The following is a 54628-nucleotide window of genomic DNA, read 5'->3' on the forward strand; positions in this document are numbered from 1 at the left end:
ACGCTTCCAGCCGTTCTCCACGGCGGAGACGAGCCCGCGGCCTTCCCGCAATTCATCACGGATTCGTTCGAAGTAGACGATGAACGAGTCTGCCGTCTGGCCGATGGCCACGATGAGGCCGGCCACGCCGGCGAGTGACAGGCGATAGTTTTCGGTCCAGCCCAGGATGGCAATCGCGAGGTACGTCAGCGCACCGGCCACTACGAGCGAGAAAATGGTGACAAGTCCCAGCGCCCGGTATTGGAAGAGGGAGTAGACCACCACCAGGAGCAGGCCGATGACGCCTGCGAGCAGACCCATCTTGAGCTGCTCGCCGCCCAGTGTTGCTGAAATCTGCTGTTCGCTCTGGATGTCGAAGCTGATGGGAAGGGCACCGAACCGCAGCTGGTCGGAGAGGGCCTTCGCGGACTCCTCGGTGAACCCGCCCGTGATCTGCGGACGGCCGTCCGTGATCACTGCGAGGGACCTCGGCGCTGAGATGACCTGGTCATCGAGGACAATGGCGAACTGGGCCTTCGGATCAGAGCCCGTCTCACCGCCGGCCGCAACGAAGAACTGGTACAGCCGTTCAGTGACTTCCTTGAACTTGGCGGTTCCCTGCTCGTCGAACTGGATGTTCACAGCCCACTCGTTGGTGACAGCACCCTGTGCACCCTGCTGCAGCTGGAAGGACGAGGACTTGATGTTGGAGCCCTTGACTTCCACCGGACCCAGAATGTACTTGATGGCCGGGGACGTTTCCGTTGCCGGCTCACACGTCACCAGCGGCTTGGCCGGGTCCGAGCGCTCCTGCTTGTCCTGCGAGGGGTTGTCGCAGTCCAGGGTCTCGAACTTCTTGTACACCTCCGGGGTGACCCAGTTGATGTCGCTGCTGTTGGTCGGTTCAGCTGTCGGCTTGGGCAGCTGGTCATCCGGCGTCAGGGATTCGGTGGGAACGGCCGCTCCGGCGCCGGCCTGGAGCACGGGCCGGAAGTTCATGTCGGCCGAGGCCTGGATGAGGGCGCGGGTCTCCTTGGAAGGTGTACCCGGCAGGCTCACAACGACGTTGCGGCCGGACTGCGTGCTGATCTCGGCTTCCGCGACGCCCGAGCCGTCCACGCGCTGGCGAATGATCGCAACGGCCTGGTTCAGCTGGTCCTCGTTGATGTCCGAACCGCCCTCGACCTTCGGCGCCAGGATCATCTGGGTTCCGCCTTCCAGGTCAAGCGCAAGCTTGGGTGCCCAGCTGGCCTGGCCGGCGACGGTGCCGCCCGCGAGGACGGCAGTCATGACGGCGAGGATTACGCCGAGCCAGACCAGCACCCTGAGTGCTGAGTTTTTGGGGCCAGTACGTGCCATTGTGATCTTTCTATTGATTACGGAGGAGCCGCCGGGGTGAGCTGGACTCACACACCGGCGGCAGCCCGCGGCCGTCTTTAAATTCTACTTAGCGGGACTCGGCGGGAACGCCAGACTAGCTGTCTTTCTTGCCTTCGTCGTTCAGACGCTTCAGCGATTCTTCCGGCGTCTCGTTGACGGTGTCGGTGCGGTTCACTGCGTCGGCCGGGGTCTCGTCCTGCCCGGTCAGGGAAGAGGCGTCGTCGGGAACGACGGTGGGCTCTTCGGGAGCAACGGCCGGCTCGACGATCTTGGTGACGGCCTGGCGGTGCACTGTGGCGAGGTTGCCGGGGGAAAGTTCGAGGAGAACCTTGTTCTCGTCCTCATCGATGGAGACGATGCGGCCGTAGAGTCCGAAGCTCGTCATGACCTCCACGCCCGGTGCGAACTGGGACTGCAGCGTGGCCTGCTGCTGCTGGGTCTTCTTGTTGCGGCGGAACATCATGAAGATGAAGAGTCCGAGCATCACGAAGAGCAGGATGGTCATGATGTCGATGCCGCCGCCGGCCTGCGGCTGGGCCTGGGCAGTAATGTGTCCGAACACAGGAAGTTTCCGTTCTGTACTTACATAGCTGATTTACAGCAACGTCGGCTTCGTTTCGGCCCATCTGGCAGAAAACCCCCAGCCGACGGCGGCCGGAGCCGCCCACAGAAACAAAGACCCGAACGTGCCGAGCGTTCATCCCAGTCTAAAGGGAAAGTCAGCCGGACGCTGCTATTGGCTGTTCGGAAGCCACTCCGCCACGGGCTCCCGGCCGAGGTCATCCGGTTCGAACAGCGCCAGCGTCTCCTGGCCGAACACCCCGTCCGGAACCGCGTAACCCAGGTGCGTCCAGGCCGGAGCCATGGCGATCCGGCCGCGCGGGGTCCGCCCCAGCAACCCCTCGCGGACCAGATAGGGCTCGGCGACGGTTTCCACGGTTTCGGGTTCCTCGCCCACGGCAATGGCCAGTGTGGAAAGCCCCACCGGGCCGCCGCCAAATTTGGTGATCAGCGCCTCGAGGACGGCGCGGTCCAGCCGGTCAAGGCCCCGCTTATCCACCTCATACATGTCCAGCGCGGCCGAGGCTGCGCGGGAATCGATCTGTTCGATGCCGTGGACCAGCGCCCAGTCGCGGACGCGGCGAAGCAGGCGGTTGGCAATTCGGGGCGTGCCCCTGGACCGGCCGGCGATTTCGCTGAACCCTGCCGAATTCACCTTGAGGTCAAGGAGGCCGGCAGAACGCCTCAGGACGAGTTCCAGTTCCTCGACGGAGTAGAACTCCAGATGGCCCGTAAAGCCGAACCTGTCCCGGAGCGGGCCGGGAAGGAGGCCGGCGCGGGTGGTTGCCCCCACGAGCGTGAACGGAGGCAGTTCCAGGGGAATCGCGGTGGCACCGGCGCCTTTACCCACCACGATGTCCACGCGGAAGTCCTCCATGGCCATGTACAGCATTTCCTCCGCGGGCCGGGACATGCGGTGGATCTCGTCCAGGAACAGGACCTCCCCTTCCGACAGCGAGGAAAGGATGGCGGCAAGGTCCCCGGCATGCTGGATGGCCGGGCCGCTGCTGATCCGCAGCGGGGCGTTCATCTCGGCAGCGATGATCATGGACAAGGTGGTCTTGCCAAGGCCCGGCGGGCCGGAGAGCAGCACGTGGTCAGCACTGCGCCCGCGCATCCGCGAGGCTTCGAGCACCAGCGACAGTTGCTTGCGGACGCGGTGCTGGCCCACGAAGTCGTGCAGGTTCTTGGGACGGAGGGCCGCCTCGATGACGCGTTCCTCCGGCTCCTCTCCCCCGCCGACAAGGGTGGGCTCAGCCACGGCTGCCTACCCTGTTGCCGGCGCGGGCGCCGTCCTGGCCGAGCCAGCGCAGGGTGGCCCGGAGAATTTCGGCCACCTGGCCGTCGGCTTCCAATTCGGGGGAATCCGAGAGGGCTTTGTCGATGCTGGACGCGGCGTCCTTTTCGGACCAGCCGAGGCTGGTCATGGCCGCCACCACCTGCGGCTTCCAAGGAGCCGGAGCGGATGCTGCAGGCGCCGCTGTTGGACCGGTCCCGTGCGGCACCAGTTTCCCGGCGAGCTCCAGGACAATCCTGCCGGCGACTTTGGGGCCGATGCCGGGGACCTTGGTGAAGGCCTTGCCATCCCCGGTATGCGCGGCAACGCGGATCGCCTCGGGATCATGGACGGCCAGCACCGCCAGCGCAAGGCGTGGGCCCACGCCGCTCACGCTGAGCAGGATGTCGAAGACCTCGCGCTCGTCATCGCTGGAGAATCCGAACAGCGTTAGGGAATCCTCACGCACTATCAGGGAAGTGAAGAGCTTGCCCTCTTCGCCGACGCGCAACCCGCTGAGGGTTTGGGGTGTAGCGTTCACGCTCATGCCGGCACCGTTGAGGTCGATCACGGCGGAGGACAACCCGACGTGCGCTACGGTTCCGCGGAGAAAACTGATCAAGGCCGGGCTCCTGGGTTACAGCGAAATTACAGCCGGAATGAAACCGGCTATCCGAACATATCTACGAATACCCTAGCAAGGAGCCCGGACATTCACCGTGCACGGCGCGCCTTGGCCTCCGCCTCGGCCCAAGCCCGCTGTGCAGGCGTCAGCGAGAGGCTGCCAGGGGCTGTGGTAGCGATGGCAGCTCCACTGCCCGCCCGCCACGCATGCGTGATGGCCAGCGCCAGGGCGTCGGCGGCGTCAGCCGGACGCGGCGGGGCGTCCAGGCGGAGGATCTTGGTGACGAGCTTCGTGACGGCTTCCTTATTGGACGTTCCGCTGCCCGTGACGGCGGCCTTGACTTCCGACGGCGTGTGCAAGGCCACCGGTATCCCGCGGCGGGCGGCGGCTGCGATCACCACGCCGGACGCCTGCGCGACGCCCATCACGGTGCTGACGTTCAGCTGGGAGAACACCCGCTCCACAGCGAGGACATGGGGTTCGTAACGGTCCAGCCAGTCATCGATGGACGTGGCGATGAGGAGCAGGCGCTGGTCCAGGCTCTCATCCGGCGACGTGCCCACCACTCCGACGGCCACCAAGGTGGCGCGCCGGTTCTTTTCGACGTCCACGACGCCGATGCCGCAACGGGTGAGGCCCGGGTCGACTCCCAATACTCTGAGGGTCAAGGCCGGGCCTCAATGTCACTGCAGGGTTGCCGGATCACTCGGCTTCCAGTGCGGCCTGCACTTCGTCGCTGAGGTCCGCGTTGCTGTAGACGTTCTGGACGTCATCAAGGTCTTCCAGGGCGTCCACCAGCTTCATGAACTTCTTGGCAGCGTCCAGGTCGAGCGGAACCTCCATGGAGGGGACGAACTCGGCTTCGTCGGTGTCGTATTCGATCCCGGCGTCCTTGAGCGCATCGCGGATGGCCTGGAGATCCTTCGGATCCGAGTGGATTTCGAACGTGTCGCCGTTGTCCTTGACTTCTTCGGCACCGGCTTCGAGCACCGCCATCAGGACGTCGTCCTCGCTCAGCCCGTTCTTGGGGAGGGTGACAACGCCCTTGCGGGAAAAGAGGTAGCTGACGGATCCGGGATCGGCGATGGTCCCGCCGTTGCGGGAAATGGCGAGGCGGACCTCGGAAGCGGCACGGTTCTTGTTGTCCGTAAGGCACTCGATCAGCAGCGCCGAGCCCTGCGGGCCACGGCATTCGTACATGATCTCCGTGTAGTCCACGACTTCGCCGGTAAGGCCTGCGCCGCGCTTGATGGCACGGTCAATGTTGTCGGCGGGGACCGAGGTCTTCTTCGCCTTGGTCACCGCGAGTTCCAGGCTCGGGTTGCCGGCCAGGTCCGGGCCGCCCATCCGGGCCGCGACTTCGATGTTCTTGATCAGTTTGGCGAACGACTTTGCCCGGCGGCTATCAAGGATGGCCTTCTTGTGCTTGGTCGTCGCCCATTTGGAGTGGCCTGACATGCTTTACGCTTCTCCTCTGATCATTCGAATAAACAGTTCGTGCACGCGCTTCTCCCCCGTCACTTCCGGGTGGAATGAGGTGGCCAGCAGGTGGCCTGAACGCACTGCAACAATTCTAGCCGTCCCCTGCAGCACGGCAGCATGCGAGGCATGCTCCGGGTCCGCGGGTTCCACCTGCGCCAGGACCTCCACGCCGGGCCCCACACGTTCCACCCAGGGGCCGCGGATGAAGACCGCGTGGACCGGGGCTACACCGGAGCCGGTATCGCTGAAGCCCAGTCCCTTGAATTCAAGGTCGGTCTCAAAGGATTCCCGCTGGCGGCCGAAGGCGTTGCGGCGGACGGTGATGTCCAGTCCGCCGAACGTCTGCTGGGGGTTGCCTGCCAGGTCCGTGGCCGGGTCCGCAATCTCATCGGCGAGCAGGATCATGCCTGCGCAGGAGCCGTACACGGGCAGCCCGTCGGCGATGAGCTTGCGCAGCGGATCCGCCACCTCGAAGGCCCGTGCAAGCTTGTCGATGGCGGTGGATTCGCCGCCGGGAATGATGAGGCCGTCGATGCCATCGAGTTCGGACGGGCGCCGGATGCCGATGCCCGTGGCGCCCATTGCTTCAGCGGCGCGCAGGTGCTCCCGGAAGTCACCCTGGAGCGCCAGGACACCGATTCGCAGGCCCGTACCCGCGCGGGAATAGTCCGTGGAAGGGGGGTTGGTCATCCAAACAGCATAGTGCTCCCCGCACGCGAAAGAGTGCCGGAACGGCCCCTCCGGCCCGGTTCCATGCCTCGGCTGGGATATATTCAGAGCATGCTTTACTTCAGCGTTCCGCTCGGCAAGCTCGTCCGCCGGGTCTCCCGGCTCAGAGGCGGAGGCTCTGCCTTCCCCGGTCTTGTGGTCGAGAAAATCGACCCCGAATTCATGCAGCGGACACTGTCCACGCTTCCGCTGGGGGTCGCCGTCGTCAGCGGGACCAACGGTAAGACCACCACCACCAAGATGGTTGTGGAACTGCTGGAAAGCCAGGGGCTGAAGGTGTTCACGAACCGCACCGGCAGCAACTTCACCCGCGGTGTCGCGGCAGCCCTGCTGGGCGACGTCGACTGGCGGGGCCGCCTGGACGCGGACATTGCCGTGTTGGAGCTTGATGAGGCGCACGCCGTGCACTTCGTCAACCGAGTTCCGCCGCGCTATAGCCTGCTGCTCAATGTCCTCCGCGACCAGCTGGACCGCTTCGGCGAAATCGACAAGACCGCCCAGCTTCTGCAGCACATCGCTTCCAAAACCACCGGCACTGTTGTCCTGAACCGGGAGGATCCGCGCGTCGCCCGGATTGCCGACACCCTGGACGGACCCCAGGTCCGATACTTCGGCCTGGACGACTCGCTGCTGAGCACCTTTCCGAACGACGACGACCTGCGGTCCGGTCCCGGCAGCCCGGTGCCGGCGTTGCCCGAAAAGCCGCACGCCGACGTCGTGCTTCGCCGGGTGGGGACGGCCGACGCCGACTTTGAGTACGACGGCGCCACGGTCACCACCGGGATGAAGCTCCGCGGCGTGTACAACATCTTCAACGCGGCCGCTGCCTTGGTCCTGGCGCGCAGCATCGCCGGTAACGGCACTACGCCCACCGACCACGACGGCCTGCTCAAAGCCCTGTCAGAGGTTGCGCCCGCTTTCGGCCGCGGTGAAAGCCTGGTGGTTGACGGGCTGCCGCTGGACCTCGTGCTGGTCAAGAACCCCAGCGGTTTCCGGCTGGGCCTGAAGTCATTTTCCGCCGGCGGCTACGCCACCATGGTCGCGATCAATGACAACTACGCCGACGGCCGGGACATGTCCTGGCTCTGGGACGTCGAATTCGATTCGCTGCGCGAAGGCGGCGTGGACCAGCTGACCGGCTCCCGGGCCTACGACATGGCGTTGCGGCTGCAATACGACGGCGTCGCCATTGGCGCCGTCGACCCGGACATCACGCCGGCGCTGGCTGCGTTCATCCAAGGCGCCAAGGACAAACCCAAACGCGTATTCTGCACGTACACGGCCATGCTCGCCATCCGCCGCGAACTGTCCAAAATCACCACTGTGGAGGTGGTCTCATGACCCCGGTATCCCAAGACGGCGAATCCGCCGCAGGCGGCCCGGAAACAGTCAGTCCGGACACAGCCAGCAAGGGCACCATCAGGGTCCTGCAGCTGTACCCCCGGGACATGAACATCTACGGTGACTGGGGCAACGCCCTGGTGCTCCAGCAGCGGCTCCGCTGGCACGGCTACACGCCCGAGCTCCTCGAGTACAACGTGGGCGATGCGTTCCCGGCCGACGTTGACCTCATCGTCGGCGGCGGCGGACAGGACAGCGGACAGCTGGTCATCCAGGACGATCTGCTTTCCCGGGAATCGACGTTGAAGGAGCTGGCAGAAGACGGAACCCCCATGCTCCTGATCTGCGGGATGTACCAGCTCTTCGGCCGGTTCTTCAAGACCCGGACCGGCTCGGTCATTCCGGGCATCGGTGTGCTGGATGTCGAAACGCACGGAACCGACGAACGCCTGATCGGCAATGTCACGGTGTCCTCGACCGAGTTCGGGGACGTCCTTGGCTACGAAAACCACAGCGGGCAGACAACCCTCGGCCCGGGCGTCAAGCCGCTCGGCACCACCCCCAAGGGCACGGGCAACAACAGCAGCGACGGCAAGGAAGGGGCCCGCTACCGGAACATCGTGGCGAGCTACCTCCACGGTTCCCTGCTGCCCAAGAATCCGGCCATTGCCGACTTCCTGATCCGCACCGCCGTCGAACGCAAGTACGGCAGCTTCAGCCCCGGGGCTCCGGACGACCGCTACTCGGTGCTGGCGCGCGAACACGCGGCGCGGCGGCCCCGCTAGGTCCTGTCCGATTCCGGGGGACACGCCGGACCCAGTCTCCCCTGTGACGGATTGCGACCGGCCAGCGAATAGGCCGTGGCAGACTATTTCCATGGACACTGCAGCCGCCGGCCTCCCGGAACACCTCCGCCGTCCGTCAGGGCCACGCAATCCCGGCGACGCCTGGGTGGAGGGCGAGCTGGGTAAATTCTGGGGCCGGTTCGGATCTGCGGGCCTCCTGGTACAAGACCCGACCAAAGGCATCCTGCTGCAGCACCGGGCCACATGGAGTCATCACGGCGGAACCTGGGGCCTTCCCGGCGGAGCCTTGCACGAAGGGGAAGACGCCATCACGGGCGCCCTGCGCGAAGCCCACGAGGAAGCCGCCGTCCCGCCGGAGAAGGTCCGTATCCTCTTCACGTCGGTATTCGACGTCGGGTATTGGTCATACACCACGGTGGCCGTGCGCGTGGTTGAATCCTTCGAACCCGTCATCAACGACCCCGAGAGCATCGACCTGAAGTGGATACCGGCCAACGCCGTGGAAGACAAGGACCTGCACCCGGCCTTCGCCACCTCGTGGCCCGGGCTTAGGCGCGAGCTCCTGCAGCACCACTGATTTCACTGACGGCGTAGCCCCGGCAGGACTAGGTCCGCCCGCGCAGTCGTTGACATTGGTAAGCACCACTCCAGGGAGGCTTACCATGGTCAAACTCAGTGACGGCGTCAGCGGCACCAATGCGGCCGAAGACCCGCTGGATTCCTATTCGGCAACGGTCATCCGCGTGGCGGAAACTGTCACCCCGCACGTGGCCGCCATCGAAATGACCGGCAACGGACGCAACGGCAGGTTCCGCGTGGGCGCCGGCTCAGCTGTCCTGTTCACGTCGGACGGGTACCTGGTAACCAATGCCCATGTGGTGGGCGCGGCAGGAAAGGGCCATGCGGTGTTCGCCGACGGTTCGCGGACCGCTGTGGAGGTGGTGGGCGCCGACCGCCTGTCGGACCTTGCCATTGTCCATGGCAAGGCACCCACGGCGCCGCCGGCCGAATTCGGCGATGCCGAACTCCTCAAGGTCGGGCAGCTGGTCATCGCCGTCGGAAATCCGCTGGGTCTCTCCGGCTCTGTGACGGCAGGTGTGGTCAGCGGCCTGGGCCGCTCAATCCCGGTATGGTCCGGACGCAACCGCCGTGTAATCGAGGACGTCATCCAGACCGACGCCGCGCTGAACGCCGGCAGCTCCGGAGGGGCCCTGGCGGACGCCCACGGCCGTATCGTGGGCATCAACACCGCGGTCGCCGGTGCGGGCTTGGGGCTGGCCGTTCCGATCAACGCCACCTCGCGGCGGATCATCGCATCCCTCCTCTCGGACGGGCGCGTCCGGCGTGCCTACCTGGGACTCGTCAACACTCCCGTTCAGCTTCCGGTCAGCTCGGTTGTCCGTACCGGCCACCGCGACGGACTGCTCGTCGTCGAGGTCCTTCCGCAATCGCCGGCCGAACGGGCGGGCCTCCGCGCCGGAGACGTCCTGCTGAGCGTGGGGCGCAAGTCCGTTTCGAACGCGGAGAGCCTCCAGAAGCTGCTTTTCTCGGAGGCAATCGGAGCGCCGCTGGAAATTTCCGCACTGCGTGACGGCACGGAGCTGCATGTGGTGGCCATCCCCCAGGAAATGACGGAAAACCAATAACTCTCCACCCCAAATCGGCAACAATGAATCTGTGGTCCGTGATCCCCGACGTGAGGTGCACGGCGGAAGGCATGTCCTTCCAGCCGTTATACCGGCGTGCACCGTGCTTCTCCTTGCCGGGCTCCCCGCATGTTCGCGGCCGGGACCCTTCGACGCGCCCCCGTGTTTCCCGCCCGCTTACACGGTGACACCCGAGCGCGCACAGTTGGGCCAGAACGTGAATGTCACGGCGCCGGACGCCGACTGCGATCCACGCTACGGCGAGCATGCCCGCATTCATGTGACAGTGACGGACGCGGCGGGCGCAAAGGTATTGGACGCAACGTCCCCGATGAACGACGCCGGCGGGTTTACATATACGTTCATCGTTCCAGTGAACTCGGCGGCCGGACCGGCAACGGTGACCGCCATGCCCTACAACATTGACTGGTGCGACGATACCGGCCGGAACAACAGGGCGGGCGGGTCCGGTCAGGCCGGTGAATTGACCCGGGCATCCTGCGCCCAGCCGGTCCGGATCCTCACCGTCACGCCGTAACATAACCGCATGATCCCGGGCCCGTTCAGCCCGGAACACGCCCTCCCAGGCGAAATGCACACAAACCCCCGAAAGGCATGCCGGCGACACGTCCCGGCAGGAGGATACCGCATTTTCCGGTGTAATAAACCCCTAGTCCTATCCTGATTGCAGCCGCCCAGCTATCGTTATTGGTGAACACACCTCCGGACACATTGAAGTGCCGGACGGGTGCTGTTCCAGCGCTACAGTCCGGTTCCGGGATCACCGTCCTGAACCGAAACTGTGGGTATTGGGGTAGGCACGGGGGTGCCCAGATATCTAAACACCGTTCCCTGAACGCAGGATTCGCGTTGCTTCACTCGCACAGGGGACGGCGGTTTTCCAATCACGGCCGGGCTCTGCGGATTTCGCAGGGTTCTGCGCCTTCAGCCCGGGATCGGGACTGCTCAGGCGCCGAAAATTGCGCCGCATGGCCGTGAAAATGTTGGGGAACCGACCACCGCAGGCCTATGACCAAACGGACGGCTCGCCCGCCCTTCAAGGAGATACCGGAATCCAACCCGGATGCCCGGCCCCGTCGCAGCCTGTGGACATCACCTGGGAATGAACAAAAGATGGGAAGATCTCATGAAGAGGTCAATGGGCATGCTCGCATCCACTGTGCTGGCCGCAGGACTAGGCGTCGGAGGGACGGCCATTGCGGCCGGACCAGCAGCAGCGGACACGGGTCTGAAGACCGTCACGATTTCGGCCGAGAATTACCAGAGCTACACGGACAATAGGGACCGTGACCGTGACCGTGACCGCAGCGACCGCGACAAGCGGGACCGCGACAAGCGGGACCGTGACAAGCGGGACCGTGACCACCGCAAGTGGTGTGCGAAGCACGGCCACTGGCATTACCACCACGGTCACTGGTACTGGCACAGCGACTGCGATCGTGACCGGCGCCACGACCGCGACCACTACGAGTACCACTAGGCCGTCAGACGCCTGACCGACCGGTCTGAGGCGACAAGGGAGGGGCCCGCTGTTAAGCGACGCCCCTCTCTTGTGTCAGGCGAGCTTGTGTCAGGCTCGCACTTCCCCTGCCAGCGATGCGGTGGCAGGGTCAAAGCATGAACAACTGGGATCCAGGAGCGGCGGGCGTCCTTGAGCTCCCTTCCGGTCGCCTCATCCGCGGCCGCGCACTGGGTCGGCCCCTTCCGGCCGGTCCCAGCCCGGAATTCGCCGTCTACCTTCTGGGCACGGCCCCGCCCCGGGTTGACTGGGAGCAGCGATGGGTGCGCTGGCCGGACTTCCGGCTGCCGGCAAATGAGGGCGAGGCCATGGACGCCCTGAAGGAGGCCTGGCTGCGGGCCGCATACCAGCGCGTCGAAATCGCCTGCGCGGGCGGCCGGGGCAGGACCGGCACAGCCCTTGCCTGCATCGCCGTTCTGGACGGAGTTCCTGCGCGGCAGGCTGTTTCCTTTGTTCGGGCGCACTACCACCCGCGGGCGGTCGAGACGCCGTGGCAGCGGTGGTACGTCATGCGCCCGCGCTGAGAACGCACTGCGCTGAGACGGCACCGCGGAAGGCCTTGGAAACTAGCGGTGTTCCTCGGTGATTTCCTTGAGTTTGGCGAGGGCTACCGGCCAGGCTTCATCAAACATGGCGGCAAAATCGTCCTCGCTGTCGAGCACAACGTCCACGGTTGTGACCCCTGCGTCTTCGCTGAACGAGTAGTTCTCGTGTGTCCCGATAAACTTCTTCGCTTCATCGCTGGTGGTGTCGTCTGCTCCGTTGACAATCTGCCCCACATAGCGCAGCGAAATAAACTCCCCGGGCCTGTTCTCCTCCACGACTGCAATCATGCCGCCTAGCGAACCCTCGTCATCCGGTCCGAGGAACCGGATCTCGCTGCCCTTTGCCCAGTCGCCTTGGAAGTAGGAACCCTGGTTGAAAGCACTTGTCCACTTTCGGTATGTCGAGTCGGACAGCATGGTGGTCCATACGTCGCCGACCGGTGCGTTGATCTTCGCTGAGTACCGTAGCTTTTTCATGCCCGATCTTACTGCCGGGTAAGGAGTCCGGGACAGGCCTGGCAACATGCCTCTCAGGGAGGGGTATTTTCGACGGCCCTCCGGAGTAGGGTACCTCCATGGACATCATCCTGGTTCCCGGGTTCTGGTTGGACGCCTCGTCATGGTCTGACGTCACACCTCCGCTGCTCGCCGCGGGGCATCGCGCGGTTCCGCTCACGCTGCCCGGCCTCGAAGCCCGGGACGCGCCGCGGGCCGGCATCGGTCTGCGCGACCACATCAACGCCGTCGTGGCGGCGGTCGATAGCGCCGACCAGCCGGTGGTCCTTGTCGGGCATTCCGGGGGCGGCGCCATCATCCACGGTGCCGTTGATGCCCGGCCGGACCGCGTTGCGCGAGCAATCTACGTGGACAGCGGCCCGCTGGGCGAGGGCGGTGTGATTAACGATGAACTTCCAGCGGAAGGCGACGAGGTACCGCTTCCGCCGTGGGAGGGCTTTGAAGACGCCGATCTTACGGACCTGGATGACGGGTTGCGTGCCATGTTCAGGGCGCGCGCCGTCCCTGAGCCGAAGGGCGTGGCCTACGACCCCCAGCGCCTTCACGATGAGCGCCGCTACGGCGTTCCGGCCACCGTGATCGCCTGCGAGTTCCCCTCTGCTGTGCTGAAGGAATGGATCGACGCCGGGCATCCTTATGTGGCGGAGCTCGCGCGCATCCGCGACGTGGAGTACGTAGACCTGCCCACGGGACACTGGCCCCAGTTCACGAGGCCGGCCGACCTCGGCACGGCGATCCTCGCCGCCGTCGACCGCCAGTAAACGCCGCCCGCCGGCAGTTGGGTGCTACGCGAGAGGGGTGAGGACAGCGATCTGGTAGCCGCCCGCTTTTTCGGCGAGCTGATAGCAAAAACGCTCCCGGAGCTCACCGGCAAAAGTCCAGGTGACATCTGCCCAGACAAATCCGGGTGCTACGGCCATGATGTCAATTCTCTTTTCCACGGAGTCCACACCCTCATACTGGCCCCACGACGAGGCGAAGAACGCTTCGGTCTGGCCGGCGTCAGTGACCGGGACGGACTGGCCGGGAAACAGAATGAGCGAGGGAACGGCATACATTCCCGCGATCGCCTTGGCGTCCCGCGCCAGCAGCGCGGCTGCATAGCGGTCGAAAAAACGGTCAACGTTGTCCGAAGCTTCTGTCATGCCAGAATTATAGGAGGCCCGGAAGCGGGAAACTCCTTGGGGGAGGATCTGCGAATATCCGGCGTTTCCGCTTGAAGCGGCGATGCTCGGCCTTGGCTCGGCGGTGCTCGCGGGTGCGCTCACCGGTGCGACCCCCCGCAACGGTGGCCGTCCGGGTCAAGGTGATCGACGCCATCCGGTTTTAAGTGCCGGGACTTCTAAGTACCGGGACGTCGCCCCGAAACTCCGCCGGATGCCGATCTCGCACACCCTGTACCGCACTGTTACCACGGAGATGTTCAGCATCCCGGCGGCACCCAGGAGGAGGACGACGCCGGCGATACCGGCTGCAGCGAGCTACACCGTTGCGAAGGGGTCACCGTTGCTGGCGTAGTCCATCCTCTGCACGTGGACCTGCATGGCCGGAAACTGCCATTAAAGGTCAGCCGTAATTGCGGCCTGCAAGACCTCTGCCTGCTCAGGGTCTGGTCGTCGTCGTCCGCGAACCAGCTTCGTTGGATTATGCGTCTGTAGGTTGCCCCCACGACGGACGTCACGGCCCGCGACGGTGAGTGCCACGCCCCCCCAGGGCCGACGTCGGAGCAGCACTGGTTGATTCCCTACCTAAGTAGTGCGATCTATTTATGGGTGAGATCGATTGGCAGCAGGAACTGAACAGGGCAGCCCTCCCCCACGCCGTGCTCGCCGTCCTCAGCAACGGGGAAAGCCATGGCTACGCCATCATCGAATTCCTCAAGTCCCACGGGTTCGCACGAAGCAAGGGCGGCACTCTTTACCCGCTCCTGAAGCGGCTGGAGGATCAGGGACTGGTCGAATACGAGTGGCAACACGTGGAAGCCGGCCCCGCACGCAAGCAGTTTTCACTTACCGAACAAGGCCGCGTCGAGTTGCAGCGCGCGGCGGCCGCCTGGCGGCAAATGGACGAGTCGCTGGCCGGAATTCGAGCGAACAGACAGGAACGACAATGAGCTACAACCGCGAGTTGGCCTTCAACCTCCGAATAAGGGGTCTCTCGGAGGAGGAGGTATCCGAAACGCTCGACGAAGTTCGCGCCCACGAGTCGGCGACGGGCTCGGCCGCCGAAGACGAATTCGGGCCAGCCAAGGAGTACGCGACACAGTTCCCAAAGGCGAAACAGCGGTCACGTGGAGCGATGATCGCCACCGTCGGCGCGGCACTTGCCGTGGCCTATGTGGCCGTCGGCCTTGTCATCCTGCCATTCATGGGCGTGGACATCCGCGACTTCGTCGGCCCGCTGGAGTTGCTGCCGGCTCTCGTCCTGGGATTGGGCGGTGTCCTTGCCGGCTTCTTGCCGACTACCTTCGGCCGGTTCCACGCTCACACAGGTGACGCGGGCCCGGCAGCTTCCCCGGCCGCCGTGTCAGCGCTCTTCGGAAATGATCAGTTCCCGGGCACCTGCTCCGGCCGCGCCCATGGATTCGACCACGGTCCTGGTCCTCAGCCGCGTGGCCGCATCGGCTTCCGCGCCGGCGCACGGCCCCTGCGGCGCGTCGGCCGCCACCGAACACCATCGGTACGGATCGCGGACGATCACTGACGGCACCCATGCCAGATCCGAAGCCGCCCATTTGCCGGCCGCATCCTGGCTGAACTGTGCCCGGACCAGCAGCCCCTCGTTGTTCACCACATACCAGGGGGAAAGTTCCGTGACGCCGTTGCCCAGCCCGTACACAATCCATGTCCCTTTGTAGTTCTCGATGGGCAGTACGGAGTGGGTGTGGTGGCCGTAGACCATGGTGAACTCGCCGCTGTCCACCAGGGCATGGGCCGTGTCCTGCTGCTGGGCATTGGGCGCGCGGGCGTATTCGTCCCCGGCATGCATCACGCCGAGCACAATGTCCGCGCCGAGCGCCCTTGCCTTCCTGGCCTTGGCAATCATTGCCGGCGCGTCCAGCATGTCCACCTGCCAGGCGTACTCCGGGTATTGACCGTTCAGGCCATAGGTGGCCTCAATGACCGCAATCCTGGCGGCTTCCGTCTGCAGGATCAGGATGCCCTGCGAGTCGGCCTCGGTCCGGTAGGACCCGGTGTGCTTCAGGCCGGCGGCGTCCAGCGCGTCGAGTGTCCGCACCAGTCCGTCAGTTCCGCGGTCGATGGTGTGGTTGCTGGCCGTGGTGCAGGCCTGGTAGCCAACATTCCGGGACGCCGCAATGATCTGCGGCGGCACATTGAACGACGGGTACGCCGAGAAGGGGCCGTCCGGGCCTGAGACCGGTGTCTCCTGGTGGCAGATGGCCAGGTCGCTCTTGTCAACGTACGCGCGCTGGCCCTCGAGCAGCGGGGTGAAGTCCAGCCCCGGTTTGCCGAGGGCCGCCGCATCGGCGCGGGCCTGGTCCCACAACTGGGCGTGCACCAGCATGTCCCCGGTCACCAGAACGGAAGTGCACCGGACCGCGGCGCAGGCGGGGCCTTTGCCCAGCGTCGGTTTTGGATAAGGGGCCGGCTCCTGGGTGGCAGTGGACGACGGCGGCGCGGAGACCGCCGTCGTCGGCGTTTCCCCGGTTGCCCGCCCACCGGTGCCCTGTTCGGCTATCACGCCGCACGACGACAGAGTGAGCATCACGCAGCCCGCGGCGAGTGCCCCGAAGCGCCGCCTGGCGGGCGGTTTTTGTTGTTGTTGGCGCAGGTCCCCCATGCCGCCATTTTACGGCGGCCAATCTCCGAATCCCGCGAAATCACCATTGAGAACCGCCCGATTACATGAAAGAGTTGTTTCATGACCAACCCTCTCCTGACTCCCAGCCCTTTGCCGTTCGGGCTCCCCCCGTTTGCAGACATTGGCGAGGATCACTACGCCGAAGCGGTCCGTTCCGGGCTGGCTGAGCACCTCGCCGAAATCCAGGCGATCGTGGACAACGCCGAACCCGCCGGCTTCGAAAACACCGTACTGGCCATGGAACACGCCGGGCAGCTCCTCCAGCGTGCAGCCGCGTCGTTTTTCACCCTGGTCTCCGCTGATGCCTCGGACGGCATCCGCGCCCTCGAGACCGAGCTGTCCCCGGAGTTCTCCGCCCACCAGGATGCCATCTACATGAACAGGCGGCTGTTCGACCGGTTCTCCGAAGTGGACACCGCCGGCCTCGACGATGAATCGGCCCGGCTCGTGGAGGAGTACCTCAAGGAGTTCCGCCAGTCCGGCATCCAGTTGGACGACGCCGGACAGGAACGGCTCAGGACGGTCAATGCGGAGCTGTCCCGGCTGGGCACGGAATTCGGCCAGCGCACGAAGGAGGCCATGAAGACCAATGCCCTGCTGCTCGACGACGCCGCAGAGCTGTCCGGATTGCCCGCTGACGACATCGCCAGCGCCGCCGAGGCAGCGCGCGCCGCGGGCCACGGCGGGAAATTCCTGCTGACGCTGATCCAGCCCAGCAACCAGCCGGCGATGGCCTCCCTGGAGAACCGCGACGTCCGGCGCCGCCTCTACCAGGCCTCCATCAGCCGCGGGAGCAGCGGCGGCAGCCTCGATGTCCTCGACCTGGTGAAGTCCATGGTCGCGCTGCGGGCGGAAAAGGCCCGTCTCCTGGGCTTTGTCAACTATGCCGAGCTGACGGTGGACCGTCAGACGGCACCCGATTTCGGGGCCGTGCAGACCATGATGAACCGGCTGGCGCCTGCCGCCGTCCGGAACGCCGACGCCGAGGCCGCGGCCCTTGCTGAAGTGGCAGGCCATCCACTCGAGGCGTGGGACTGGGCGTACTATTCCGCGAAAGTGCGGCGGGAGCGGTACAGCGTGGACGAGCAGGCGCTGCGGCCCTACTTTGAACTGGACCGGGTGTTGCGCGATGGCGTGTTCTTCGCCGCCACGGCCCTCTACGGCGTCACCTTCCACGAGCGGCCCGAGCTCAAGGGCTACCACCCCGATGTCCGGGTCTGGGAAGTCCGTAACGAGGACGGATCCGAACTGGGCCTGTTCCTGGGCGATTACTATGCCCGGGAGTCCAAGCGCGGCGGGGCCTGGATGAATTCGCTGGTGGACCAGTCGGCGCTCCTGGGGACGCGGCCGGTGGTCATCAACAACCTCAACATCTCGAAGCCGCCTGCGGGCGAGCCAACGCTCCTGACGCTGGACGAGCTCCGGACGGCGTTCCACGAGTTCGGGCATGCCCTCCATGGCCTGTTTTCCAACGTGGCCTTCCCGCGGTTCTCCGGCACGGCTGTCCCGCGGGACTTCGTGGAGTACCCCTCCCAGGTCAATGAGATGTGGATCATGTGGCCCGAGGTGCTGGCGAACTACGCCCGTCACCATGTCACCGGCGAGCCCCTGCCCCAGGACATCGTGGACAGGCTCAACGAATCCCAGCTGTGGGGCGAGGGCTTCGGCACCACGGAATACCTGGGCGCGGCGCTCCTCGACCTTGCCTGGCACGTCCTGGACGGATCCCGGGTCCCGGAGGACGCCGTGGAGTTCGAAGCCAAGGCCCTGGCGGCCGCCGGCGTGGCACACAACCTGATTCCGCCGCGGTACCGCACCGGCTATTTCCAGCACATCTTCGCCGGCGACGGGTACGCCGCGGGGTACTACTCCTACATCTGGAGTGAGGTCCTCGACGCGGACACCGTCGAATGGTTCAAGGAAAACGGCGGACTCAGCAGGGCCAACGGTGACTTCTTCCGGAACGAACTCCTCTCCCGCGGCAACAGCCGCGAACCGCTGGAATCGTTCCGCGCCTTCCGGGGCCGCGACGCGGAACTGGAGCCGTTGCTGAAGCGCCGCGGCCTGGAGTAGCTTCCTCCCCTCCCAACTGACTGGCAGTTAACGTCGTGAAAAGCCGTTTTCGCGACGTTAACTGCGAGCTAGTTGGGTTAACGACGGCGGCCGGCCACCTCGAAAAGGTGACCGGCCGGCGTCGTACTGCTTTTGACGCTGTTACCAGCCGCGCTCGGCGAGGCGGTGTGGCTGCGGGATTTCGTCGACGTTGATGCCGACCATGGCTTCGCCCAGGCCGCGGGAGGCCTTGGCGATCACGTCGGGGTCATCGAAGAAGGTGGTGGCCTTCACGACGGCGGCGGCGCGCTGGGCCGGGTTGCCGGACTTGAAGATGCCCGAGCCGACGAACACGCCGTCAGCGCCAAGCTGCATCATCATCGCAGCATCTGCCGGAGTGGCGATGCCGCCGGCGGTGAACAGCACGACGGGGAGCTTGCCGGTGGAGGCAACTTCCTTGACCAGGTCGTACGGTGCCTGCAGTTCCTTGGCCGCGACGTACAGCTCGTCCTCGGGCAGGGCGGCGAGCTTGAGGATCTCGGCGCGGATCTGGCGCATGTGCGTGGTGGCGTTGGAGACGTCGCCGGTGCCGGCCTCGCCCTTGGACCGGATCATGGCTGCGCCCTCGTTGATGCGGCGCAGGGCCTCACCGAGGTTGGTGGCACCGCACACGAACGGAACGGTGAAGTTCCACTTATCGATGTGGTTGGTGTAGTCGGCCGGGGTCAGGACCTCGGACTCGTCGATGTAGTCCACGCCGAGGGACTGCAGGACCTGGGCTTCGACGAAGTGGCCGATCCGGGCCTTGGCCATGACCGGTACGGACACGGCTTCGATGATCTTGTCGATCATGTCCGGATCGGACATGCGCGACACGCCGCCCTGGGCCCGGATATCGGCCGGAACACGTTCCAGCGCCATGACGGCCACGGCACCGGCGTCTTCGGCGATGCGGGCCTGTTCGACGTTGACGACGTCCATGATGACGCCGCCCTTGAGCATCTCTGCCATGCCGCGCTTCACGCGGTTGCTGCCCGTGACGCTGTTGGCGGACGAGCCGGCTTCGCTGCTTACATCAGGTGTAGACACAAAAACCCCTATGGGTAGCTAGATGTTACGTAGATCCGGTCTCTCGGTCCCGGCGCAGGCGGCGGCACAGACGGGAAAGCCACGCCGCGCACACACCGGATTACCGGATCCAATGACCAGGTACTGCTAATACTAGTCCCACGCCGCGACGCTGCTGAATTCGGGTTACCCCGGCGGTCCCGCCTGTTTCCACGGGCACTGCCGGACGGCGGCCAGAGCGGGCCGAAACCGTTCAGGCAGGCTGCTGCGAAGCCGTGCCGTTCGGCTCCTCCAGTGATTGCCGGTGCACGGTGGCGATCCGCTGGACAACGGTGACCAGGCTGGCGGCGGCGAGCAGGATCAGCGTCACCAGCAGAACTATGCTGGGGAGCCCGATCCCGGTGAATCCCGTCACCACGAGCACCGAAACCAGCCGTTCGGCACGTTCGGCTATGCCCACGTTGGCCTGGAACCCGAGGGCTTCGGCCTTGGCCCGCGCGTAGGAGACCACCATGCCAAGCACCAGGCACACGACGGCGGCGACGGCGATGGCGCGGTCCGCGCCTCCGGTGAAGTACCAGATGGCAAGGCCGGCAAACAGGGCGCCGTCGGCAACCCGGTCCAGGGTGGAATCCAGGAAGTTGCCCCAGCGGCCGCCGCGTTCCTGCAGGCGCGCCATGATGCCGTCCAGGACGTCGGAAAAGATGAAGGCCGTAATGAACAGGGTTCCCCACCACAGCTGACCCAGCGGATAGAACACCAGGGCGCCCACCACCACGCCGGCCGTGCCCACGATGGTGATGGCATCCGGGGAGACGCCGATTTTCAGGAGCCAGCGGGCAAGCGGCGAGAACAGCGCGGTGAAGAACCCCCGGGCGTGCCGGTTAAGCACGTTCGTCCTCGGGCCAGGCCTCGGCGACCTGCTGGCGGACCTCACCGAGCGTCTGCGTGATGGCTTTTGTCTGGGCGATGATGGGGAAGAAGTTTCCGTCCCCGCCCCAGCGCGGAACCACGTGCTGGTGCAGGTGCCCGGCAATTCCCGCGCCGCCGACAACGCCCTGGTTCATCCCGAGGTTGAAGCCGCCGGGATTGGCCACTTTCCGCAGGACCCGCATGGAGGTCTGCGTCAGCGCTGCGAACTCCGCCGTTTCCTCCACGGTCAGGTCCGTGTAGTCCGGCACATGGCGGTAGGGACAGATCAGCAGGTGTCCCGGGTTGTAGGGAAAGAGGTTCAGCACCACGTAGGCGGTTCGGCCGCGGTACACGATCAGGGAGTCGTCGTCGCTGCGCGCAGGGGCGACGCAGAAGGGGCAATCTTCCTCATTCTTGAACTGATGCTGGCCGCCCTTGATGTAGGCCATGCGGTGCGGAGTCCACAAGCGCTGGAAAGCGTCCGGAACTCCGGCCAGGCCGAAATCATCGGTCGCCTCGCCGTCGCCCGGATATCCCCCGCCAGCGCCTGTGGTCTCCTGCACGTCGTTTGCCTTCCGCTTCCGCTAGCTGGTCCGGTTGCGGACGGCTTCGACAATCCTCTGGACGGCCTCGGCCACCGGCACGCCGTTGTCCTGGCTGCCGTCGCGGAAGCGGAAGGAAACGGCTCCGGCTTCAGCGTCCTCGCCGCCGGCAATCAGGACGAACGGAATCTTGTCCTTGCTGGCGGTACGGATCTTCTTCGGGAAGCGGTCCGAGGAGATGTCCACCTCGGCCCGGATGCCGGCCGCCTTGAGCTGGCCGACGACGTCGAACATGTAGTCGTTGAACGCTTCGGCGACCGGGATGCCCACCACCTGCACGGGTGCCAGCCACGCCGGGAAGGCGCCGGCGTAGTGCTCGGTCAGCACACCCATGAACCGCTCCACGGAACCGAACAGGGCGCGGTGGATCATCACCGGGCGCTGGCGGGTGCCGTCGGCGGCCTGGAATTCGAGTTCGAAGCGCTCAGGCAGGTTGAAGTCGAGCTGGATGGTGGACATCTGCCAGGTACGGCCGAGGGCGTCCTTTGCCTGGACCGAGATCTTGGGGCCGTAGAACGCTGCTCCGCCCGGATCCGGGATGAGTTCCAGCCCGGAGGCTTCGGCCACCTCGGCGAGGGTCCGGGTTGCTTCCTCCCAGGTGGCGTCGTCGCCCACGAACTTGTCTTCGTTCTTGGTGGAGAGCTCCAGGTAGAAGTCGTCCAGGCCGTAGTCCTTGAGGAGGCCCAGCACGAAGTTCAGCGTGGTGGTGAGCTCGTCCTTCATCTGCTCACGGGTGCAGTAGATGTGGGCGTCGTCCTGTGTCATGCCGCGCACGCGGGTCAGGCCGTGCACCACGCCGGACTTTTCGTACCGGTACACGGAACCGAATTCGAAGAGCCGCAGGGGCAGTTCGCGGTACGAGCGTCCGCGCGAGCGGAAGATCAGGTTGTGCATGGGGCAATTCATCGGCTTCAGGTAGTAGTCCTGGCCGGGCTTGCGCACGCTGCCGTCCTCGTTCAGTTCCGCGTCGATGTGCATCGCCGGGAACATGCCCTCCTTGTACCAGTCCAGGTGGCCCGAGACTTCGTAGAGGTGCCCCTTGGTGATGTGGGGGGTGTAGACGAACTCGTAGCCGGCGTCCACGTGGCGCTGGCGGGAGTAGTCCTCCATAGCCTTGCGGATGATGCCGCCCTTGGGGTGGAACACCGGCAGGCCGGAACCCAGCTCGTCCGGGAAGGAGAACAGGTCGAGCTCGGCGCCCAGCTTGCGGTGGTCGCGGCGTTCGGCCTCGGCGATGCGCTCCTGGTAGGCCTTGAGGGCGTCCTTGGTGGGCCAGGCCGTGCCGTAGATGCGCTGCAGCTGCTGGTTGTTCTGGTTGCCCAGCCAGTAGGCGGCCGAGGACCTGGTCAGGGCGAAGGCGTTGGAGATGAGCTTGGTGTTGGGCAGGTGCGGGCCGCGGCACAGGTCGCACCAGACGGTGTCGCCGCTCTTGCGGTCAACGTTGTCGTAGATGGTGATGTCTCCGGCGCCCACCTCGACATTGACCCCTTCACCGGCGTCGGCGGCGTCGTTCTTCTTGCCCAGCAGTTCGAGCTTGTAGGGCTCGTCCTTCATGGCTTCGCGTGCCTCGTCCTCGGACACCACGCGGCGGACGAACTTCTGGTTCTGGTTGATGATCTTGAGCATCATCTTTTCCAGGGCCTTCAGGTCTTCCGGGGTGAACGGCTCGGCGACGTCGAAGTCGAAGTAGAAGCCGTCAGTTATGTAAGGCCCGATCCCGAGCTTGGCGTCAGGCCGCAGCTGCTGCACGGCCTGGGCCATGACGTGGGCGGTTGAGTGCCGGAGGACGTTGAGGCCGTCCGGGGAATCGATGGTGACACCTTCGATGTCCGCGCCTTCGGGGAGCGGCTGGTCAAGGTCTTTCAGTTCGCCGTTCACACGGGCGACTACGACGTCGCGGCGCTCAAAGAAGAGTTCCGCGCCGGTGGTCCCGGTAGTCACCTTGGTCTCTTCGCCGTCGACGATGAGGGTGATCTTCTGGGCATCTGACACGGGTGTCTCCTATTCAAAGTTAAGGCTTCGTAGCTTGTGGCGTACGGGGACCACAGCCAGCCTCGTCCATGCTATCGGTTGAGAGATAGGCCGACCAAAGCGGCACGTTGGGTTCACTGTTCCGCAGGGCAGGTCAGCTGCCCAGCCCGGTGATGGCCAGGTTACGGCTGATCCCGTCCAGCGGCCCCTGCAACTGCTGGTCCCGCTCCCGCTGGCCAGTGGATTGCTTTTCCGGGAACGGCAGGGTCTCGGGTCGGCTAAGGTCCCAGGCCATGCTGGCGCTGATGCTGATCCCGCGGGGTCCGGTCCGGCGGGTGTTGCCCCGGATGAGGAGCAGCCTGGTGCCGAACAGCAACGGGCCGGCCAGCTCCTGGGCTTCATGGAAGAACACCGAGTCAACGCAGCCGGTGCCGTCATCGATGCTGATGAACACGACCCGGCGGCCTCCCCGCATCGGCGGAGTCTGGGTGGCGATCCGCACACCGGCAACCAGCACTTCAGTGCCGTTCCGGAGCCCCAGGAGCTTATCGGCGGTGGTGACGCCCAACCGGTCCAGCAGGGGCCGGTGGCTGGACATCAGGTGTTCACTGACATCCACCGCCATCAGGTCAAGCTCGGCCCTGACGTTCTCCACCATGGTGGGTGCTGGAAGTTCGGCTTTCAGGTTCCTGAGTTCAACATCGCCCAGGGGCAGGGAGAGCTGGCCTTCGATGACCTCAACGCCTTTTTTGGAAGGACGGTTCTGGAGGGCCTGCAGGTGCTGGACGAGGTCAGCCCTGTTAGCGGCTCCCCCGGACTCCCGATGCAGTGTGTCGAACGCTCCCAGCTGGGCAAGCCGCTTGATGCTCGGTTTACTCAGACGGGAGCGGGCCCGAAGGTCGGCCAGCGAGTCATAGGGCTGACCGGAAACAATCCTTTTCAGTTCAGCGCCGGAGAGCCCGTAGATGCCGTTCAGGCTCAGCCGGATGCCGAGCTTCCCCCGGTCCGGCCCGGACCCGACCCGTTCCACGCGGTACTCCGCCTGGCTCTTGTTGATGTCGAGGGGGAGGATGGGGATCCCCAGCCGCCGCGCTTCGGCAACAAGGAGCCTCTTGGGGTACATGCCCGGATCGTGTTCCCACAGCCCGGCCAGGAAAGCCTCCGGATGGTGGGCCTTCAGCCAGGCCGACTGATAGGTGGGCACGGCGAAGGCTGCGCCGTGTGCCTTGCAGAAGCCAAAGCTGCCAAAGGCCTTCAGCGTTCCCCAGACCTTGTCCACTACATCCGGGGTGTAACCCTTCGCCCGGGCTTCCTTGCGGAAGAATTCCTCCACCTTGGGTTCAAGGAGTTCGTTCCCCAGGGCACGGCGGAATTCATCAGCCCTGGCCAGCCCGCACTTTGTCATGACGTCGAAGGTCTTCAGGATCTGTTCGTGGAAGACCGTCACGCCGTGGGTTTCCTTGAGCACGGGTATGAGATCCGGATGCGGATAGACCTCAGGCGCAAAACCGTGTCGGTGTTCCAGGAAGGGGCGCACCATGTCCGATTTCATGGGACCGGGCCGGAACAGCGAAATGTCGATGATGAGGTCGTTGAATTCCCTCGGGGCCATCTTGCCGATCAGTTCCCGCTGCCCAGGTGATTCGATCTGGAAACAGCCCAGCGTGTGGGTGCTTCGGATCAGTTCGTAGGTCGGTTCATCGTCCAGGGGTACGGCGTTGAGGTCGATGTGCCCGTCAGCGGCGATGTAATCCGGTCCGGTGCCTTCGGGCCCCACCGGGTGGACGCCTGCAGCCACTACCTCAGCCTTCGAGGGGTGCAGCCTGATGACCTCCCTGACGGCGAAGGCCATGGCGCTTTGCATCCGGACGCCGAGGACGTCCAGTTTGAGCATGCCCATCGGGTCCATGTCGTGCTTGTCGAACTGGCTCATGGGCAGGCCCAGTCCGCTGGGCTGGACGGGTGTCCGGTCCAGCAGGGTGGCGTCGCCAAGGATTACGCCACAGGGGTGCATGGAGATGTGCCTTGGCAGCCGGTCGAGCCTCTCGGTCAGGTCCACGAGCAGGTCCAGCTGCTGGTTTTCCGCGAAATCGCGCTGTTCCACCCGGCCCGCGAATTCCTTCAGCTCCGGTTTCTCCACCAGGGCCTCACGGAACTTCCGGGCCGAGAAACGCCACAACTGTTTGGCGATTTCGCCGATGTCGCCGTCGTCCATGCCCAGCGCCAGCCCGGCGTCGCGGACGGCACCGCGAGCGCGGTAGCCGTTCTGCATGCTCATGAGTGTGACCCGTTCCGCCCCGAAGCGGTCAAAGATCCTGCGGTAGACATTGTGCCGCTCGGCGCTTTCGACGTCGATATCGATATCCGGAAGGGTTGCCCTGTCGCGGGAGAGGAACCGTTCGAAAATGAGATCGTGCTGAAGCGGGTTCACCTGGCTGACATCGATCAGGTAGTTGACCAGGCTGGAGGCGCCGGAGCCCCTGGCGGCTGCCCTGACCCCCATGTCCAGGATCATTCGGGATACTTCCGCCACCGTGAGGAAGTAGGCTGCAAACCCCAGGTTTGCGATGATCTTCAGTTCGTGGTCCAGCCGTGCCCGCATTTGAGCTTCAGCCTCACCCGATATCCCGGGGAACCGCCGGCCGATACCCGCCTCGCAGCGCTGGGTCAGCTCAACCAGCGGGTCGCCGTCGATGCCGATGACGGCCGCTTCAGGAACAACAGGCTGCTTCCATCCCATGTCAGTGACGGGATCAATCCGGCAGCGGTCCGCGAGCGCTTCGGTTTGGCCCAGCAGCCGGGCGAGGTCTGTGGTGCCGTAGCCCGCGGCATGGATGATCTCCTTGCCGAGCTGGAGCATTTGGTCCGCAGATTTCAGCCAGCCCTGGCCGTTCGGCTGCAGCAGCGGCTCCGCGGTCAGCTCGGGGAGCGACTTCAGGGTGCGCGCTGAATCCAGGACATCAGCTGTGGCGGCCCCGTCCTCCGCGCAGTACCGCACGGCGTTGGTCAATACGGCGGGCACCCCGTGCTCGGCAGCGAGCTTGAGCATGCGCACGGCGTGTGCGGTGCTCAGCGGCTGGCCGGGGGCACTGAGGTGTGACACTACTTCTGCCGCCACTGTCCCCTTGGGCATACCGTCCAGCCACTGTTTGAACAGGGTGCGGGGACGAAGGTACCGGCGGCCGCCCATTGCCCTGCCGACGTCGGAATCCGGTCCGATCAGGACGGTCAGGACCGGCTCCAATGTCTCCGGATGCAGAGTCCGGGAGGCGAGTTCGGCGCGGGTCACCGCAACGGGAACTGCTCCCCCGGCTTTGCCGGAGGTGCGGGCATGGGCATCTGAAATAAGCCGGCAGAGGGCGCGGTAACCTGCACCCTTGTTGTGTCCGTGGGCGAGAACGACGACGCGGCCCGCGAGCTGGGTGCGGAGGTCGCCGCCGTCGTCGAAGACTGCAAGGTCAACCCCGACGACGGGATCCAGCCCCGCTGCCATGCAGGCTTTGAGGTGTTTGACAGTGCCGTACAGCCCGTCCCTGTCGGTGCAGGCCAGTGCCGTGGCACCGTCCGCGGCGGCCGACTGGGCGAGCTCGTCCGGCCAGGAGACCCCGTAGTGCGCGCTGAAGGCGGTGGAAACGTGGAGATGGGTGAAGCTCATGCTGATTGTGGCCGGAGGGCATCGTGGATCCGCAGCAGCCTCCAGCGTCCGCTGCCGATATTCCTGGTCAGGTCAAGGGTGAGGCTGCCTTCCGGGCCGGGCGCAGCCTTGGCGTCGGATAGCCGGACCTGGACACGCCAGATTTCGTGGTCAACCAGCCCCGGTCCGGTACCCAGCGGCGCCCGGGTTTCCTCTACCCACCATTGGCGCCGTTCATACCAGCGCACGGGTTCGGCGCAGACCGTGTAATGCCGGCCGGCCCAGGTGAGTTCCAGCGGCTCGCCGGCGGGGGTGCAGACGACATCGACACCCTCGCTGAACATGCCCATGGGCGCCTCCCGGAACAGCCCTCCCCGTCCCGCAACTGGTGACCGTGACGGGAGACAGGAAGAAACTTGAAATGATTCGGTTTATATGGTTCGTTCGAATATATCTTCGAATAAAACCAGTCTACGCCGGGGCGGTGACAAAACCTAGATCAGGGGTGGACGGACGGGAGCGCAAGGGGAAGGATGGAGCCATGAGCTCCCATAACGCACTCCTGAAGCACGTATCCATCGCCGCCAAGGACTCCACCTTGGTGGCGACTTTTGCTATTGACGGGAATATCCCCGGGTCGGGCGCCTATGTGGTGGGCCTTGTGGCGGCCACACCGGATCATTCCCATCAACGAAGAATGGGAATCGAGTTCATGAACGGCGAAGCCGTGTCCTTCTATTGCTTCAGCCATGACGGCACCGAGGAAAATTTTGACCTCAGCGGCGTGGAACATTCAGGCAGCACCATTACCGGGAACTTTCCCATGAGTACCGTCCTGGGGCTGGAGAAGGGTCATCTCATGACCGCTTTCAGCGAAGCCGACGGCAGGGACTACCAAGCCAACGTGCCGGTGGAGGAATCCCTCTAGATTCGCCCGGCAGAAAGACCGGCAAACGGACCCGTGCAACTGGCCGGGTCGAACGCCGCTAGTCGAACGCCGTTAGTTACTGGGCGTTGTGCACTTTCATCTCAAGTTCAGTGAAGGCCGTGATCATGGCACGGTAGGTCTTCTCCACGATGTCCGGGTCAATGTCCTTCTTCTCCGCGGCGGCACGGACATGCTCGATGACCTTCTCCACCCGGCCGGGTGCACGGACCTCTGCGTCATCGCCCTTGAGCGTGCCGGAAATCCGGATCAGGCGTTCACGGCGCGCAATCAGGGTGACGATCTGCTCATCTACTTCATCGACGGCCACGCGGACAGCTGCGAGCTGCTCCCTGTCGGCCTGGGCGTCTTTGTCGTGTCCGTGATTTGTGGGCATGTGCATGACAGTATCTAAGAATGCAGCCTCGAGTCGACTTCATTTCACTTGGCGTCCGCAGTGTTGACGCCGCACGCAGGTTCTACGTCAGCGGCCTTGGCTGGCCGGTGCACCGGGAAGTCCCCGGCGAAGTGGTGTTCATCCAGGCAAACCACGGCCTCATTCTTTCCCTCTGGGATGCTGGCCAGATGCAGGCAGAGGCCTCCGTGGACAGCCCTGCCGGGATCCCCTGCATCACCTTGAGCCACAACGTGGGCAGCGCCGCGGATGTGGACCGGGTCCTGGCCGAAGCCGAGGCCGCGGGAGCAACGATGGTGGGCCCGCCGAAAACCCAGCCGTGGGGCGGCTACACCGGATACTTCGCCGATCCGGACGGCTTCCGCTGGGAAATCGCCTTCAATCCCACGTGGACCGTTGACGCCGGCGGCACGGTGACGGTCTGACGCCCGCCCAGACTAACGCCCTCTGGACACCGCCCGCCTAGAACAGGCTTCCCACCGGCTGGATGAGTTCCGCTGAGTCGTTCTTGACGTTCCCGACGGCGGGGCCAACCGCATCGATCGTCCAGCCTTCCGCGACGTCGTGCGCCCCGGCCCGGACCAGGTCCACCAGCCCGGCGGCGTCATCGGCCTGGGGGTCCAGCCACGCCTCCATGGTGGTGCGGTCCATGGGGAGCGGCACCCTGTCGTGCAGGGCGGTGAGCTCGGCCAGCATTCCTCCGGCATAGCCTTCGGGCGGTGAGTCGGTGGTCATGATGGAGGTGGACAGCATCCAGCGCTGCGGGTCGCCCTCCGGCTTGGAGGGGTCCTTCCACCACTCATACAGCCCGGCAAACACCAGCGGCCGGCCGTCCTTCGGGTGGACGTAGTAGGGCTGCTTGCTGCGCCCCTCGCCCTTCCATTCGTAATAGCCGTCCGCCGGAACCGCGCACCGCCTAGACCTCGTTGCCTTGCGGAAAGCCGGCTTCTCCAGGACGCTCTCGCTCCGCGCATTGATCATTTTCGAGCCGATGGAAGGATCCTTGGCCCAGGACGGCACCAGCCCCCAGCGGGCCACGTGCAGCTGCCGGACCGGGCTGCCCTCGACCAGCCGCTCCAGCAGGATGGGCACGTCAGCGGTAGGAGCCACATTCCACGACGGCGGAACCGCCAGTTCCTCTTCCAGTTCGGCGTCAAACTCGGCCAGCAGGTCCCCGACGGCCCTGGCCATCACGTAGCGTCCACACATGGCACCAGCATGCCACCGCCCGCAGGCGGTGTCACCCGGCGTCACCCACGGCGACGGTCAGGGCCCGCCGCCGTGGGAATACCGGCCGTCGGGTTACGGTTGATGGGAAAGACATCAGCTTTGATTACGACGAGCAACAACGAGCTTGAGGAGAACTCCGTGGATTTCACTCCCGAATCCGGCACCATCACCATGTTTTCGACCACCTGGTGCGGTTACTGCAACCGGCTGAAGAAGCAGCTGGACGCCCAGGGCATCGGTTACACCGAGATCAACATCGAAGAAGTTGAAGGCACTGCCGATCTCGTGGAGCAGCTCAACGGAGGCAACCGGACCGTCCCCACCGTCCTCTTCCCGGACGGCACGGCCGCCACCAACCCGTCGGCGGCTGAGGTAAAGAGCCGGCTCGCGGCCTAAGCCCCGTCCGACGCAAAGGCTGTTCAAAAAGCAAGGCCGGGCACCTGTGTGCCCGGCCTAATGCATGTCCGCAGACCATGTCCGCCAACGCGTGACGGTTAGCCTCGCAGGCTGACGAAGTCCGCATACTCCAGCCGCGCGTATTCGGCATAGGTGTTAATGACCGCCGCTTCGACCGCCGCAACGTCGAGTCCGGGGACGAGGTCGTCGACGGCCCCTGCAGTGGACGGGTCCCAGTCCAGCCCCAGGGCGGCGTAGCTGGCTTCCAGCACACGGCGGATGGGCCCGGAGTTTTCCACCACGATGACCGAGCTGAACAGCCATCCGCCTGACACAACCCGCTGGGCTGTGCCGATCAGTTTGACCCTGTGCTGAGGATCTGCCGGGTCCTGGCCGTGGACGCTAAACTCCCCCGGGCAGTACTCACCCGGGATTTCGCCGACGGCGGCGTGGACACCCGCGCTGCGGAGGGCCTCGGCCAGCATCTCCCCGAAGAAGGCGAAACGCCCTTTGGCCCCCGCGATGGCGTCGGCATGCGGTTCCACGTGATCGACGATCAGTGTTCCCTCATGGTAGGCCGCGGCCCGGCCGCCGGCCTTCCGGACCAGCGGTTCAAAACCGAGCTCCCGGCAGGCCCGGGCCGCTGCCTCAAAGCCGGGAAGGTGAGCGTCGCGCTGGCCGAAGGCTACTGTGGGCGCCGGGCGGTACAGCCGCAGCGTCGGGCCGATCTTGCCGGTTTTGGCCAGGCCCAGCAGTTCAATGCCGAATTCCAGGTCCCGCGCCGCCCCCAGCGACTGTTCCTGCCGGACGATGGTCAGCGTGGCTGGTGCGCCGGCCGCGTGCTGCATCTTGCTAAGCTCCCTTATGGTCATTCTGCAATTCCTCGTGGTCGCCGCCGCGTTCGCCGTCATCGATGCCATCTGGCTCAAGACGATGAACCCGTTTTACCGCGGACAGATTGGTGAACTGCTGGCCGACCGGCCCCATCTAGGGTACGCGGTGGTGTTCTACGTGATCTACATTGCCGGCATCGTGTTCTTCGCCCTGCGTCCCACGCTCGACGGCGGCAGCTGGCTCAGCGCGGTGGGCTACGGCGCCGCGCTGGGCGCGTTCGCCTACGCCACGTACGACCTCACCAATGCCGCCACGCTGAAGACATGGCCGCTGCAGCTTATTGTTGTGGACATCCTCTGGGGCGCAGCTTTGACGGCCCTGGCTACGCTGGCCGGCTGGCTCGTCTTCCACAAGAGCTGAGCCCTGCGAAGCCGCGTTCCGTGGCTGCTACGTCCTGCGGATGGTCAGGATCTGTTCGGCGCGGCCGAAGGGCCCGCTAAGGTCGTGGAGCACCGTGGACGTCAGCCCGATGCCGTCTGCGCCGAAGGAGACCGCGTTGTCCAGGCCAAGCCAGTCGCCGGCAGGTTTCCGGTACATGTGGATCTGCAGGTCCAGGTTGGGGAAGGCGTAGCTGTCCCTGCCCGGAGGGACGCGAGCCGCTATTCCGTTCGCAGTGTCCACCAGCCCCATCAGCCGTGCCACGTCCCCGCTGTCAGCCGTGTCCGTGAGCGGATGCCCGGTGCGCAGCCAGACTTTCCCGGCGCCCGGGCGGTGTCCGTCCGCCACCCGCATTTCCAGGGAACGGATATAGCCTCCCGGCCAGACGCTGGCGCCGTCGTACGGTGAGCACTCGTCCGGCCCCGGAATCACGCCGTCTTCGACCGCTGCGACGGCGGCTGTATCAGACGTAATCATCCGCCACGCCGTGGCACGGATCGCCACGCGACCGTCCGCAACGAGTTCGGCCTGCAGCAGTTCGATGGTGCGTCCGGGCCGCAGCGTGGTGGTGACCACCTCGAACTCGCCGCCCGGGATCAGCCCCAGGATCTCGTAGCTCAGGCGCGCCATCCGGACATCGCTCCGCGGTTCGTGCCTATCCAGGCAATCCGCCATGAGACCTGATGCCGGCGCCATGTGCTGTTCGTGTTCGTTCCAGGCACCCTGGGCGTGAATGGTCGAACGGAAACGCCCGCCTCCCAGTGACTCGTAGTAGAAGTCGCCCTCGGCAAGTTCCGGAAGTGCTGCAGTCAACGTCGACCCTTTCGCATGGCTGGTGATGATCCCAGAACACACTATCGCTTGCTGCGGACCTCCGGCCTTCGGGTTGCGGCCGCCCGAGCGTCCTGCAGCCGGTCTCACAGCTTCCTCTTATCCTGACCCCATGGCCGGTATATGTCCCGAGCCTAGAAATAATGCATGACTCCTCTCAAGAACCAGCACCGTAAAGGCGGCCGCGTACGACGCGCCGTCGTCGCCGGGGCGGTCGCCCTCACACTCTCCGCAGGCGGGGCCACTGCGTGGGCACTGGACCGCTTTGTGGTCCAGCACGTGGAAATCTCGGACGTCTCCGCCTACCAGGCAAGCCAGGCGGGGACGACGGCAGGAACCACCAGTGATTCCACCAGCGAATCAAGCAGCACGACCGCCGTCACCACGGACACGTCCTACGTCTCTGACAGCTCCAACATCAATATCTCCACGGTGACCACCGGCAGCGGTGACAGCACTGTCACGTACTACGTTGCCGACGTCGAACTGGATGACGCCACCACCCTCCAGTCCGCGTTCGCCAACAAACAACAGCTTCGGCGGGAACATCACCGAAACCACCTCCGCGATCGCCGAAGACAACAACGCGGTGTTCGCCATCAACGGCGACTACTACGGCTTCCGCGACACCGGCATCGTGATCCGCAACGGCGTGGTGTTCCGCGACGAAGGCGCCCGGCAGGGCCTGGCCTTCTACCGCGACGGCACCGTCAAGGTCTACGACGAAACCGCCACCACCGCCGGGCAGCTCATGGCGGACGGCGTCTGGAACACTCTCTCGTTCGGCCCGTCCCTGCTGGACGACGGCGGGACCGCCGACGGCATCGGGGACGTGGAGGTGGACACCAACTTCGGCAACCACTCCATCCAGGGCGAGCAGCCCCGCACCGCCGTCGGCATCATCGACGGGAACCACCTGGTGTTCGTGGTGGTGGACGGCCGCAGCCCCGGTTACAGCTCCGGCGTGACCATGACCGGTCTGGCGCAGATCATGCAGGACCTCGGCGCCACCACGGCGTACAACGTCGACGGCGGCGGATCCTCCACCACGTACTTCAACGGGGAGCTGGTCAACAACCCGCTGGGCGAAAACAAGGAACGCGGCACCTCCGACATCCTCTACATCGCGCAGTAGGGGCCGGCCATGATCATCCTGATCCCGGCCTACGAGCCGGACCAGCAACTTCCCGCCCTGGTCCGCTCCATCCGGGACGCCGAACCGTGGGCAACCGTGGTGGTGGTTGATGACGGCAGCGGCCCCGCGTACCGTGACGTGTTCGACGGCGTCAGGGCGCTCGGGTGCCACCTCATCGGCTACACGCGCAACCGCGGAAAGGGCTTCGCACTCAAGACCGGCTTTTGGCTTCATCGCGGACCACCTGCCCGGCCAGGACGTGGTCTGCGCCGACAGCGACGGCCAGCACACCATCGTGGACATCCTTCGCGTGGCGGCCGCGGTCAGGAGTGACCCGGCACAGCCCGGCTCACCGGTCATGGTGCTGGGCACGCGAAGCTTCACCGGCAACGTCCCGGCCCGCAGCAGGCTTGGCAACAACGCCACGAGGCTGCTCTTCACCCTGGCCACCGGCGAGCGCTTTTCCGACACGCAGACAGGCCTCCGCGGCTACCCCGCCTCCATGCTCCCCTGGCTGCGGGCCGTCCACGGCGAGCGCTACGAGTACGAGCTGAATCTCCTGCTCGAGGCCAGGCGGGCCGGCTATGCCATCGAGGGCGTGGACATCGCCACGGTATACCTGGACCACAATTCCGGGTCGCACTTCAGGCCGCTGGCGGACTCCGCCCGGATCTATGCACCGCTGATCAAATTCCTGGCGTCCTCGTTCACGGCGTTCCTCGTGGACACCGTGATGTTCCTGATCCTCAACGCTGCCACCGACTCGCTCGTGCTTGCTGTGGTTGGCGCCCGGGCCGTGAGTTCCGCAGTCAACTTCGCAGTCAACCGCAGGCTGGTGTTCCGGCACGGCAGGGAGAAGCCTGCGGCGCAAACGGGCGTCGGCTACTTCAGCCTGGTACTGGTGCTGCTTGCCGCCAACTTCGGGCTCATCGCGGCCTTCGAAGCGGTTTCGCTGTCCCCGTTGGCCGCCAAGATCCTTGCTGAAAATCGCCACGCTTGCCGTCAGCTACGTGGTGCAGCAGCGGTTCCTCTTCGCAAAGAGCGCTGGCAAGGCCGCCGGGAAAACAGCGGATGAACGCGCGGAAAACACTCATATTCCGGCCTAGGTTCCGTCACAGCACCAGCACAGTTTGGCCGTGGATCGTAAAGACCAATCCACCCATCAGATTCCGGAGAACCCCATGACACCGCTCATTCTTATTGCCGCCGACCTGGCCGCCATCAGCATCCTGACCTTCGCCCTCTACCTGCGCCGGCACCGGCGCCGCGACCTGGTGGTGTCCTACCTCGGCATGAACGTCGGCGTCATGGCCGTGGCCGCCGCACTCTCCGGATCTGCCGCCGGCGTCGGCCTGGGACTCGGCCTCTTCGGGGTGCTGTCCATCATCCGGCTCCGCTCCACCGAACTTGCCCAGCACGAGGTTGCGTACTACTTCTCCGCCCTGGCCCTTGGCCTGATCGCCGGTCTCGGGATCGACCCCGTGTGGCTGCCGCTGGTGCTGATGGCCATGATCCTGCTGGTCATGTTTGTGGGCGACCACTCACGGGTCCTGCCGGCATACCGCCACCAGACAGTGATCCTGGACCGTGCCATCGCCGTGGAGGAGGAACTGTACGCCCGGCTCGAAGAGGTGGTCCAGGGCAAGGTCCACTCGGCCACCGTGCAGGAGCTGGACCTCGTCAACGACAAGACAATCGTCGACGTGCGTTACGCCTACATTCCGGCAGCATTCCCCGCCGGTTCGACCGACTCCGCCGCTTTGGAATTCCCGTCAGCCGGGACAGGGGTCATGGAACCGCCAGTCCTCTCCCCGTTCCCGACGGCGGCTGCCCGCCACGCTGCGGACCCGGCGCCGGCTGTGCCTGCCGGCCGTGCGGCCGACCCCGTCCATGCCTCGGCAGCTGCGGCGTGAGCGCCCCGGTACAAGCCGGCGTCCTGGGAACCCTGCGCCTGCTGCCGCCGGTCGGGCTGGACGAACTAAATGCCGAAGCCGCGCTGCAGACCCGGGTGGACCGCAAGTACGTGGTCCCCGAGACGCTGGCACAGCAGCTCCTGGCCACGTTCGACGCCGAGGTCCGGGTGTTGGAGATGGACGGCTCCCGCTGCTTCGCCTACGACTCCGTGTACTTCGACACCGAGCAGCTGGACAGCTACCTGCTGGCAGCCCACGGCCGCCGGCGCCGCTACAAGGTCCGCACCAGGACCTATGTGGACAGCGCGATCAGCTTCCTGGAGGTCAAAACGGAAGGCGCCCGCGAGGCCACGGTCAAGGAACGCATCCCCTACGAGCTCACCGACCGCACCCGGCTGACGGCCGAAGGCCTGGACTACGTCCAGGAAACCCTCGCCGCCGCAGTGGGCGATGTGCCCTCCGGACCGCTGGGGCCCGTGCTGGAGACCCGCTACTTCCGTACCACCCTGTACCTGCCCGAATCCGGGAGCCGGGCCACCCTCGATACGGATGTCACCTGGCAGCGCCCCGGCCAGCAGGCATGGGTCCTGGACGGCGCCGTAATCCTCGAGACCAAGTCCGGATCGACGGCCGGCCCGCTGGACCGGCATCTCTGGGCCTACGGAGTGCGGCCGTCCCGGATCTCCAAGTTCGCCACCGGAATGGCGGCGCTTTGCCCGGACCTGCCGGCCAACCGCTGGAACCGGACACTGCGCCGGGACCTGGCCCTCCGCCCCGCCGCCTGATCCCTACACCCCCACCTGGGACGCGGTGTCCGAAGTGGCCGTGACCCTGGCGGAGGGCGCCAGCTCGGTGGCATCAGGTTCGTCGGACGCTGTGAAGGTCGACGGCGACACAGTCACCATCAGCGCGGCCGGAACCTACCGCCTGAGCGGGTCACTGTCGGACGGGCAAGTAGTGGTGGCCGCTGGCGAGGAAGACGTAGTGCGCATCATCCTCGACGGCGCGGACGTAACCAGCTCCACCGGATCCCCGTTCGTGGTGCAGAGCGCCAACGAAGCAATCGTGTTCCTGGAGGACGGCACGTCCAATGCCCTAAGCGACGCTGCAACGTACGCAGACCAGGGCGAGGACGCACCCAACTCGGCGCTCTACTCCATGGCCGACCTCACCGTCGCCGGCGCCGGCTCGCTCGCAGTGGACGTCAACTACAACGACGGCATCTCCGCCAAGGACGGCCTGGTGCTGGCAGCAGGAACCGTGAAAGTGGACGCGGCGGACGACGGCATCGTAGGCAAGGACTACGCCGTCCTCCTCGACGGTGCCTTCCAGGTCACGGCCGGCGACGACGGCTTCACATCGGACAACGAGGAGGACGAAGGCCGCGGCTGGGTACTCATCAACGGAGGTACCCTCAACGTGAGCGCCGGGGACGACGGCATCAAGGCGTTCAATACTCTCACCATCGCCGCCGGCACCGCCACGGTGGAGGAGTCCGAAGAAGGCCTGGAAGCCCAGCACATCGTGATGTCCGGGGGCACGGCCAACGTCACGTCCAACGACGACGGCGTCAACGCGTCCGGCGGCAGCACCGGAACCACCGATTCGCAGGGCGGAATGGGCGGCGGCGGCATGGGGGTGGCGAGATGGCCGCGGGCGATTACACGGTGGAAGTCACCGGCGGCTCGCTCACCATCAATTCGCAGGGCGACGGCCTGGACTCCAACGGCAACGCCACGATCAGCGGCGGCACGGTAGTGGTCAACGGACCCACCAACGACGGCAATGGCGCACTGGACGTCAACGGCGAACTCGTGGTCAACGGCGGAACCGTGGCGGCCGCGGGAAGCTCAAGCATGGCGGTCACTCCCGGAACGTCCTCATCACAGTCCGGAGTTCAGCTGACCTTCGGCTCTGCCCGGCCGGCCGGCACCACCATCCAGCTGGCGGATTCCAGCAGCGCGGTGGTGGCGACGTTCGTGACAGCGAAGCAGGCAGCTTCACTGGTCTTCACCTCCGCAGCCATCACAGCCGGTGAGGAGTACACGGTCTACACCGGCGGGACCGCCCAGGTCACTGCCGGCATCGGCGAAGGAATGCTCGACGGCGCACAACAGCAGGGCACCGTCACCGCCGGCGAATACACGGCGGCCCGAGGTCCCGGCGGCCGCTGACCGGCCCGCGGCAGGACAACGGCGGGGGACGGAGGCTTGGCCGCGTCCCCCGCCATTCCCTGCGCTGTCTTCCTGCGCGCGGCACCCTCTACTGGGTAGACTCAGGAACTGGTTCTCCTTACTACGCTCGGAAGAGGTATTCCCCTGATACGAGTCATCAGCTACAACCTTCGCAAGCACGCGGCACGCGGTGAACTGCTCGACCTTGCCCGCGACTTCGGGATAGATGCCTTGTGCCTGCAGGAGTGCGACACCACTGATTTGCCGGACACGCTGGGGCCCCTGCATCTGGCCGATTCGACCAAAGGCAACAGGCTGGGACTTGCCATCTACTACCGGATGGACCGCTTCACGGCCTTCGAAACCAACACCTTTGCCTTGAAGAAGTCACTCCACGACCGTGTCCTGGCACCTGCACACGAGCGGTTGATCGGCACGCGGGTCGTGGACAACGAAACGGACCACGAGCTGGTGATCGCCTCCTTCCACGCGGCGCCCCTGACGGCTTCCAACTCGCTGCGCCGGAAACAGATCAAGGCGGCACACGCAGAACTCCTCGGCATGGGCAGCGGACTCATGACGCTCATGGTCGGCGACTTCAACTACCCGTTCTTCACCAAGAACCTCACCGAGCACATGAAGAATTCGGGCTACGAACTCTCGCTCAGTGACCGGCGGACCTATACGAGGTACAAGGTATTCAAGGGGCATTTCGACTTTGCCACCTCGCTCGGGCTGGACATCGAAAGCGTTGAGACCCTTCCGCGCGGCGCGTCGGACCACCTTCCCATCCTGGTATCCGCCGAATACGGCCAGGATTCCGGCCCCATCCAGGGAACGCCTCAACCCTGACGCCGACTACCAGCCCGGGAGGCCCCCTTGCGCCGCGATTGGATCCTGAAAGCCATTCCGGGCATCCAGCTGGCCCGGAGTTATCAAAGGTCCTGGCTCAAGTCTGACCTGGCAGCGGGTGCGGCATTGAGCGCCCTGCTGATTCCTGCGGGCATGGCCTACGCGGAGGCATCCGGCCTACCGGCGGTCAACGGTCTATATGCATCCGTGGTGCCTATGCTGTTTTACGCCGTTTTCGGGCCGCCGCGCGTACTCATTGTGGGGCCGGATTCTGCCCTGGTCCCCATGATTGCGGCCGCAGTCCTGCCCTTGGCGGGCCGCGAACCCTCCCGTGCGGTTGCCCTGGCCGGGGTCCTGGCCATCCTGATCGGGGTTTTCCTCATAGCGGGACGGATCTTCAGGCTGGGCTTTGTCACCGGGTTATTGTCCAAACCGATCCGGGTGGGCTACCTCAATGGCATTGCCCTCGCCGTCATCGTCAGCCAGCTGCCCAAACTGCTCGGAATCTCGGTTCAGGGCGGTTCACTGCAGGCAAATGCCATTGCGACGGCGGAGGCGGTGTCGCGGGGTGCCACGAATCCGGTGGCACTCGTGTTCGGTGTGGCCACGGTGGCCATCATCGCTGCGGGCCGCTTCCTCCCCTGGAAAGTTCCCGGCGTGCTTCTGGCCGTTGCGGCCTCTATCGCGGCGGCCGCGGCCCTCGGCTTCAAGGATGCCATGCCGATGGTAGGAGCCCTCCCGCAGGGGCTGCCGGCGCCCGCCCTGGGCGGGGTCACCCCGGATGACGTCGTGGGACTCCTCGGTCCGGCGGCAGGCATCGCGCTCATCGCCTTCGCCGATACCTCCACGCTCTCCAAGAGCCTCGCCGGCCGCGGCGGCGTGCACACGAGCGGCAACCAGGAAATGGGTGGGCTGGGGATCGCCAACGTGGCCAGCGGGCTGCTCGGCGGGTTCCCGGTGTGTGGCAGTTCGTCACGGACACCGACCGCGCTCCAAGCCGGGGCGCGAACTCCCCTCAGCGGCATCGTCGCGGCCGCACTGGTGGTCGTCTTCATGGTGGCCGCGCCGGGGGTCACCGCCTTCCTGCCCACCACCACGCTGGCCGCCGTCGTGATCGTGGCGGCCGCGTCCCTGGTCGACGTGAAAACCCTCCTTCGGCTGGTCAGGATGAGCCGGATGGAAACGGCGCTCCTCCTGACCACGTTCCTCGGCGTCGCCTTCGTCGGCGTGCTGCAGGGCATCGTCATAGCCATCGCACTGTCCCTGATCGCGTTCATCCGGAGGGCATGGGATCCTTACCGAACCGAACTGGCAAGCCTTGAGGACGTCCCGGGCTACCACGACATCGGCAGGCATCCGGAAGGCCTGCGCGTCCCTGGACTGGTGATCGCCCGCTTTGACGCTCCGCTCTTTTTTGCCAACGGTGAGGTGTTTGCCGAACACATCCGCAACCTCGTGGCCGACGCCCCTGGGCCGGTGAAATGCGTCATTGTGGCGTCCGAGGCCATCACTGACCTGGACACCACCGCTCTTGACTATCTTGTGGAGCTCGACGACGAACTGGCAAGCCAGGGCATCAGCCTGGTCTTTGCGGAGTTGAAAGGTCCGGTCAAGGACCGCCTGATCAAGTTCGGCGTGAGCAGCCGGTTCGGTCCCGACCATTTCTTTCCCACGGTCAACAACGCGGTGAAAAGCTATAAGCGGACGTTCGGGCTCTAACTATGCCGAAGCCAGCGGGATCACCTCTACGCGGGATCCGGGGCCTGTGACCACCAGGACCCGGTCCGCGGCGACGCCGTCCAGTGCACGGGCCAGCTGGTCGGGCAGCTCATCGGCTCCTCCCTCCATTGCATCGGAGGGCGTTGCGTCGGAGGGCGTTGCGTCGGAGGGCCCGGCATCGGCCTTCCTCCAGACGGTGACACTCGCGCCCGTGACCTCGGCCGCTACCCGGACCAGCGGTTCCGGGTCGCCGGCGGTCACCAGGATCACCCTCCCTACGGTCCGTTTCCGCGCGGGCATGGCATCAGCCGCGAGGGCACGGTCGTGCCGCCACACGGCGAAGTGGTAGCCGGCTGCGAGTCCGGTTGCCACGAGCAGGCCGAGGGGTGCGCGGGTCCGCTCCACCAGGCTTCCACGTGAGGCGTCGTCGAGCATGAATTCAAAGACCCGGTATCCGATCACCAGGAGGGTGATGACGGCGACCACCGCGCTCAGGCCAAAGACCGCGATGAGGTAGACACGCCGTCCCCGCCGCCCAAGCTCTGACGGTTCCGGCGGGACCCCGGGCTTCCAGGTGAGCCACCACAGCGGACCTCCGACCGCCAGGGCACTGATGCCACCCAGCAGCAGCGTCCTCGTGCCGCCGCCGGCCAGCGGAGTGGCCGCGATGCCGAGCGCGGAATTGACCACGATGCCGATGCCGGTGGCAGCGGCGGCAAGGGCAACCCCGGAGGTCACCAGCTTGGCCGACTGCAGTGTTGCTTCGGACCGTCCCGGCGCGACGGTACGGTGGTAGGCCCAGACCAGGGAACCCACTGCGCCCGCCGCTATGGCTGCGCCCAGCGGTTCCAGGATTTCGCTGACGGGGTCCGTGCGGTCAAAGGCAAGCCGTAGGAGGATAAACAGGACCGTGCCGATGCCGGCGAGCGCCAGGACGATCGCTCCGAGGATCCCGACCACCACCAGCCCGACATCGGCAAAACCTGTTTTCAGCCGGCGTCCGCCTTCGCGGATCCAATGCCACCACCAGATGGCCCCGCCGCCGGCGGCCCAGACAAGCGATTGCAGCACGGACCTCCACCATGGATCCCCGATAGAAGCTGACGCGGTGAAGCCACGGATCGCGGTGTCCAGGAGCGTTGCCATCGCCGTGACGGTGCCGCCCACACCGATAATGAGCCCGAAGACTGCCCCCACCACGGTGGGCACGTCCGGCATGAGCACGGGGCTCTTGCGCGGATGGCGCCACATCCAGCGGTGCCACGCCAACACGCCTGCCCAGACAAGCCCGTTGGACAGTGAAAGTTGCCACCCCTGCCATTCGGCTCCGACGACGGCGGCCAGGGCACCGAGCAACCATGCTGCTGCCGTGATGAGTGCGACCGCGTACATGAGGGTCAGGTACAGCCCCCAGCCCACAGACTGGCGCTCCATGACGTCGCCGAGCCGGCGCCAGACGAACCACCAGAGAGCGGCTGCCATGGGGCCGCCTATCAGCGTGAATGCGAGCGAACGGGCCAAGCCGGCCACGTCACCCGCCACGAGCACGGTACCCGCGCCCAGCAGCCTTCCCAACAGGCCGCTAAGGCCTATCGCAGCAACCACCACCAGGGCGAACAGCAGCGTGTAGACAATGAGGCGGCGGACAGTGGGCTGGGCGGACCCGGCAGCCGGTGCCGGCACTGTCCGGGCGGCGCTCACGGTTTCACCGCCCGGTTCGCGCAGACCCTGAGTTGCCAGGGAGCGGAGTCGATCAGCCACTTGCCGTTCGTTTTCACGACGTCGAACACGTCCTCCGTTGCGTATTCCGAGTTGCCGAACGGGGCGCTCCCGTTCGAAACCACAATCAGCACCCGCACGTCCGCGGACGCGGCCCGCTCCGTGGTGGAAACCAACGTGACCCGCAGGTTGTCCGTGGAGGCCCTTTCGAAATCTACGCACTGGGTCCGGGCGGTCTCGGTGAGGTAGGCCATTGCGGCTGTCTCGTCCCCGCCGATGACGGCGGCGGTATAACGCTGGACCACGCCCTGCGGCGTTGACTCGTCCAGCAGCGCAGGTTCGCCCCGTGAGAAAACAACGGCAAGGGCCGCCACCACCAGGACGGCAATAATTGCAACGATGATCACGAGGATCCTGTTCGGTTTTGCCGCCGCTGCGTCCATGTGGTCAGTATGGCCCACTCCCCACAACGTAGCTACGGTCCTTTCGGCCCTCCTGCACGAGGGTTGCCATCAGCGCCGCGGGAGACAATCGTTGCCTCATGGAAAAAGGAAACATACGGAGGGCATCGGCAACCGTGTTGCTGGTACTTTTCGGCTGGCTGTGCGGGATGGCTGCGGCGCATGCGGAGCCGCCGGTGGAGATAGTGGTGGAAGACGGGGCCGGAGTGCTGGACCGCAACCGGCTGATCCCTGCAGTGGAGTCCCTGGACTTCTACGAACCCACGAGGGTTGCCATTGTCACCTACCGGGGAGCGGCAGAGGACAACCTCAACGACGAGGTGCTTCGCTTCGCCCGCGCTGAACATCCGGAATGGATCAGCGGGGACGGCCAGAAATGGGCGGACGGTCTCTTCATTTTCGCCTTGGACCCGGTGGGGCGGCATGTGGGCACGTACATGGGCGAGGACCGCAAGGTTTCCCTTGACCAGCGGGAAGACATCCAAAACGCTTCCAAGGATTTGCTCCGTGATGCGCAGTGGACCGACGGCACCATCGCGGGTGTGCGGCGCGGCGCCGACCTGATCAACCAGCCGTGGTACCGTTCCACGGCCTTCCTCGTCACAGCCTGGGGCGCCGGGACTGCTGCCGTCCTCGGCGCCGCAACATGGCTGATTGTGCGCTGGCGGACCCGGACGGAAAGCCGGAAGGAACTCGCCCGCGGGGACGCCAGCTACGCCAGCGTCAGCATGGACCTGCAGGTCACCGAGCTCAATGCCGAAACCATTCCCGAGTCCTCGCGGTACGGCAGCACCGTGCTGGAGAAGCACCGCACCTTCCTGGGCAAGTACAACAGGGCCACCGAGCTGTCCAACCGTGCGCACGAACTGACACCCCGGGCCATGAGCCGCCGGCCAAACCTCAAACTGATCCGAAGCTTCGCCGACGCCTCCGCGGAGCTCGACGCGCTGGACGACGTCATCGCGGACACCAACGCTCTCCTGAACCGGGGGTCTGCGTGGGTTTCCGCATGGGACCGGCAACTCGCACCCTTCCGCAATGACCTGGCCGCCCTGGAACAGATGCTCGGCAAGCGGCACGCCGAAGGAGGTTCCGCGACGGCCGCAGCGCTTCGGTCCTTCCGCGACCATAGCCACCGGGAGATCGAGCGGTGGTCAGCCGAACTCGCCGACGGCTCAATCGCCCCCGAAACAGCCTTGGACCGGCTGCGGGACGCGCGGACGCACCTGTCCGAACTGCTGAAGAACCACGCCGACACTGTCATTGCGGGCTTCGCCAGGAACGAGCTGGAAGCCAACCTGATGCGCGACGAAATGGAGAGCGCGCAGGCCGGAAGCAAGGCCAAGTATGGCCGCGCCTACGAGCCGAGCATCCTTGGCACGGTCTATCCGTCCTACTATTTCTTCTCCGTTCCCACGTTCAACGCCGGCTTCAACACAAGCGTAAGCAGCGTCGGCAGCGCCCGTGGCGGAGACGGCAGCACAACGGGGTACGGCAGCAGCGGCGGAAGCTTCTCCGGGTCCGGAAGTTCGTCCAACTTTTAGCTACTGCCGATCCGGGTCAGTGAGGCGGCTGAATCCTGTCAACGATGAAATCCCCGCCTGGAATGACGGTGGTCTGATGGCCGTCGTCGAAACGCACCACATACGGCGGTGCTCCGTCGGCCCCGTGGACCTCAATGATCTGGCCGTGGCGGTCCGACGACTCGACCGTCTTGCCCCGGATAGTGATCCGGTCTCCCTGGGCTGCCTTCATGGCAATCACCTCCCAGAACCAGAGTACGGGTGTCGGGCCGCCTGCAACAGGGCCGGCATCTGGCGCTTGCGGCCGCTTGGCGGGAGTATGGGGATATTACTGATCTTGACCTTGGCACGGGACCGAGGGGGGAACGGCTATGGCGGACGAAAAGCCCACCAGCTGGTGGGCCACGCTGCCCGGTCTGCTGACCGCCGCCGCTGCGGTGATCACCGCTGTGACCGGGCTGCTGCTGGGGCTGGGGCAACTCGGGGTGTTCGACGGCGGCCGTCCCGCCGCCACTTCAGGCGGGTCCCCCGCCGCCGGCACATCGCAGCCCGGCCCGCCCCCACCGGGCGGAACCGCGACTGGCGCCGGTGAGGGTGCGGGATGGACTGTCGCCCTGCCGGCAGAGCGGACCTACAGGTCCTCGGACATCGAATATGAACTTCTCGAGGCCCGGGTGCGCCCCGAAGTGGCCGGGAAGGTCGCGCTGACGATCTCGGTCCGTTGCACCAACCATGGCAGGTACGACATCAACTTCTGGGACTCGACGTTCAGGCTCAATGCCGGCGCAGTCAGCCTGTCCCCCGATGCCGGCCTCAACGAGCTGGTCGCCGGCGATTCAAGCAAGTCGGGAGACGTCCGCTTCACTGTCCCGGCGGACACGCGCGGCGCCCTCCTGCGCATCAAATTCGCTCAGGGTGAGAGCACGGCCCAGCTCACCATCTCGCCACCCTGAAACGGCCGCGCCGCAAGCCAGGACTAGACGGCCACCACCCAGATTGCATCCGAGGCCGACGCCCCGAGGTCTATGTCCCGGTCGGGCCCATGGAGGCGGATCGTGGTCACGTCCGCGTAGGGACGGTGCTCCCTGACGGTGAGCCTGGTGTCCGGGGCGAGTCCGAGCTGGGTGAAATAGCGCAGCATCTGCGGATCCGCATCTGAGATCCGGGTGATGGCCACCGTACCGCCGGCGGCGGCTGCGGAGAGCTGCGTTCCTTCCGGAGCGTGCGGCTTCCCGTCCGGAGCAGGTATGGGGTCGCCGTGCGGATCACGGGTGGGATGACCAAGCTTTCGGTCCAGGCGTCCAATCAGCTTGTCCGACACCGCGTGTTCCAGGACCTCGGCCTCATCGTGGACTTCGTCCCAGCCGTATCCCAGCACGTCCACCAGGAACGTTTCCAGGAGCCGATGCCGGCGGACCATGGCAACGGCGTGCTCCCGGCCCGCGTCAGTCAGCTCGATGCTCCCGTACGGGGCGTGGGCCACCAGTCCCTGGCGGGCGAGTTTCTTGATTCCGTCTGACACGGTGGACGGCCTGACTCCCAGCCGTTCAGCCATGACGCCGATGGTCACGGGAGTGGCGGACCACTCCGTGGCCGACCAGATCAGCTTCAGGTAGTCCTGGGCGGCTGGGGACAAATCAGAGACCGGCATGCCATCCATGGTATCAAGCCACGGCCAAATGTTAGGCTTAACGAACAATAATGTTGGTTTAGAGAATAGTCAGGGATCGGCATGCCGAAAAAAGTTTCGGAGACGCTGCCCAGCCGGCGATCCATGCTGTCCGGCGCCGCCGCCCTGGCCGCCGTTCCCGCCGTCTCCGCCTTTTCCGCCCTGCAGGCATCGACGTCGAGCGGTCATGACCAGCACCCGGCCGGCGGAACCAGCGCACGGCACTCCGGCAGCCCGCCGTCGGCCGTCGGTACCGGCGTCAACCACGCCGGCCACGCCGGTTTTGCCGGCGGATCGGTCCTGCCTGAACGGGCCGGCATCGACCCCACGGCCATCCTGCGGGACTTCGACCGGGGGAAGGCCAGCACACTCCCGGACGGCAGGACACTGCGTGAATGGGACATCGTGGCAGTGGACAAGGACTTTGAGATCGCGCCCGGCATCACCTTCCCGGGGTGGAGCTACAACGGCCGCATCCCCGGCCCCACGCTCTGGGCACGCGAGGGGGACGCGCTACGGATCCACTTCACCAACGCCGGCGCCCACCCGCACACGCTGCACTTCCACGGCATCCACAGCGCGGAAATGGATGGAACCCCGGGAATAGGTGCCGGGTCCATCGCGCCGGGGCAGGGCTTCACCTATGAGTTCGACGCCGTGCCGTTCGGGACGCACCTGTACCACTGCCATCAGTCACCCCTGGCCCCGCACATCGCCAAGGGCCTCTACGGCGGCTTCATCATCGAGCCCAAGGAAGGCAGGCCGAAGGCGGACGACGAGATGGTGATGGTCATGAACGGCTACAACACCGACGGCGGGGACGATAACGAGTTCTATTCAGTGAACGGCCTCCCGTTCCACTTCATGGACTTCCCCGTGCAGGTTAGGCAAAATGCGCTCGTCCGGATCCACCTGATCAACGTCCTCGAGTACGACCCCGTCAATTCGTTCCACGTGCACGGAAACTTCTTCCACTACTACCCCACCGGCACCACGCTGACGCCCAGCGAATACACCGACACCATCTCCCAGGTGCAGGGGCAGCGGGGAATCCTGGAGCTGCGCTTCCCGTACCCGGGCAAGTACATGTTCCACGCCCACAAGACTGAATTCGCGGAGCTTGGCTGGATGGGCTTCTTCGAGGTGAGCGCAGCATGAGCCTGGATGAACGGACGACGGCGGCACAGGCCGCCGGGCTGCACCGCCGGCCGCCGGTACCGCAGTGGCTGCTCGGACTGGGCCCGCTGATCCTGATCGCGCTCCTCCTCGGCCTGTTTTCCCTCCTGAATGCGCCCGGACTCGGCAAGCTCTCGGAAGGCGTGCCGCCCAGGGAGGAGGTCGCCGTCGAGGACGTCCGCCTCACACCCGGCCAGATCACGATCACTGTCCGCAACGAAGGCCCGGACCCGGTGGCCATAGCGCAGGTCAACGTCTCCGACTACTACGCACCGTTCACCCAGACCCGTAGTTCCATGGGACCGCTGGAGTCGTCAACGCTCACCATCAGCTACAACTGGGTGGAGGGTGATCCCTATGAGGTGGCCCTGGTGACCTCCAGTGGAGGCAAGATCGCCGCCGGGATCGACGCCGCCGCGCTCAGCCCCGAACGGGGCAACTCGTTCTTTGCGCTCATGGTTTTGCTCGGCGTCTACGTGGGCGTGATCCCGGTGGCGCTGGGTATGCTCTGGATGCCTTTCATGCGCCGGGCCCCCGCCGCCTGGGTCCGGGTCCTGCTGGGCGTGACCGTGGGCCTTCTGGCGTTCCTGGCACTGGACGCCGCCCTTGAGGCCGTGGAAATCGTCGCCGGGAACAGTTCCTTCGGCGGCCCGCTGGTGGTCTTCCTCGGCGCCGCCGTAGCGTACCTCGTCCTGGAGGGGACCGACGCGTGGATGCGGAGGCATCAGAAGCCCCAGGCACGCCTGAGGACGCAGGAGCTCCTGAGACCGCAGGCACCGCTTAAACCGCAGCGCCTCGCGCTGCTGATTGCGATCGGCATCGGGCTGCACAACCTGGGCGAAGGCCTGGCCATCGGATCGGCGTACGCCGTCGGCTCCCTGGCACTGGGTGCCTCCCTGATCGTCGGCTTTGCCATCCACAACACCACCGAGGGCCTGGCGATCGTGACACCTCTCGCCAAGGAGCCCCCGCGGCTTGCCTGGCTGGCGGTCCTGGGCCTTATCGCCGGGGCGCCTGCAGCGGCCGGTGCGCTCATCGGAGCCACGGTCTACCAGCCTGCGCTGTCTGCATTCCTGCTGGGCGCCGGCGCGGGGGCCGTGGCCCAGGTGGCCGTGAAGCTCCTACCGATGCTCAGGGACCGCACGGGGAAGACCTTCACTGCACTCACCAGCGCCGGTATTGTGCTGGGGCTGGCCGTGATGTTTGCCACCGGGCTTCTTGTCCAGGCTTGAGCGAGCAGGCTTGAGGGGGCAGGCTTGAACCAGGCGGGGTGGGCCAGGAGCAGGACGCCTAGGCTCCCGCGCGGACGAAGGTCACGCCGCCAGTCGCCGTCAGCCAGGACAACGGGTGCTTGACGGTGGCGTTCGCACCGTTCATGCCGCCGCTGATGACCTGGCCGTCGCCGATGTAGATGCCCACGTGGCCGGACTGCACCACCATGTCTCCGGGCTGGGGCTCCCCCACCACTTTGCCGTAGTTCATGAACTGCGTGGGACCGAGGTCGCCCACCGGAATGCCCGCTGAGCCAAGGGCCTTTTCCACCATGGCTGTGCAGTCCTGCGTGGTGCCCAGCTGCGCGTAGGCAGCTGAAACCATGGCGGCATTGACGCCGCCGGCCGCCGGGGCGGGCGCAGCCGACTGGACCTGGACGGCAACGGGCGGAGCAGCAGGCATTGCAGCCTGCGCCGGAGCAGTCGGCGCGGGAGCGGTGGCCTCTTGCGGCGCGGGCTCTTCGACCGGGGCGGGCGTGGAGCTTACTTCAGGGCGTTCGAAGCTGATCCTGACATTGGAATCCGCGCTGAGCGGTGCGCCCACCTGGGCCTGGACGTCCAAGGCCGACGCCGGAGCTGACTCACGTTCCGCGGGGGCTTCGGCCGCATGGGCAGCCATGCCGCTGGAAAGGACCAGGCCCGAAGCTGCGGCGATCACCGCAGCCTGGCGGCCGACCCTGCTCCTGCCTGCAGTGGAAGGGGGCCCGGAACGCCCTGCGGGGGCGGTCGATCGGGGCTGAACGTGCAGTTTGCGTGAAGACATGAAGTAGCCTCTCCCGATGCCAGCGGGGTTAGCTGTCGGATTCGGATGGGAGGCACCCGGCCGCATTGGCCTTCCGCTGTGCGGAAGGTGTGCGGCTTCACCCCGAGACCTGCGCCAACGGCAGGTCGAAAGTGGTTTCCCCGTCCCCGCCGGATGGTTTTAGGTTGGATCCCGGGCCGCGGCAGGGTTAGGCAATCCACCCGGGAGTGCCGGTATCTGAGACAACAGGCACTCTTCCACCGTACGTGCGTGACCACTTGGTGTCACATTCAGGTAACGGCACGGCTGGCGCCCCTGTGCATATAAATGCGAGTAGCGGGTCTCCATTTACTTGGATTCACCGCTTGTCAAATGGAGTGTTTTGTGTTCACGCCGCGAGGCGTAGTCTACGTGCATGTTCTTGCGGGGGGACTTACACGCTTGGAGGCATCATGCGCTGGTTGACCCGCCCTGTCCGCAGTCAAGGACGTCACTTGGCAGACCCACCTGCGGCCGTACCCACCAGAGATCGGAACGGACGGCGGTGGGCTGCGGTCGTGGGTGTTTTGCTGCTCACGGTGAGCACCGTGGTTGGCATTGCCAACTCTTCGAAGGCAGCGGAGCCAACCATCATCAGTCTTACCTTTGACGACGGCAACGGCAGTCAGCTCGCAGCCGCCCAGGTACTCAAGGCCAACGGGCTGGTGGGAACCTTCTACATCACCACCTCATTTATTGATTCGTCCGGTTTTCTCACTCGAGGGAACCTGCAGAGCCTTGCCGCCGACGGTAACGAGATCGGCGGCCACAGTGTGACTCACCCGGACCTGACCACGATCGGCGCTGCAGCCGCGCGCGCGGAAGTCTGCGACAGCAAGACGACGCTGGAGGGCTGGGGTTTCACCGTCCGGAACTTCGCGTATCCCTTCGCCGCAGAGAATGCGACTGCCCAGTCGGCAGTCCGCGATTGCGGCTACTCCAGTTCACGGGGCCTGGGCGACCTGCGCTCTCCGGACAGCTGTGCCTCTTGCCCGGTCGCGGAGTCGCTCCCGCCGGGAAATCCCATGGTCACCAAGGCTCCGGACCAGGTGGACAGCACGTGGAGCCTGGCGGATCTGCAGGCCCGAGTGACCGACGCAGAGACCACCGGCGGATGGGTGCAACTTACCTTCCACGAAATCGCTGTGGGCACGGATCCGTCCCTGTCCATCACTCCGGCGCTCTTCGACTCCTTCGTCACCTGGCTGGCTGCGCGAACGGCGAACGGGACCACGTCGGTGCAGACAGTAGCGCAGGCACTGGGCCAGGCCCCCGGGCCGTCACCGTCCCCGAGCCCGTTTAGCGATGTTCCCGGCAACGCGCAGTTTTTCACGGAGATCAACTGGCTCGCGGCACAGGGTATTTCGACAGGTTGGCTGGAAACCAACGGCACGCGCACCTACCGACCGGGACTCGCCGTCAACCGCGATGCCATGGCTACGTTCATGTACCGCCTCGCCGGGAGTCCGGCGTTCACACCGCCGGCGACTTCCCCGTTCATTGACGTCACGCCGCAGACGCAGTTCTACAAGGAAATCACGTGGCTTGCGTCGCAGGGAATTTCGACCGGCTGGGATGAAGGGAACGGCAACAGATCGTTCCGGCCGCTGCAACCGGTGAACCGTGATGCGATGGCAGCCTTCATGTACCGGTTCAACGGAAGCCCTGCCTACACTGCTCCCGGCATCTCGCCCTTCGCCGACGTGACACTGCAAACGCAGTTCTACCGGGAAATCAACTGGCTGGCGTCAACGAACATCTCCACCGGTTGGGACGAAAGCAACGGCACCCGGACCTTCCGTCCCGTCCAGCCGGTCAACAGGGATGCGATGGCGGCCTTCATGTACCGCTACAACACAGCCTTTCCCGGCTAGGGACAACAGCATGAGGCAGAATCCATAGATGAAAAACTATTGCGTGGCCATCTGCCAGCTGAGCACTCAGCCGCAGGAGGACTTCGACGTCAACACGGAGCTCCTGATCCTTGAGGGCAAGGAACTCCATGTTGCGACGTGGGACGCAGAGCCGCGGGACGGCGGTTTTGACGTCCTGGTCCTCAACGACCGCGTCAGCGCCCTCGGGTTCATGGTGGTCACCGACTGGGAGTTCCTCGAAGGAAGAGCCTACGCGGTGGTGGAGCGGCGGGCCGGCGGCTGAGTGCCGTCCGGCCGTGACAGGCCGGCGGCGCGCCGCAGCCACGGATCGGGATCACGCGCCCACCGGTCCAGCACTACGTCCGCCCGTACTCTCGCCTGTCCTTCCAGCCGGGCAACCAAGGGACGGACGACGTCGGCGGCCAGCGGGTCCACCAGCTCACCCAGCTGCGCCTCCCGGACAAAGCCCTCGATCCGTGTGAGGTCGGAGTTGTTGAGCAGGGCCACCCTGGACTGCAGCAGCACAACGGCCGCCAGGCGGCGTTCGAAGACGGGGACGGACCACAGCTCAGTGCTGAGGGCCGTGATGTCATCGTGGACGAGGTCACGGTGGCGGCGCAGCATGTCGCGGATGGTCCCCCGCACCGCACCGACGGAGGCGCCGTAGTACTCGATCCCATCGCCCAGCCGGGCCTGGGCCTCCTCCGCCCGGAGCCAGGAGCTCTCCCGCTGCAGCGAAGCATCCACGAAGTTACAGGCGTCGGTCACCCGACTATTCTGTCGCATACCCTGCGAGCGCCCTGAGCGGCGGCGTGAGACACTCAGTCCCATGCGTGAACTGGTCGTCCTGGGCACCGCCTCGCAGGTTCCCACACGGACCCGCAATCACAACGGGTATTTCCTTCGTTGGGACGGCGAGGGCTTGCTCTTCGATCCCGGTGAAGGCACCCAGCGGCAGATGACCCACGCCGGCGTCCCGGCCAGCCAGATCACGCGGATCTGCCTCACACACGTCCACGGGGACCACTGCTTCGGGCTTCCGGGCGTGCTGTCGCGCATGGTCCTCGACAGAGTGCCGCACCCGGTACATCTGCATTTTCCAGCCGCAGGTGCGGAGGTGGTCCGCGCCCTCGTGTCCCTTGCCTCCCCCGGCCTCGACCTGCAGCTGCACCCGCACTCCGCGCCGGGGCTGGTCGCCTCTGGACTGGAGGTGCGGCCGTTGCGGCACCGCATCGACACTTTCGGCTACCGGCTGGTCGAGCCGGACGGCCGCACCATGCTGCCGGATCAACTCGCAAGGGCAGGGATCAGCGGGCCGGATATCGCGCGGCTCCAGCAGAAAGGGAGCCTGGACGGGGTCCGGCTGGAGGACGTGAGCGTTCCGCGTCCCGGCCAGAGTTTCGCCTTCGTCATGGATACAGCGGAGTGCGATGGCGCTGAAGAACTCGCCGACGGGGTGGACCTCCTTGTGGCGGAGTCTACGTTCAGCAATGACGACGCCGGGCTGGCCGCTCAGTACCTGCACCTCACCGCCGGGCAGGCAGGCGCACTGGCGTCCACCGCCGGAGCCGGGACTCTGGTCCTCACCCACTTTTCCTCGCGGTACGTCGACGTTGGCGTCCTGGCTGAAGAGGCCGGTGCCCGCTCCGGCCGGGCCGCCGTCGTCGCCGCAAAGGACCTGGACAGGATCCCGCTGCCCAAGCGGCAACGGAACGGCCTGCTCGCGGGCGCCGTCCCGCCGTCGTCAGTAGACGAAGAAATCGAACCAGGCCCGGTTGTGGGCATGAAGCAGAACCAGGAACAGCACGAAGTCGAAGAGCAGGTGGACGGCCACGATGTAGGACAGTGACTTCGTCCGCGTGAAAATCACCGCCTGGAGCAGGGCGAAGGGAAAGATGAACACCGGCGCCCAGGCGTGGAACCCCAGTTCCCACAGGAACGACGTGAACAGGACGGCCTGCAGCACGTTCGCCTGCGCAAGTGGCAGGTGCCGGTGCAGCAGCACAAAGCACGTGCAGATGAAGAACAGCTCGTCCCAGATCCCCAGCACATTCGTGCCCAGGAAGAGCCGGAAGATCCCTTCCGGATCCGAAACCGCGGGCCAGTTGCTGTAGACCCCGGTATTGACCATGTACGCCGGAAGCAGCGCGTACCCCATAACGACGACGGCCACCAGGTACCATTTCTCCGTCCGCGTCCAGGGATGCCCGGTCATCACCGGAAACCTGACCGCGTGGTCCTTGAAGGCGAACCGCGAAACACCATACGGAATTCCGACGGCGAGGATCATCGCCGTACCCATGACGAGCATGTGCTCGGTACTGATATCCGTGGTGATCGGAACAAGGCTGATTGCCACAAGCCCGGCCGTGATCAGGGCCAGATCGCGCAGGAGCGCCCTGTCGATCAATCCTGCCAGGACAAGCGCCAACGCCAGAACGCCATACCCGGCGATCCTTTGTTCCAGAACGAAAAGGACGAAGCCGGAGAGCGACACCAGCGCCGAGGGAAGCAGACTCAGCGAAATGCCGCTGCGGATGCCGGTTCCGGCAGCGAGCGCACGGCTAGACATACTTACCGAACCAGGCCAGTGTGTCGTTCCACGCGGCGGTGGCCTGCGCCTCGTCGTAGCGCTCGCCGGTGTCATTGTGGAACGCATGGTCGACGCCGGGATACACCTTCAGCTCGTGGCGGACGTCAGTGGCGGCCAGGGCATCCCGGAAGGCCGGCAGCGCGCCGGTGATCCGGTCGTCGAGTTCGGCGTAGACGCCGAGGACCGCGGGCTTGATCGCAGAAAGCTTGTCCAGATCCGGGGCGGGTCCGTAGAACGCAGACGTCGCCTTCAGCCCGGCCAGCTCCGTCGCCGCCTGCCACGTGATGCCTCCGCCGAAGCAGTAGCCAGTCATGGCAATCCGTCCGGAATCGACGAAGGACTGCGCGTTCAGGTAATCGAAAGCCGCCGAGAAATCAGCCACATGGCGGGGGGCACCGGCCTGCGTCAGTGCTCCGGGGACGGCGTCCTGGTCCAAGCTCGCGGTCCCTCCCTCCCTGCTCAGCAGGTCTAGCGCCAGGGCCGCGTAGCCGGCCTTGGCGAAGCGCCGCGCCACGTCCTGGATGTGCGGGGTCAGCCCGCGGTTTTCGTGGCAGACCAGCACGGCTGGTCCAGCTTCATCGCCTTCCGGCCGGGCAAGGTAAGCGCTGATGTCGGTGCTGCCTGAAGGGAACCGCACCGTCTCGGTCACCAGCCCGGCCGCACCTTCGGGAACGGAGAGCGGGCTCTTGGCGCCAGGGACTGCGCCGGCGGAAGCGGTGCCCGTTCCCGGCGAAGGCGACGTGGGAGTTGGCATCGGATCCGTGCTTCGCGGAAGTTCCTGCGGCGTGCAGCCGACCAGGGCCATCGCGGTCGCGGCGGCGGCCATGCTGCCGGTAATGAACGCTACCCTGCGCGTGAACGTGTGTTGGCTCATGGCTCCGGCACGGTAATCGTCAAAGAATTCCTCGATCAGGTACTTCTCAAACTTGCCAAGCTGGGTCATGGAGGGCCTCCTACCGTTTACCAACATCCTCCTCCGCCCTTCCATCACGGAGCAAGGGGGCCGGCGCTTCGCCGCTAGAACGGGTTCAGCAGCCGGTCCACGAACTGCCGCGTGCGCTCTTCCTGCGGGTCGCGCAGGACGGTATCCGGGTGTCCGCGCTCGACAACGACTCCACCATCCATGAAGATGACTTCGTCCGCGACCTGGCGGGCGAACGCAAGCTCATGGGTGACCACCACCATGGTCCAGCCTTCGTCGGCCAGTTCCTTGATGACGGTTAGGACGTCGCCCACCAGCTCAGGATCAAGCGCCGATGTTGGCTCGTCAAAGAGCAGGAGCTGCGGGCGCAGGGCCAGTGCGCGAACGATACCCACGCGCTGCTGCTGCCCGCCGGAGAGCTCGAACGGGTAGCTCTTTTCCTTGGCTGCCAGCCCGACCCGGGCCAGGAGCTCCCGCGCTTCAGCGATGGCCTCGGCTTTCGGGCGTTTCTGCACCTGCACGGGACCCTCGATGACGTTCTCCAGGACGGTCTTGTGCGGGAAGAGGTTGTAGTGCTGGAACACCATCGCGCTGCGGTCGCGTAGCGCGGCCAGCTGCTTCTTGGTCACCGGTGCGGAAAAGTCGACGGCGAGCTGCCCCACAAAGTCAACGACGCCGTCGTCGGGTATTTCGAGTCCGTTGAGGCACCGCAAGACCGTCGTTTTTCCGGACCCCGACGGCCCGATCAGGGCGACGACTTCGCCGCGGCGGACGTCGATGTCGACGGATCTCAGTACTTCATGATGGCCGAAGGCCTTCCGCAGTCCCCTGACGGCCAGGAGCGCGGGGGCCCGGGGCACTGACTCAGCGTGCGAGGATTCAGTGGGCGACATAGCGGTCCAATCTCTTCTCCAGGACGGATTGACCGCCGGCCAGGACCAGGCAGACGACCCAGTAGATGACGGCTGCTTCCAGGTACAGCAGCATGAACTCCTGGCTGAAGGCCGCCACCTGCTGCGCCTGGCGGAAGAGCTCGGTGACCAGGATCAGGGATGCCAGCGACGTGTCCTTGACCAGGCTGATGAAGGTGTTGGAAAGGGGCGGTACCGAGACCCGGGCGGCCTGCGGCAGGATGAGCCGCACCAGCGACTGACGGCGGGACATGCCGATCGTGTGTCCGGCCTCCCACTGCCCCTTGGGAACGGAAAGGATGGCCGCCCGGATGACTTCGGCGGCGTAACCGCCCACGTTCAGGGAGAACGCGATGATGGCGCTGGGCCAGGGGCTGAT

General features: G+C 65.5%; 60 protein-coding genes, 2 pseudogenes and 1 riboswitch (2 of these 63 cut by a window edge). Of the genes and pseudogenes, 31 read left to right on the forward strand and 31 right to left on the reverse strand.

Features of this window, described 5'->3' with window-relative positions; all coding sequences use genetic code 11:
* From secD to pdxT, 7 genes are all read right to left on the reverse strand, one after another.
* A protein-coding gene (gene secD, locus J2S97_RS05800; RefSeq protein WP_307047405.1) for a protein translocase subunit SecD crosses the window boundary here: on the reverse strand, positions 1-1338 show its 5' portion. 420 nt of this gene lie to the left of the window's left edge; 1338 of the gene's 1758 nt are visible here — the first part of the coding sequence; its start codon is at positions 1336-1338; the stop codon falls past the left edge of the window.
* Positions 1339-1453: 115 nt separating this feature from the next.
* Positions 1454-1864, reverse strand: coding sequence for a preprotein translocase subunit YajC (gene yajC / locus J2S97_RS05805; protein ID WP_307047782.1), 411 nt, complete (start codon positions 1862-1864; stop codon positions 1454-1456).
* A 228-nt stretch (positions 1865-2092) separates the two neighbouring features.
* The gene (ruvB, locus tag J2S97_RS05810) at positions 2093-3181 is read right to left on the reverse strand and encodes a Holliday junction branch migration DNA helicase RuvB (RefSeq protein ID WP_307047406.1); all 1089 of its coding nucleotides are present in this window, start codon (positions 3179-3181) and stop codon (positions 2093-2095) included.
* Positions 3174-3818 carry a Holliday junction branch migration protein RuvA gene (ruvA, locus tag J2S97_RS05815; protein ID WP_307047408.1) on the reverse strand — a complete coding sequence of 215 codons (645 nt, stop codon included), beginning with the start codon at positions 3816-3818 and terminating at the stop codon, positions 3174-3176. The genes ruvB and ruvA overlap by 8 nt, the downstream gene beginning before the upstream one ends.
* 92 nt (positions 3819-3910) lie before the next feature.
* Entirely contained in the window at positions 3911-4489 is a 579-nt protein-coding gene (gene ruvC, locus J2S97_RS05820; protein WP_307047410.1) for a crossover junction endodeoxyribonuclease RuvC, read from the reverse strand.
* 34 nt (positions 4490-4523) lie between these two features.
* Positions 4524-5279 carry a YebC/PmpR family DNA-binding transcriptional regulator gene (locus tag J2S97_RS05825; protein WP_307047413.1) on the reverse strand — a complete coding sequence of 252 codons (756 nt, stop codon included), beginning with the start codon at positions 5277-5279 and terminating at the stop codon, positions 4524-4526.
* A gap of 3 nt (positions 5280-5282) precedes the next feature.
* On the reverse strand, positions 5283-5993 hold the full coding sequence (gene pdxT / locus J2S97_RS05830) for a pyridoxal 5'-phosphate synthase glutaminase subunit PdxT (RefSeq protein ID WP_307047415.1): 711 nt from the start codon (positions 5991-5993) through the stop codon (positions 5283-5285).
* 90 nt (positions 5994-6083) lie between these two features.
* On the opposite strand from pdxT, the gene J2S97_RS05835 reads away from it, so the two are divergent.
* From J2S97_RS05835 to J2S97_RS05865, 7 genes are all read left to right on the forward strand, one after another.
* A complete protein-coding gene (locus tag J2S97_RS05835) occupies positions 6084-7373 on the forward strand; it encodes a Mur ligase family protein (protein WP_307047417.1) in 1290 nt (429 codons plus the stop codon).
* A complete protein-coding gene (locus J2S97_RS05840; protein ID WP_307047419.1) occupies positions 7370-8158 on the forward strand; it encodes a type 1 glutamine amidotransferase in 789 nt (262 codons plus the stop codon). Before J2S97_RS05835 ends, J2S97_RS05840 begins: the two co-directional genes overlap by 4 nt.
* Before the next feature lie 91 nt (positions 8159-8249).
* Positions 8250-8756, forward strand: coding sequence for an NUDIX domain-containing protein (locus J2S97_RS05845; protein WP_307047422.1), 507 nt, complete (start codon positions 8250-8252; stop codon positions 8754-8756).
* A gap of 85 nt (positions 8757-8841) precedes the next feature.
* Positions 8842-9825 carry a S1C family serine protease gene (locus tag J2S97_RS05850; RefSeq protein ID WP_307047424.1) on the forward strand — a complete coding sequence of 328 codons (984 nt, stop codon included), beginning with the start codon at positions 8842-8844 and terminating at the stop codon, positions 9823-9825.
* A gap of 184 nt (positions 9826-10009) precedes the next feature.
* Positions 10010-10363, forward strand: a complete 354-nt coding sequence (locus J2S97_RS05855) for a hypothetical protein (protein WP_307047425.1) — start codon at positions 10010-10012, stop codon at positions 10361-10363.
* A 609-nt stretch (positions 10364-10972) separates the two neighbouring features.
* A complete protein-coding gene (locus J2S97_RS05860) occupies positions 10973-11326 on the forward strand; it encodes a hypothetical protein (RefSeq protein ID WP_307047427.1) in 354 nt (117 codons plus the stop codon).
* Positions 11327-11463: 137 nt separating this feature from the next.
* Positions 11464-11889: a protein-tyrosine phosphatase family protein gene (locus J2S97_RS05865; RefSeq protein ID WP_307047429.1), complete on the forward strand. Its 426-nt coding sequence runs from the start codon at positions 11464-11466 to the stop codon at positions 11887-11889.
* A 42-nt stretch (positions 11890-11931) separates the two neighbouring features.
* Here the strand turns inward: J2S97_RS05865 and J2S97_RS05870 are convergent, their stop codons facing one another.
* Positions 11932-12387: a hypothetical protein gene (locus tag J2S97_RS05870; protein WP_307047430.1), complete on the reverse strand. Its 456-nt coding sequence runs from the start codon at positions 12385-12387 to the stop codon at positions 11932-11934.
* A gap of 98 nt (positions 12388-12485) precedes the next feature.
* On the opposite strand from J2S97_RS05870, the gene J2S97_RS05875 reads away from it, so the two are divergent.
* Positions 12486-13187 (forward strand): alpha/beta fold hydrolase, encoded by a 702-nt coding sequence (locus tag J2S97_RS05875; RefSeq protein WP_307047432.1) that lies wholly within the window; start codon positions 12486-12488, stop codon positions 13185-13187.
* A 24-nt stretch (positions 13188-13211) separates the two neighbouring features.
* On the opposite strand, the gene J2S97_RS05880 is transcribed toward J2S97_RS05875, so the two are convergent.
* Positions 13212-13571 carry a hypothetical protein gene (locus J2S97_RS05880; protein ID WP_307047434.1) on the reverse strand — a complete coding sequence of 120 codons (360 nt, stop codon included), beginning with the start codon at positions 13569-13571 and terminating at the stop codon, positions 13212-13214.
* A gap of 623 nt (positions 13572-14194) precedes the next feature.
* Between J2S97_RS05880 and J2S97_RS05885 the strand changes: the two genes are divergently transcribed.
* Positions 14195-14539, forward strand: a complete 345-nt coding sequence (locus J2S97_RS05885; protein ID WP_307047436.1) for a PadR family transcriptional regulator — start codon at positions 14195-14197, stop codon at positions 14537-14539.
* Between the two features lie 173 nt (positions 14540-14712).
* Here J2S97_RS05885 and J2S97_RS05890 read toward each other — a convergent pair whose 3' ends face one another.
* Both J2S97_RS05890 and J2S97_RS05895 read right to left on the reverse strand, forming a co-directional pair.
* Complete coding sequence (locus J2S97_RS05890; RefSeq protein ID WP_307047438.1) at positions 14713-14913, reverse strand: hypothetical protein; 201 nt, start codon at positions 14911-14913, stop codon at positions 14713-14715.
* Between the two features lie 39 nt (positions 14914-14952).
* Positions 14953-16227 (reverse strand): CapA family protein, encoded by a 1275-nt coding sequence (locus J2S97_RS05895; protein WP_307047440.1) that lies wholly within the window; start codon positions 16225-16227, stop codon positions 14953-14955.
* Between the two features lie 81 nt (positions 16228-16308).
* Here J2S97_RS05895 and J2S97_RS05900 point away from each other — a divergent pair, with 81 nt between their 5' ends.
* Complete coding sequence (locus tag J2S97_RS05900) at positions 16309-18321, forward strand: M3 family metallopeptidase (RefSeq protein WP_307047442.1); 2013 nt, start codon at positions 16309-16311, stop codon at positions 18319-18321.
* Between the two features lie 141 nt (positions 18322-18462).
* Here the strand turns inward: J2S97_RS05900 and pdxS are convergent, their stop codons facing one another.
* The 6 genes from pdxS to J2S97_RS05930 form a co-directional block, all read right to left on the reverse strand.
* Positions 18463-19389, reverse strand: coding sequence for a pyridoxal 5'-phosphate synthase lyase subunit PdxS (gene pdxS, locus J2S97_RS05905; RefSeq protein ID WP_307047444.1), 927 nt, complete (start codon positions 19387-19389; stop codon positions 18463-18465).
* Positions 19390-19621: 232 nt separating this feature from the next.
* The gene (gene pgsA / locus J2S97_RS05910; protein ID WP_307047446.1) at positions 19622-20260 is read right to left on the reverse strand and encodes a phosphatidylinositol phosphate synthase; all 639 of its coding nucleotides are present in this window, start codon (positions 20258-20260) and stop codon (positions 19622-19624) included.
* Positions 20253-20843, reverse strand: coding sequence for an HIT family protein (locus J2S97_RS05915; RefSeq protein WP_104173040.1), 591 nt, complete (start codon positions 20841-20843; stop codon positions 20253-20255). The genes pgsA and J2S97_RS05915 overlap by 8 nt, the downstream gene beginning before the upstream one ends.
* A gap of 21 nt (positions 20844-20864) precedes the next feature.
* Positions 20865-22874 carry a threonine--tRNA ligase gene (gene thrS / locus J2S97_RS05920; RefSeq protein WP_307047449.1) on the reverse strand — a complete coding sequence of 670 codons (2010 nt, stop codon included), beginning with the start codon at positions 22872-22874 and terminating at the stop codon, positions 20865-20867.
* Positions 22875-23007: 133 nt separating this feature from the next.
* Complete coding sequence (locus J2S97_RS05925) at positions 23008-26508, reverse strand: DNA polymerase III subunit alpha (RefSeq protein ID WP_307047451.1); 3501 nt, start codon at positions 26506-26508, stop codon at positions 23008-23010.
* The gene (locus tag J2S97_RS05930; protein WP_307047453.1) at positions 26505-26837 is read right to left on the reverse strand and encodes a DUF6504 family protein; all 333 of its coding nucleotides are present in this window, start codon (positions 26835-26837) and stop codon (positions 26505-26507) included. Before J2S97_RS05930 ends, J2S97_RS05925 begins: the two co-directional genes overlap by 4 nt.
* Positions 26838-27028: 191 nt before the next feature.
* On the opposite strand from J2S97_RS05930, the gene J2S97_RS05935 reads away from it, so the two are divergent.
* Positions 27029-27415: a hypothetical protein gene (locus tag J2S97_RS05935; RefSeq protein WP_307047455.1), complete on the forward strand. Its 387-nt coding sequence runs from the start codon at positions 27029-27031 to the stop codon at positions 27413-27415.
* A 76-nt stretch (positions 27416-27491) separates the two neighbouring features.
* Here the strand turns inward: J2S97_RS05935 and J2S97_RS05940 are convergent, their stop codons facing one another.
* Positions 27492-27815, reverse strand: coding sequence for a chorismate mutase (locus J2S97_RS05940; protein ID WP_307047458.1), 324 nt, complete (start codon positions 27813-27815; stop codon positions 27492-27494).
* A gap of 14 nt (positions 27816-27829) precedes the next feature.
* Between J2S97_RS05940 and J2S97_RS05945 the strand changes: the two genes are divergently transcribed.
* A complete protein-coding gene (locus J2S97_RS05945) occupies positions 27830-28252 on the forward strand; it encodes a VOC family protein (protein ID WP_307047460.1) in 423 nt (140 codons plus the stop codon).
* A gap of 37 nt (positions 28253-28289) precedes the next feature.
* On the opposite strand, the gene J2S97_RS05950 is transcribed toward J2S97_RS05945, so the two are convergent.
* Entirely contained in the window at positions 28290-29018 is a 729-nt protein-coding gene (locus tag J2S97_RS05950; RefSeq protein ID WP_307047784.1) for an SOS response-associated peptidase, read from the reverse strand.
* A 177-nt stretch (positions 29019-29195) separates the two neighbouring features.
* Here J2S97_RS05950 and J2S97_RS05955 point away from each other — a divergent pair, with 177 nt between their 5' ends.
* Positions 29196-29453 carry a mycoredoxin gene (locus J2S97_RS05955; RefSeq protein WP_011692168.1) on the forward strand — a complete coding sequence of 86 codons (258 nt, stop codon included), beginning with the start codon at positions 29196-29198 and terminating at the stop codon, positions 29451-29453.
* Positions 29454-29551: 98 nt separating this feature from the next.
* Here J2S97_RS05955 and J2S97_RS05960 read toward each other — a convergent pair whose 3' ends face one another.
* Positions 29552-30301: a lipoate--protein ligase family protein gene (locus J2S97_RS05960; protein ID WP_373460510.1), complete on the reverse strand. Its 750-nt coding sequence runs from the start codon at positions 30299-30301 to the stop codon at positions 29552-29554.
* 16 nt (positions 30302-30317) lie between these two features.
* Here J2S97_RS05960 and J2S97_RS05965 point away from each other — a divergent pair, with 16 nt between their 5' ends.
* Positions 30318-30707 (forward strand): DUF2177 family protein, encoded by a 390-nt coding sequence (locus J2S97_RS05965; RefSeq protein ID WP_307047464.1) that lies wholly within the window; start codon positions 30318-30320, stop codon positions 30705-30707.
* Between the two features lie 27 nt (positions 30708-30734).
* On the opposite strand, the gene J2S97_RS05970 is transcribed toward J2S97_RS05965, so the two are convergent.
* A complete protein-coding gene (locus J2S97_RS05970; RefSeq protein WP_307047466.1) occupies positions 30735-31538 on the reverse strand; it encodes a thioesterase family protein in 804 nt (267 codons plus the stop codon).
* Between the two features lie 165 nt (positions 31539-31703).
* On the opposite strand from J2S97_RS05970, the pseudogene J2S97_RS05975 reads away from it, so the two are divergent.
* The 9 genes and pseudogenes from J2S97_RS05975 to J2S97_RS06015 all read left to right on the forward strand — a co-directional run bounded on the left by J2S97_RS05975 (position 31704) and on the right by J2S97_RS06015 (position 39349).
* Positions 31704-32691: pseudogene (locus J2S97_RS05975) on the forward strand (phosphodiester glycosidase family protein).
* A gap of 9 nt (positions 32692-32700) precedes the next feature.
* On the forward strand, positions 32701-33024 hold the full coding sequence (locus J2S97_RS05980; protein WP_307047468.1) for a glycosyltransferase: 324 nt from the start codon (positions 32701-32703) through the stop codon (positions 33022-33024).
* A complete protein-coding gene (locus J2S97_RS05985) occupies positions 32987-33766 on the forward strand; it encodes a GtrA family protein (protein ID WP_307047469.1) in 780 nt (259 codons plus the stop codon). Before J2S97_RS05980 ends, J2S97_RS05985 begins: the two co-directional genes overlap by 38 nt.
* A 106-nt stretch (positions 33767-33872) precedes the next feature.
* Positions 33873-34604 (forward strand): DUF4956 domain-containing protein, encoded by a 732-nt coding sequence (locus J2S97_RS05990; protein WP_307047786.1) that lies wholly within the window; start codon positions 33873-33875, stop codon positions 34602-34604.
* On the forward strand, positions 34601-35389 hold the full coding sequence (locus tag J2S97_RS05995) for a polyphosphate polymerase domain-containing protein (RefSeq protein ID WP_307047470.1): 789 nt from the start codon (positions 34601-34603) through the stop codon (positions 35387-35389). Before J2S97_RS05990 ends, J2S97_RS05995 begins: the two co-directional genes overlap by 4 nt.
* A 25-nt stretch (positions 35390-35414) precedes the next feature.
* A complete protein-coding gene (locus J2S97_RS06000; RefSeq protein WP_307047473.1) occupies positions 35415-36362 on the forward strand; it encodes a carbohydrate-binding domain-containing protein in 948 nt (315 codons plus the stop codon).
* Entirely contained in the window at positions 36251-36778 is a 528-nt protein-coding gene (locus J2S97_RS06005) for a hypothetical protein (protein ID WP_307047475.1), read from the forward strand. The genes J2S97_RS06000 and J2S97_RS06005 overlap by 112 nt, the downstream gene beginning before the upstream one ends.
* Positions 36779-36925: 147 nt before the next feature.
* On the forward strand, positions 36926-37630 hold the full coding sequence (locus tag J2S97_RS06010) for an endonuclease/exonuclease/phosphatase family protein (RefSeq protein WP_307047788.1): 705 nt from the start codon (positions 36926-36928) through the stop codon (positions 37628-37630).
* A 27-nt stretch (positions 37631-37657) separates the two neighbouring features.
* Positions 37658-39349 (forward strand): SulP family inorganic anion transporter, encoded by a 1692-nt coding sequence (locus J2S97_RS06015; protein WP_307047478.1) that lies wholly within the window; start codon positions 37658-37660, stop codon positions 39347-39349.
* Here the strand turns inward: J2S97_RS06015 and J2S97_RS06020 are convergent, their stop codons facing one another.
* A complete protein-coding gene (locus J2S97_RS06020; RefSeq protein WP_307047480.1) occupies positions 39350-41110 on the reverse strand; it encodes a DUF5671 domain-containing protein in 1761 nt (586 codons plus the stop codon). It lies immediately after the preceding gene.
* Positions 41047-41511 carry a hypothetical protein gene (locus J2S97_RS06025; protein WP_307047482.1) on the reverse strand — a complete coding sequence of 155 codons (465 nt, stop codon included), beginning with the start codon at positions 41509-41511 and terminating at the stop codon, positions 41047-41049. Before J2S97_RS06025 ends, J2S97_RS06020 begins: the two co-directional genes overlap by 64 nt.
* Before the next feature lie 98 nt (positions 41512-41609).
* Here J2S97_RS06025 and J2S97_RS06030 point away from each other — a divergent pair, with 98 nt between their 5' ends.
* Positions 41610-43073 carry a DUF5129 domain-containing protein gene (locus tag J2S97_RS06030; protein WP_307047484.1) on the forward strand — a complete coding sequence of 488 codons (1464 nt, stop codon included), beginning with the start codon at positions 41610-41612 and terminating at the stop codon, positions 43071-43073.
* A gap of 16 nt (positions 43074-43089) precedes the next feature.
* On the opposite strand, the gene J2S97_RS06035 is transcribed toward J2S97_RS06030, so the two are convergent.
* The gene (locus tag J2S97_RS06035) at positions 43090-43284 is read right to left on the reverse strand and encodes a DUF1918 domain-containing protein (protein ID WP_307047486.1); all 195 of its coding nucleotides are present in this window, start codon (positions 43282-43284) and stop codon (positions 43090-43092) included.
* A 139-nt stretch (positions 43285-43423) separates the two neighbouring features.
* Here J2S97_RS06035 and J2S97_RS06040 point away from each other — a divergent pair, with 139 nt between their 5' ends.
* Positions 43424-44005, forward strand: coding sequence for a hypothetical protein (locus J2S97_RS06040; protein ID WP_307047488.1), 582 nt, complete (start codon positions 43424-43426; stop codon positions 44003-44005).
* Positions 44006-44028: 23 nt separating this feature from the next.
* Here the strand turns inward: J2S97_RS06040 and J2S97_RS06045 are convergent, their stop codons facing one another.
* Complete coding sequence (locus J2S97_RS06045; protein ID WP_307047490.1) at positions 44029-44703, reverse strand: metal-dependent transcriptional regulator; 675 nt, start codon at positions 44701-44703, stop codon at positions 44029-44031.
* An 81-nt stretch (positions 44704-44784) separates the two neighbouring features.
* Here J2S97_RS06045 and J2S97_RS06050 point away from each other — a divergent pair, with 81 nt between their 5' ends.
* Together J2S97_RS06050 and J2S97_RS06055 are read left to right on the forward strand one after the other, a co-directional pair.
* Positions 44785-45879 (forward strand): multicopper oxidase domain-containing protein, encoded by a 1095-nt coding sequence (locus tag J2S97_RS06050; RefSeq protein ID WP_307047492.1) that lies wholly within the window; start codon positions 44785-44787, stop codon positions 45877-45879.
* On the forward strand, positions 45876-47129 hold the full coding sequence (locus J2S97_RS06055; RefSeq protein ID WP_307047494.1) for a ZIP family metal transporter: 1254 nt from the start codon (positions 45876-45878) through the stop codon (positions 47127-47129). The genes J2S97_RS06050 and J2S97_RS06055 overlap by 4 nt, the downstream gene beginning before the upstream one ends.
* Positions 47130-47187: 58 nt before the next feature.
* On the opposite strand, the gene J2S97_RS06060 is transcribed toward J2S97_RS06055, so the two are convergent.
* Positions 47188-47931: an NlpC/P60 family protein gene (locus J2S97_RS06060; RefSeq protein ID WP_307047496.1), complete on the reverse strand. Its 744-nt coding sequence runs from the start codon at positions 47929-47931 to the stop codon at positions 47188-47190.
* Between the two features lie 3 nt (positions 47932-47934).
* Positions 47935-48105, reverse strand: a riboswitch (cyclic di-AMP (ydaO/yuaA leader).
* A 257-nt stretch (positions 48106-48362) separates the two neighbouring features.
* Between J2S97_RS06060 and J2S97_RS23960 the strand changes: the two are divergent.
* From J2S97_RS23960 to J2S97_RS06070, 3 genes and pseudogenes are all read left to right on the forward strand, one after another.
* Positions 48363-48878: pseudogene (locus J2S97_RS23960) on the forward strand (polysaccharide deacetylase family protein); the annotation flags it as partial.
* Between the two features lie 189 nt (positions 48879-49067).
* Positions 49068-49823, forward strand: a complete 756-nt coding sequence (locus J2S97_RS23965) for an S-layer homology domain-containing protein (RefSeq protein WP_373460511.1) — start codon at positions 49068-49070, stop codon at positions 49821-49823.
* A 28-nt stretch (positions 49824-49851) separates the two neighbouring features.
* Positions 49852-50106 carry a hypothetical protein gene (locus tag J2S97_RS06070; protein ID WP_307047500.1) on the forward strand — a complete coding sequence of 85 codons (255 nt, stop codon included), beginning with the start codon at positions 49852-49854 and terminating at the stop codon, positions 50104-50106.
* On the opposite strand, the gene J2S97_RS06075 is transcribed toward J2S97_RS06070, so the two are convergent.
* Positions 50073-50591, reverse strand: a complete 519-nt coding sequence (locus J2S97_RS06075) for a DNA alkylation repair protein (RefSeq protein ID WP_307047502.1) — start codon at positions 50589-50591, stop codon at positions 50073-50075. The genes J2S97_RS06070 and J2S97_RS06075 overlap by 34 nt on opposite strands.
* Positions 50592-50652: 61 nt before the next feature.
* On the opposite strand from J2S97_RS06075, the gene J2S97_RS06080 reads away from it, so the two are divergent.
* Positions 50653-51672 carry a ribonuclease Z gene (locus J2S97_RS06080; protein WP_307047504.1) on the forward strand — a complete coding sequence of 340 codons (1020 nt, stop codon included), beginning with the start codon at positions 50653-50655 and terminating at the stop codon, positions 51670-51672.
* Here the strand turns inward: J2S97_RS06080 and J2S97_RS06085 are convergent.
* The 4 genes from J2S97_RS06085 to J2S97_RS06100 all read right to left on the reverse strand — a co-directional run.
* A complete protein-coding gene (locus J2S97_RS06085) occupies positions 51568-52395 on the reverse strand; it encodes a CPBP family glutamic-type intramembrane protease (protein WP_307047506.1) in 828 nt (275 codons plus the stop codon). The genes J2S97_RS06080 and J2S97_RS06085 overlap by 105 nt on opposite strands.
* The gene (locus J2S97_RS06090; protein WP_307047508.1) at positions 52388-53359 is read right to left on the reverse strand and encodes a dienelactone hydrolase family protein; all 972 of its coding nucleotides are present in this window, start codon (positions 53357-53359) and stop codon (positions 52388-52390) included. Before J2S97_RS06090 ends, J2S97_RS06085 begins: the two co-directional genes overlap by 8 nt.
* A gap of 74 nt (positions 53360-53433) precedes the next feature.
* A complete protein-coding gene (locus J2S97_RS06095; protein WP_307047510.1) occupies positions 53434-54231 on the reverse strand; it encodes an amino acid ABC transporter ATP-binding protein in 798 nt (265 codons plus the stop codon).
* On the reverse strand, positions 54218-54628 hold the 3' portion of the coding sequence (locus tag J2S97_RS06100) for an amino acid ABC transporter permease (protein WP_307047513.1). Its footprint extends 255 nt past the window's final position; the window shows 411 of its 666 coding nt (coding positions 256-666); the start codon falls outside the window, past its right edge — the gene reads right to left on this strand; the stop codon is at positions 54218-54220. The genes J2S97_RS06095 and J2S97_RS06100 overlap by 14 nt, the downstream gene beginning before the upstream one ends.

This window comes from Arthrobacter oryzae, assembly GCF_030812315.1.
Lineage (GTDB): Bacteria > Actinomycetota > Actinomycetes > Actinomycetales > Micrococcaceae > Arthrobacter > Arthrobacter oryzae_B.

Excerpts from the sequence above, each read along its gene's own strand:
- J2S97_RS06035 (WP_307047486.1), bottom strand. The coding sequence starts at position 43,284 with ATGAAGGCAGCCCAGGGAGACCGGATCACTATCCGGGGCAAGACGGTC.
- J2S97_RS05960 (WP_373460510.1), bottom strand. The coding sequence starts at position 30,301 with ATGCAGCACGCGGCCGGCGCACCAGCCACGCTGACCATCGTCCGGCAG.
- J2S97_RS05845 (WP_307047422.1), top strand. The coding sequence starts at position 8,250 with ATGGACACTGCAGCCGCCGGCCTCCCGGAACACCTCCGCCGTCCGTCA.
- J2S97_RS05900 (WP_307047442.1), top strand. The coding sequence starts at position 16,309 with ATGACCAACCCTCTCCTGACTCCCAGCCCTTTGCCGTTCGGGCTCCCC.
- J2S97_RS05940 (WP_307047458.1), bottom strand. The coding sequence starts at position 27,815 with ATGCACATGCCCACAAATCACGGACACGACAAAGACGCCCAGGCCGAC.
- pdxT (WP_307047415.1), bottom strand. The coding sequence starts at position 5,993 with ATGACCAACCCCCCTTCCACGGACTATTCCCGCGCGGGTACGGGCCTG.
- J2S97_RS05880 (WP_307047434.1), bottom strand. The coding sequence starts at position 13,571 with ATGACAGAAGCTTCGGACAACGTTGACCGTTTTTTCGACCGCTATGCA.
- J2S97_RS06095 (WP_307047510.1), bottom strand. The coding sequence starts at position 54,231 with ATGTCGCCCACTGAATCCTCGCACGCTGAGTCAGTGCCCCGGGCCCCC.
- J2S97_RS06070 (WP_307047500.1), top strand. The coding sequence starts at position 49,852 with ATGAAAAACTATTGCGTGGCCATCTGCCAGCTGAGCACTCAGCCGCAG.
- J2S97_RS06030 (WP_307047484.1), top strand. The coding sequence starts at position 41,610 with ATGGAAAAAGGAAACATACGGAGGGCATCGGCAACCGTGTTGCTGGTA.
- J2S97_RS05865 (WP_307047429.1), top strand. The coding sequence starts at position 11,464 with ATGAACAACTGGGATCCAGGAGCGGCGGGCGTCCTTGAGCTCCCTTCC.
- J2S97_RS05965 (WP_307047464.1), top strand. The coding sequence starts at position 30,318 with ATGGTCATTCTGCAATTCCTCGTGGTCGCCGCCGCGTTCGCCGTCATC.
- J2S97_RS05950 (WP_307047784.1), bottom strand. The coding sequence starts at position 29,018 with ATGGCCAGGGCCGTCGGGGACCTGCTGGCCGAGTTTGACGCCGAACTG.
- J2S97_RS05860 (WP_307047427.1), top strand. The coding sequence starts at position 10,973 with ATGAAGAGGTCAATGGGCATGCTCGCATCCACTGTGCTGGCCGCAGGA.
- J2S97_RS06085 (WP_307047506.1), bottom strand. The coding sequence starts at position 52,395 with ATGTCTAGCCGTGCGCTCGCTGCCGGAACCGGCATCCGCAGCGGCATT.
- J2S97_RS05980 (WP_307047468.1), top strand. The coding sequence starts at position 32,701 with ATGATCATCCTGATCCCGGCCTACGAGCCGGACCAGCAACTTCCCGCC.
- J2S97_RS06050 (WP_307047492.1), top strand. The coding sequence starts at position 44,785 with ATGCCGAAAAAAGTTTCGGAGACGCTGCCCAGCCGGCGATCCATGCTG.
- J2S97_RS05935 (WP_307047455.1), top strand. The coding sequence starts at position 27,029 with ATGAGCTCCCATAACGCACTCCTGAAGCACGTATCCATCGCCGCCAAG.
- J2S97_RS06045 (WP_307047490.1), bottom strand. The coding sequence starts at position 44,703 with ATGCCGGTCTCTGATTTGTCCCCAGCCGCCCAGGACTACCTGAAGCTG.
- J2S97_RS06005 (WP_307047475.1), top strand. The coding sequence starts at position 36,251 with ATGGCCGCGGGCGATTACACGGTGGAAGTCACCGGCGGCTCGCTCACC.
- J2S97_RS06040 (WP_307047488.1), top strand. The coding sequence starts at position 43,424 with ATGGCGGACGAAAAGCCCACCAGCTGGTGGGCCACGCTGCCCGGTCTG.
- J2S97_RS05870 (WP_307047430.1), bottom strand. The coding sequence starts at position 12,387 with ATGAAAAAGCTACGGTACTCAGCGAAGATCAACGCACCGGTCGGCGAC.
- J2S97_RS05930 (WP_307047453.1), bottom strand. The coding sequence starts at position 26,837 with ATGGGCATGTTCAGCGAGGGTGTCGATGTCGTCTGCACCCCCGCCGGC.
- J2S97_RS05990 (WP_307047786.1), top strand. The coding sequence starts at position 33,873 with ATGACACCGCTCATTCTTATTGCCGCCGACCTGGCCGCCATCAGCATC.
- J2S97_RS05875 (WP_307047432.1), top strand. The coding sequence starts at position 12,486 with ATGGACATCATCCTGGTTCCCGGGTTCTGGTTGGACGCCTCGTCATGG.
- J2S97_RS05840 (WP_307047419.1), top strand. The coding sequence starts at position 7,370 with ATGACCCCGGTATCCCAAGACGGCGAATCCGCCGCAGGCGGCCCGGAA.
- J2S97_RS06060 (WP_307047496.1), bottom strand. The coding sequence starts at position 47,931 with ATGTCTTCACGCAAACTGCACGTTCAGCCCCGATCGACCGCCCCCGCA.
- J2S97_RS05825 (WP_307047413.1), bottom strand. The coding sequence starts at position 5,279 with ATGTCAGGCCACTCCAAATGGGCGACGACCAAGCACAAGAAGGCCATC.
- J2S97_RS05850 (WP_307047424.1), top strand. The coding sequence starts at position 8,842 with ATGGTCAAACTCAGTGACGGCGTCAGCGGCACCAATGCGGCCGAAGAC.
- yajC (WP_307047782.1), bottom strand. The coding sequence starts at position 1,864 with ATGACCATCCTGCTCTTCGTGATGCTCGGACTCTTCATCTTCATGATG.
- J2S97_RS05895 (WP_307047440.1), bottom strand. The coding sequence starts at position 16,227 with ATGGGGGACCTGCGCCAACAACAACAAAAACCGCCCGCCAGGCGGCGC.
- J2S97_RS06090 (WP_307047508.1), bottom strand. The coding sequence starts at position 53,359 with ATGACCCAGCTTGGCAAGTTTGAGAAGTACCTGATCGAGGAATTCTTT.
- J2S97_RS06080 (WP_307047504.1), top strand. The coding sequence starts at position 50,653 with ATGCGTGAACTGGTCGTCCTGGGCACCGCCTCGCAGGTTCCCACACGG.
- J2S97_RS05835 (WP_307047417.1), top strand. The coding sequence starts at position 6,084 with ATGCTTTACTTCAGCGTTCCGCTCGGCAAGCTCGTCCGCCGGGTCTCC.
- J2S97_RS06055 (WP_307047494.1), top strand. The coding sequence starts at position 45,876 with ATGAGCCTGGATGAACGGACGACGGCGGCACAGGCCGCCGGGCTGCAC.
- J2S97_RS06025 (WP_307047482.1), bottom strand. The coding sequence starts at position 41,511 with ATGGACGCAGCGGCGGCAAAACCGAACAGGATCCTCGTGATCATCGTT.
- J2S97_RS05945 (WP_307047460.1), top strand. The coding sequence starts at position 27,830 with ATGCAGCCTCGAGTCGACTTCATTTCACTTGGCGTCCGCAGTGTTGAC.
- J2S97_RS05925 (WP_307047451.1), bottom strand. The coding sequence starts at position 26,508 with ATGAGCTTCACCCATCTCCACGTTTCCACCGCCTTCAGCGCGCACTAC.
- J2S97_RS05885 (WP_307047436.1), top strand. The coding sequence starts at position 14,195 with ATGGGTGAGATCGATTGGCAGCAGGAACTGAACAGGGCAGCCCTCCCC.